The 57,671-nt window shown below is 50.5% G+C and carries 37 protein-coding genes (1 of these 37 running past the window's edge); all 37 read left to right on the top strand.

The features are described from left to right. Positions 1-105, top strand: the 3' end of a protein-coding gene (locus EJQ19_RS23300) for an S-layer homology domain-containing protein (RefSeq protein WP_164716687.1). Its footprint begins 6,582 nt before the window's first position; the window shows 105 of its 6,687 coding nt (coding positions 6,583-6,687); its start codon lies beyond the left edge, outside the window; the stop codon is at positions 103-105. 199 nt (positions 106-304) lie between these two features. After that, the gene (locus EJQ19_RS23295) at positions 305-1,240 is read left to right on the top strand and encodes a carbohydrate ABC transporter permease (protein ID WP_126143645.1); all 936 of its coding nucleotides are present in this window, start codon (positions 305-307) and stop codon (positions 1,238-1,240) included. A gap of 1 nt (position 1,241) precedes the next feature. Further along, positions 1,242-2,108 (top strand): carbohydrate ABC transporter permease, encoded by an 867-nt coding sequence (locus EJQ19_RS23290; RefSeq protein WP_126143644.1) that lies wholly within the window; start codon positions 1,242-1,244, stop codon positions 2,106-2,108. A gap of 92 nt (positions 2,109-2,200) precedes the next feature. Then, positions 2,201-3,568, top strand: coding sequence for an ABC transporter substrate-binding protein (locus EJQ19_RS23285; RefSeq protein ID WP_126143643.1), 1,368 nt, complete (start codon positions 2,201-2,203; stop codon positions 3,566-3,568). A 73-nt stretch (positions 3,569-3,641) separates the two neighbouring features. Further along, positions 3,642-5,402: a sensor histidine kinase gene (locus EJQ19_RS23280; protein WP_164716686.1), complete on the top strand. Its 1,761-nt coding sequence runs from the start codon at positions 3,642-3,644 to the stop codon at positions 5,400-5,402. A 20-nt stretch (positions 5,403-5,422) separates the two neighbouring features. After that, the gene (locus EJQ19_RS23275) at positions 5,423-7,027 is read left to right on the top strand and encodes a response regulator (RefSeq protein ID WP_164716685.1); all 1,605 of its coding nucleotides are present in this window, start codon (positions 5,423-5,425) and stop codon (positions 7,025-7,027) included. Between the two features lie 219 nt (positions 7,028-7,246). Next, positions 7,247-15,655, top strand: a complete 8,409-nt coding sequence (locus EJQ19_RS23270) for an S-layer homology domain-containing protein (protein WP_126143640.1) — start codon at positions 7,247-7,249, stop codon at positions 15,653-15,655. Positions 15,656-15,884: 229 nt separating this feature from the next. Continuing rightward, positions 15,885-16,664, top strand: a complete 780-nt coding sequence (locus tag EJQ19_RS23265) for a heparin lyase I family protein (RefSeq protein ID WP_164716684.1) — start codon at positions 15,885-15,887, stop codon at positions 16,662-16,664. Positions 16,665-16,841: 177 nt separating this feature from the next. Then, positions 16,842-17,645, top strand: a complete 804-nt coding sequence (locus tag EJQ19_RS23260) for a heparin lyase I family protein (protein WP_126143638.1) — start codon at positions 16,842-16,844, stop codon at positions 17,643-17,645. Positions 17,646-17,743: 98 nt separating this feature from the next. Next, positions 17,744-21,874 carry a fibronectin type III domain-containing protein gene (locus tag EJQ19_RS23255; protein ID WP_126143637.1) on the top strand — a complete coding sequence of 1,377 codons (4,131 nt, stop codon included), beginning with the start codon at positions 17,744-17,746 and terminating at the stop codon, positions 21,872-21,874. A 193-nt stretch (positions 21,875-22,067) separates the two neighbouring features. Then, positions 22,068-23,453 carry a family 4 glycosyl hydrolase gene (locus EJQ19_RS23250; protein WP_126143636.1) on the top strand — a complete coding sequence of 462 codons (1,386 nt, stop codon included), beginning with the start codon at positions 22,068-22,070 and terminating at the stop codon, positions 23,451-23,453. 12 nt (positions 23,454-23,465) lie between these two features. After that, positions 23,466-24,884: an MATE family efflux transporter gene (locus EJQ19_RS23245; RefSeq protein WP_126143635.1), complete on the top strand. Its 1,419-nt coding sequence runs from the start codon at positions 23,466-23,468 to the stop codon at positions 24,882-24,884. A 21-nt stretch (positions 24,885-24,905) separates the two neighbouring features. Next, complete coding sequence (locus EJQ19_RS23240) at positions 24,906-27,116, top strand: alpha-galactosidase (RefSeq protein ID WP_126143634.1); 2,211 nt, start codon at positions 24,906-24,908, stop codon at positions 27,114-27,116. A 3-nt stretch (positions 27,117-27,119) separates the two neighbouring features. Further along, positions 27,120-27,494 (top strand): cupin domain-containing protein, encoded by a 375-nt coding sequence (locus EJQ19_RS23235; protein ID WP_126143633.1) that lies wholly within the window; start codon positions 27,120-27,122, stop codon positions 27,492-27,494. Beyond that, positions 27,491-29,284, top strand: a complete 1,794-nt coding sequence (locus EJQ19_RS23230) for a glycoside hydrolase family 36 protein (RefSeq protein WP_126143632.1) — start codon at positions 27,491-27,493, stop codon at positions 29,282-29,284. Before EJQ19_RS23235 ends, EJQ19_RS23230 begins: the two co-directional genes overlap by 4 nt. Positions 29,285-29,306: 22 nt before the next feature. After that, positions 29,307-30,299, top strand: coding sequence for an aldo/keto reductase (locus EJQ19_RS23225; RefSeq protein ID WP_126143631.1), 993 nt, complete (start codon positions 29,307-29,309; stop codon positions 30,297-30,299). A 104-nt stretch (positions 30,300-30,403) separates the two neighbouring features. After that, the gene (locus tag EJQ19_RS23220) at positions 30,404-31,594 is read left to right on the top strand and encodes a glucuronate isomerase (RefSeq protein WP_126143630.1); all 1,191 of its coding nucleotides are present in this window, start codon (positions 30,404-30,406) and stop codon (positions 31,592-31,594) included. Between the two features lie 874 nt (positions 31,595-32,468). Next, positions 32,469-33,425 (top strand): ABC transporter permease, encoded by a 957-nt coding sequence (locus EJQ19_RS23215; RefSeq protein WP_126143629.1) that lies wholly within the window; start codon positions 32,469-32,471, stop codon positions 33,423-33,425. 27 nt (positions 33,426-33,452) lie between these two features. Then, positions 33,453-34,322: a carbohydrate ABC transporter permease gene (locus tag EJQ19_RS23210; RefSeq protein ID WP_126143628.1), complete on the top strand. Its 870-nt coding sequence runs from the start codon at positions 33,453-33,455 to the stop codon at positions 34,320-34,322. A gap of 126 nt (positions 34,323-34,448) precedes the next feature. Then, positions 34,449-36,023, top strand: coding sequence for an extracellular solute-binding protein (locus EJQ19_RS23205; RefSeq protein ID WP_126143627.1), 1,575 nt, complete (start codon positions 34,449-34,451; stop codon positions 36,021-36,023). A 124-nt stretch (positions 36,024-36,147) separates the two neighbouring features. Further along, on the top strand, positions 36,148-37,725 hold the full coding sequence (locus EJQ19_RS23200; RefSeq protein ID WP_126143626.1) for an extracellular solute-binding protein: 1,578 nt from the start codon (positions 36,148-36,150) through the stop codon (positions 37,723-37,725). 151 nt (positions 37,726-37,876) lie between these two features. Then, the gene (locus EJQ19_RS23195) at positions 37,877-38,899 is read left to right on the top strand and encodes a glycoside hydrolase family protein (protein WP_126143625.1); all 1,023 of its coding nucleotides are present in this window, start codon (positions 37,877-37,879) and stop codon (positions 38,897-38,899) included. A gap of 15 nt (positions 38,900-38,914) precedes the next feature. Then, a complete protein-coding gene (locus tag EJQ19_RS23190; protein ID WP_126143624.1) occupies positions 38,915-39,901 on the top strand; it encodes a Gfo/Idh/MocA family protein in 987 nt (328 codons plus the stop codon). After that, entirely contained in the window at positions 39,898-42,036 is a 2,139-nt protein-coding gene (locus tag EJQ19_RS23185) for a TIM-barrel domain-containing protein (RefSeq protein WP_241243056.1), read from the top strand. Before EJQ19_RS23190 ends, EJQ19_RS23185 begins: the two co-directional genes overlap by 4 nt. A gap of 111 nt (positions 42,037-42,147) precedes the next feature. Continuing rightward, entirely contained in the window at positions 42,148-43,167 is a 1,020-nt protein-coding gene (locus tag EJQ19_RS23180) for a response regulator (protein WP_126143623.1), read from the top strand. Beyond that, positions 43,164-45,005 (top strand): cache domain-containing sensor histidine kinase, encoded by a 1,842-nt coding sequence (locus tag EJQ19_RS23175; protein WP_126143622.1) that lies wholly within the window; start codon positions 43,164-43,166, stop codon positions 45,003-45,005. Before EJQ19_RS23180 ends, EJQ19_RS23175 begins: the two co-directional genes overlap by 4 nt. Positions 45,006-45,010: 5 nt before the next feature. Then, complete coding sequence (locus EJQ19_RS23170; protein ID WP_241243055.1) at positions 45,011-47,335, top strand: glycoside hydrolase family 95 protein; 2,325 nt, start codon at positions 45,011-45,013, stop codon at positions 47,333-47,335. 116 nt (positions 47,336-47,451) lie between these two features. After that, complete coding sequence (locus EJQ19_RS23165; protein ID WP_126143620.1) at positions 47,452-49,347, top strand: PrkA family serine protein kinase; 1,896 nt, start codon at positions 47,452-47,454, stop codon at positions 49,345-49,347. 208 nt (positions 49,348-49,555) lie between these two features. Next, entirely contained in the window at positions 49,556-49,780 is a 225-nt protein-coding gene (locus EJQ19_RS23160) for a hypothetical protein (RefSeq protein WP_126143619.1), read from the top strand. After that, on the top strand, positions 49,749-50,072 hold the full coding sequence (locus EJQ19_RS23155) for a hypothetical protein (RefSeq protein WP_126143618.1): 324 nt from the start codon (positions 49,749-49,751) through the stop codon (positions 50,070-50,072). The genes EJQ19_RS23160 and EJQ19_RS23155 overlap by 32 nt, the downstream gene beginning before the upstream one ends. A gap of 133 nt (positions 50,073-50,205) precedes the next feature. After that, positions 50,206-50,574: a hypothetical protein gene (locus tag EJQ19_RS23150; protein ID WP_126143617.1), complete on the top strand. Its 369-nt coding sequence runs from the start codon at positions 50,206-50,208 to the stop codon at positions 50,572-50,574. Positions 50,575-50,847: 273 nt separating this feature from the next. Further along, positions 50,848-51,624, top strand: coding sequence for a tyrosine-protein phosphatase (locus tag EJQ19_RS23145; RefSeq protein ID WP_126143616.1), 777 nt, complete (start codon positions 50,848-50,850; stop codon positions 51,622-51,624). A gap of 216 nt (positions 51,625-51,840) precedes the next feature. After that, positions 51,841-53,034, top strand: a complete 1,194-nt coding sequence (locus tag EJQ19_RS23140) for a glycosyltransferase (RefSeq protein WP_126143615.1) — start codon at positions 51,841-51,843, stop codon at positions 53,032-53,034. 450 nt (positions 53,035-53,484) lie between these two features. Next, a complete protein-coding gene (locus tag EJQ19_RS23135) occupies positions 53,485-54,381 on the top strand; it encodes a carbohydrate ABC transporter permease (RefSeq protein ID WP_126143614.1) in 897 nt (298 codons plus the stop codon). A 1-nt stretch (position 54,382) separates the two neighbouring features. Then, on the top strand, positions 54,383-55,204 hold the full coding sequence (locus EJQ19_RS23130; protein WP_126143613.1) for a carbohydrate ABC transporter permease: 822 nt from the start codon (positions 54,383-54,385) through the stop codon (positions 55,202-55,204). A 148-nt stretch (positions 55,205-55,352) separates the two neighbouring features. Beyond that, positions 55,353-56,666: an ABC transporter substrate-binding protein gene (locus EJQ19_RS23125; RefSeq protein WP_126143612.1), complete on the top strand. Its 1,314-nt coding sequence runs from the start codon at positions 55,353-55,355 to the stop codon at positions 56,664-56,666. Positions 56,667-56,789: 123 nt separating this feature from the next. Continuing rightward, positions 56,790-57,656 carry a helix-turn-helix domain-containing protein gene (locus EJQ19_RS23120; protein WP_126143611.1) on the top strand — a complete coding sequence of 289 codons (867 nt, stop codon included), beginning with the start codon at positions 56,790-56,792 and terminating at the stop codon, positions 57,654-57,656. Positions 57,657-57,671: the final 15 nt, after the last annotated feature.

Below are 57,671 nucleotides of genomic sequence, written 5' to 3'. Positions count from 1 at the left end.
CTCGGTACGGTTAGTCTTACCGCAGGCAGTCATGTCATTAAATTTGCTGTTCCAACGACAACCGGAACTGCATCCTTCGATTTTATTGCTTTCCTAAAAAAATAGGAAAAACAAAACAGGGCGCCTTCATGAGGCGTCCTGTTTGTTTTACTCCGAGCCAATCTGCAAGGGTTCAGTTGTTAATGATCTTAAACACTCTGATAATAATATTTAATTCTGTCTCTCGAGGGTTCCAGATACAATAAAAGTATCCAAGCGAGATCAGCGCGCTGATAGAGACCAAGAGTAGAGGAGACTCCCACTGATGAATCAACAGTCAACGGTTGCTAACCACCGTACCGTCGTAAAGAAGCACAGGCAGCGTATCAACTGGTTGCCTTACATGCTGATTGCTCCAGCCATTATCCTGATGATCGTGTTCTTGTTTTATCCGGTTATCAACGTGTTCTACTTCAGTTTGCACAAGTTTAATCCAGCTAAAGCTTATGAAAACGGCTTTATCGGTTTGGACAACTTTGTCGAGATTTTCACGAAGGACAAGTTATTCTACTCGACGTTATCCGTGACGGCAAAATGGGTGTTTATCGAAGTGTTTTTACAACTTGTATGTGGTTTGGGGATTGCGCTTATGCTCAATCAATCGTTTAGATTTCGCGGCTTTTTCCGATCTGCAGCTATTCTGCCATGGGCGATTTCGGGGGTTGTGACCTCGACGCTGTGGCAAATTATTTTCAATGAGCAGATGGGTCCTCTCAACGATTTGCTGATGAGGATAGGCATTCTTGATCATAAGGTGGCCTGGTTGTCTGAAATCACTACAGCTTTCGGCGCCATCGTAACTGCGGAACTATGGAGGGGAATTCCCTTCTTCACAATCGCGTTGCTAGCCGGTTTGCAAACGATTCCGAGCGATTTATACGAATCGGCTTATGTAGACGGTGCAGGCCGGTGGAAATCATTCATCCATATTACGCTGCCGTACTTGAAAACGACGATTATTTTAACGACGCTGCTGCGGGCGGTTTGGGAATTTAATAACGTCGATCTCATCTTTGTGATGACGAACGGCACGGGCGGCCCGATTGATTTAACAACGACGCTTCCGATGTATATTGTCAAACAAGCGATTGTTGCCCAGGACTTCGGTTATGGTTCGGCACTTACGGTCATCGGATTTATTATTTTATTGGTGTTTGCGATTGGCTACCTGAAATTAAGCGGATATGGAAAGGAAGAGTAGCATGAGAACGACACAAACGCTTAAATCTCCCTCAATTGTTTTTAAACTAGCAGAACGAAGCTTCCTTCTCTATATTCCGATGCTGCTTGCGATGGTGTTTACATTGTTCCCTCTGTTCTGGGCACTGGTTACTGCCTTCAAGCGGGAGAGCGATATTACGAAGCTGCCGATTACTTATCTGCCATCGCCGATCACGGCCAAAAACTTTGTGATCGCCTGGAACAATGTCGGCTTCTCTAAATACTTTTTCAATAGTTTGTTCGTTGCCGTGGCCACTGTGGCGATTGTGCTGGTCTGTTCGATATTAGTCGGATATGCAATCAGCCGCTTCAGATTCAAAGGTAAGGGAGTTTTCATGCTCTTGCTCTTGTGTACGCAATTCATTCCCGGCGCGATGCTGCTCATTCCGATGTTTGAAATCTTCAGAGGATTGCATTTGACTAGTAATTTGATGGCTTTGGTCATTATTAACAGCACCTTTCAGCTTCCATTCAACGCCATATTAATGAGCGGGTTCATTACGAACATTCCCGAACAGCTTGAAGAAGCCGCCATGGTTGATGGGTGCAGTCGCTTGAGAGCCGTCTTTCTTGTAATCTTCCCGATCCTGGTGCCGGGCATTGTGGCAACCATGGTGTATACATTCATTGGTTCCTGGAACGAGTTCTTGTTTGCACTGATGATGATCAGTAAAAAAACATTGTTTACGTTGCCTGTTGGCTTGCGCTACATGCAGGGCGAATTTGATATCCAATATGGTGCGCTTGCTGCGGGGAGCGTTATCGCGTTGCTGCCAGCCGCCATCCTCTTTGCTTATGTTCAACGTTTTCTGGTTCAGGGCATGAGCGCAGGTGCCGTAAAAGGCTAGGTTTAATACTACAGGTAAAACTAACTCTCTTTTTCAGTCTTCCATGGAAATGAGATTTAGCATATATTAAATATATCAAAGGAGTTGCTAACATGTTCAAGAAGGGTCTTAAAACGTTAATCGTAGTCGGTTCCGCTCTATCGCTTACCCTGACGGGTTGCGGTACCGGCGACAAGACTGCCGGAGAGACAGCATCGCCTGCTGCATCATCGACCGCTCCATCTGCACAACCGTCCACATCGGCGGAGAAGGTAAAAATTACGTTTTGGGATGAGAATCCCGGGCCGAACCGGACCCCTTTTTATGAAGAGATGATCAAGCGTTTTCAAGCCAAAAATCCGAACATTCAAGTTGAATACGTAGGCATTCCCGCAAGCGGTGCAAAACAGAAATATGATGTCGCGATTGCAGCGAACGACACGCCTGACGTGGCGGGCATCAACATGGTATGGCTGTCCGATTTTGTGGCTAAAGGCGCCGTTCAGGAGCTAGACACTTACTTCAAGGATTGGAGTGACAAAGACAAAGTAGCGCCGAATATTTTGGAATTTGATCGCAGCTTGAATGCGGATAAGAAGCTGTATTATCTGCCGCATACGATGTTTTTGGATATCCTCTGGTATCGTACGGATTGGGTGAAGGATGCAGGCTTGAAGGCACCGACAACGTGGGATGACTTCTTTACTGACATTGACAAACTGACGGATATTAAAAACAACCGTTACGGCTTCAGTATTCGCGGGGGATCGGGAAGCATCAACCAGCTGACTTCGATGATGTATGCCTATTCGGGCATAGGCGAGTATTTCACTGCCGACGGCAAAGCAACGGTCCGTGATCCTAAAATGACCGAGTTCTTGACGAAATACGTGGCACTCTACAAAAAGAATACGCCTGTCAGCGATGTGACGAACAGCAACAAGGAAATGAACGCTGCGTTCGATACGGGAACTGCTGCCATGATTCAGCATAATTTTGGTTCCTATAACGACCATCTCACCAATTTGGGTGCCGACAAATTCGCTGGTGTCATCCCGCCGAAAGCGGCAAACGGGAAACGCGTGGTTGTCCCTGTAGCCAATGGCCTAGTTCAATTTAAAAATTCCAAGCACCCGCAAGAAGCATGGAAATTCCTGAGTTTCTTGATGAGCGCGGATAGCCAAACCTACTGGAACCAGAATATTGGCCAAATGCCGACGAATACCGATGCTTTGAAAAGCGATTATGTGAAAAATACGCAGCACATTCAGCAAGGGGCCGAAGTGCTGGCGGACAAAGATACCGTATCCCTGAAGCTGCCTTTCGAGCTGCCGGATTACACGAAAATTACGACACAGCAGTTGGAGCCCGACTTCCAAAAACTGTTGACTGGCAAAATGAGTGTTGATGATTTTATTAACGGCTGGGCGACATCCATGGAGAAAGCTAAAAAAGACTACGACGCAGCTATGAAAAAGTAACTAATACGAGATGATGCATGTGGGGAGAGCGGCTGCTCTCCCTACATGTGCCTGTTTATGGGAGGCGAGCATTTTGCCAGTATTCCGCTCTTTGAAGTCTACGATTTTATGGCTGTTCATTCCCATTATCACAGTGTTTGTACTGGTTACAGGCACGATTTCTTTTATTCTGGCTTCCCAGCAATTGAAAGACAATGCGTTTATGAATTTAAATGACACGATTGCGCAGACAAAAAGCTTGCTCAGCGACAAGTTGACTGCCTTCATTGCAGAACTCATCGGATTGGAGAATAGCTCCCAGTGGGTATCCATTATGAACCGGCCTGATGGTTCATCGGCAAGTTTGGAGCCCGAAGATTACATTTTTCTTAATAAAGCGTTGGATGCTTACTTTGAACGGTACGCGATGCTGGATTCCGTCCTTTTTTATTATGATGAAGGGCGAGTTTCCCTCTATAAGCGCAATTCTTCCGGTTCGTCCGTGAATATTTCTTTAGATGCGTATAGCAGCAAATTGGAAGATGATCGTCTCTCCGTAATAAAATGGCTTAACATACATGATGAAGTTGAACTGGATACACAGCAGGTTGTGAGTGTTTACCGAATGTTTGGCAAAAACAAATCGCAGACAAACGGCATTTTTATGATGAATATCAAGGGGCGCTTCTTCAGTGATCTATTAAATAATGCGAAAATTAGTACAAACGGGTATTTGTGCATCGTCAGCAATGACGGTGTGATGAGCTTTAAAAACGTTGCAGCGAAATACGATCTTGATGAAGCTGACCTGCAAGACGAGCTTCTTGCAAGGGAGTCGCCTTCCGGGGAATTTAGCATGAAAAGCAATGCAGGACAACCGTTGCTGGTTGTTTATGACACCTTAAGCCTGAACAAGTGGAAAATTGCTGCCATTGTGCCTCAGAACGAGCTGTTTAACAAAGTGAACTCGATCGGTCTTGTGATCGTAAGCGTTATGCTGTTGGTCATTATTGTTGCGATAGCGCTTTCAAATGTTGTCGCGCATATGATCACGAAGCCGTTGACCAAGCTTACCCAAAGAGTGAATCGGATCGAAGAAGGCAATCTGGTGTTTGGCATCAATAAGTTTCCGTCCAATGAGATTGGCGTTCTAAGCAGAGGCATCCAGGAGATGATGCGACGAATACAGCATTTGATCAATGAAGTCGAAGAGGTTCAGGAGAAGAAGCGGTCAGCGGAACTGGCTGTGCTGCAATCGCAAATTAAGCCGCATTTTCTTTACAACACGCTGTACTCTATTAAGCAGCTTTGTGAAATGGAAGAATCTAAGGATGCTGGGGAAATGGTAGCGGCCTTGTCTAATTTTTACCGGATCAGTATCAATAAAGGCAGTGAAATCATTCCAATTTCTCAAGAGATGGAGCATATCAAGCACTATTTGTGCATTCAGCAGATGAGATACCGAGATGATTTTATCTATGAAATTGACATTGATCCGGATGTGCTCGTGTGCAATATCGTGAAGCTTACCCTGCAGCCGCTTGTTGAAAACGCCATTTATCACGGGATCAAGCAAAAACGGGGGCAAGGTTTGATCCGCATTGTTGGTCGACTCAACAATCATGAGGTCACGTTATGGGTAGAAGACAATGGAAGTGGTATGTCGGTGGAAGACGTAGAGGCGATGAATGCTGCTTTAAGGAGCGGGGAGCCGGGAAGCGGTGTAGCAGGGTTTGGTATCCAAAATGTGAACAAACGGCTGCAACTGAACTATGGGAAAGAGTTCGGACTGCATTATCACAACAGGCAAGGCGGAGGAATTGTAGTCTCTGTGGTCATACCAAGCTATGAATAATGCAAAAAGGAGGCGTCGTAATGAGTAAAGTGGTCATTATTGATGACGATATGATTATTCGAAGAGGGCTGACTCGTACAATTCCGTGGGAGCAGAACGGATTTACCCTAGCTGGGTCAGCGGGCGACGGAGAAGAAGGCTTGAAACTGATAGATGAGGTACATCCTGATGTTGTTGTAACAGATATTCGAATGCCATTTATGGATGGTTTCCAACTTACGGAAGCCGTAAAACAGCAATACCCGGAAATCAAAATCATAATGTTGACCAGCTTTGATGAATTTGAACTTGCGCATCGGGCATTGAAGTTGAAGGTTTTCGATTATTTGCTCAAGCCAGTTGATGGCAAGCAGTTATTGGATACGGTCAAGAGAGCCCAGCTTGAGCTTCAGTATGAGCTGGAAATGAAACAAAAGGTCATCGAAGGCATGCCATTGCTGCGTCAACGCTTTTTAGAAAAAATAATTAAAAAGAGTTTGCCGGAGTCCGAGATCCGATCTCACTGCGAATACTTGAATTTGAAGTTGCCGCCAACCGCGAACTATTCGGTCATATTAATAACGGCAGATGATTACAGCTATCCGGAATACCAGAACCGCTTTGGCAAAGAGATGCTGAAATACTGTATTCTCAATGTAGCTGAAGAAACGATGCGGGCTAACTACGGAGGATTGGTCTTCGACTCGGAAGATAACGAAATCGTAATCATTTATTATGATAACGAGTCCCAGGAACAAATGGAGGAAAGAGCCATCCACATCGCAGAGACAATCCGGGTCAATGTGCTTACCTATTTAAAAACGACTGTAACCGTAGGTATCGGGTTTATATATGCTCACCCTCAACACATTTGTCGCTCTTATCGAGAGGCTAAAGCAGCTTTGGAATTTAGACACATCATCGGAACGAACCGCGTACTCACGTTTGGAGACACAGGGCTGGCGCCGACAAATCCTGAAGAAATTATTTTGGGAGGACTGGAGAAAGAGCTCGTATTGAAGGTAAAGCTGGGATTGGATAAAGAGGCGCAGGATATGTTGGAACAAATAAAAAAAAGGGTCATCGAGTATAAGTTCGTTTCCTTGGCCCAGGTCCGTTTGATTGCTATTCAAATTAGTCTTCTATTATTTAAGGAGATGGAAGAATTCATTGAAAAGCAGGAGAATTTGACGGAAAATCGTGACACGTTAAATGCCTACTACCATGAGTTGGAGCGCTTTCCAACGATCCAGGATATTTTTGATTCCATCCGGCAGTTGACGGTTCGTTTCCTGAACCTGGCTAACCGACAACGCGAGATCCAAACCAAGAGTATTGTGATGAAAGCGATGGAATTTATGGAGCAGCATTTCGCAACCGAAGGATTGTCGCTTCAAGATGTCGCACGTGTAGTACATGTAAGCCCGACCTATCTCAGCATTCTTTTTAAAAAAGAAAGAAATATAACCTTTAGCGATTATCTATTAAAAGTTCGCATGACAGCAGCCATCGAATTGCTTCGTATGAGCGATTTGAAGTCATATGAAATTGCAGATAAGGTAGGTTACAGCAATCCCCAGTATTTTAGTCAATGTTTTAGAAAATATACAGGATATTCGCCTTCGGATTACAGGAGCAATGCTTAGTATTTTCATCTTAAAAAACAACATAGCATCGTAAATTTCTTCATAGGCACGACAGAGCAATCGTCATATGATAGAGGCATTCCCTGTTTGCAAACGCATACAAATGATGAGATGGAGCGAATTCTTGGAGCAGCTTCCATTGAAAGGGGGACATAGTGAACGCAAGCTAAAAAATACGAAATTCACAGTTTATTTTGCAGCATTTTAAGGAGGCTTTAGATGAACAGGCATAAAGCTTTAACTAAATTAGTAAGCTTAGTCTTGGCATTTGCACTTGTGCTTTCGCTTGTCAGCCAGTCCTTCCCTTTGGCATCGAAGGTTTATGCAGCGCCGGGGGACAGCCTAGGGATTCTCGACATCCAAGTGAACAAGCCGGTAAAGGCAGTTGTTGATCTTGATCTTGCAACGATTGATATTTCATTGCCCTACGGAACCTTATACCAAATGTTGAATGTAACTACAAATCCTGGTGCTTCTGCGACACTTTACAGAAGCGACGAAACATCGACGATCTCTTTTGCTGCTAGCGGTATTAACAAAGGCGATGCCAAAATGGATCAATTCTCATCAAACGGAACGACGTTGTACTATTTGAAAGTAACCGACAAGAATAACAGCAGCAACAGTCGAAAATATACCATTACGGTTACGGTGGATCGTACGATTCCTCCATTAACAAGTACCGTAGGGCCTAACGACAAGTATTCGCCTCTCAATATACAGGCCGGTGAATCCGCCTGGGATGTGATTGGCGCATCTAAAATCGGCAATGGGAGCGGCACAGGTTCTATTGAAGGACCGGGTAGCGCTTCATCTTACAGTGGCAAGTCGTGGACGGAGTCTGTCTATGATCGTTCGGGAGACTATCCTGCGGCTTCTACAGTTCCAGAATCCTGGCTGGGCGACAACATGTATTTGCAGACCATTGGCAAAAACGATGCGCAAGCGCTCGCCGAATACGGGATAGCCAATGTTCCGGGAACGGATAAGCTCAACTCGGATATTTTGCGGTATCACGAGTTTTTACCTTTTACTACTCCGGACGGCGTAAGGCGGGATGACGGCGATCGCGGTGCAGTGAACAGCGACCGTCAGCGGCTGGAGATTAAAACGAACACAAGCGCCACCAATAGTGATGCCAATAGTGTGGGCGGCGAAATTATGACCCATCACTGGAGACTGATGCTCCCGTCGGAGACTTTAAAGTTCCAGCAGGATACGGCTCATTATCAAGCAGGCGATTTCATTAATCCCCATCGGTTCTGGCATATCTTCCAATTAAAAGATGCTGCTGGCAACGCAAATGGGCAGCCGGTGACCACGCTTACCCTGGTTTCAAGCGACGGCAAGGGTCAACTGGAATTCAGAAATAATCCGGATGGCGACTATGCCGACAGAATCAAGCCCTTGTTTACGATTCCATTTGATAAGGTCGTTGACCGATGGATCGATATCGAAGTCACGATTCTAACCGCCGATAAGGGTTATGTTTATGGGAAAGTTGTTGATCTGGCGACAAATGAGGTGCTTTTTGACGGCGGGATGACAGCCGAAACGTATAGACGCCCGCAGGTGGAAAATCCGATTACTGGCAGAAAAGAAAGAGTTGATCTGCCTGCTGAAGCAGGTCAGCAAAACCGTTCCAAATGGGGGCTTTACCGTGGAATGTACAATGGCGCAGGGGATGCGGATTATGCGGATGAATTCCAAGCTGCAACCATGTATCTTGCGGATGTGTACTTAATCAAGAGGGACGATAACAGCTATATTTTCCCAGATGGCTGGAACCCCAAGGCACAAGCCAAGGATGTTGTGGCATGGGCCAGGCCGGATGCAATTACGGCTTCCAAGGGCACTGCTTTTACTAACTTAGCCTTGCCTACCCAGCTTGATGTAACCATGAGCACGGGAAAAACAGAAAAGGTGAACGTAACATGGAGCTCGGCGGGCTATAATCCGGACAGTACGGGCACCTATAAGATCGAAGGCGCTTTTAACGGCGCGGATTTCACAAATACCCAGGCGATTAAGCCTTACATTACGGTTAGCCTTTCGGATTATAAGAACTGGGCGGCAACCCCAGGCGCTGAAATCAAAGTTGTATCTGAGAGCGGGGGCAGCAGAGGCTTATTTATCGATGATAATTCCTCCACCGCTTGGCAGGCAAACAGCTCTTTGACCAAAACACCTGCCAATCAATCCGGTTATCAATATTGGGCGGCTGTTCAACTGGAGAAACAGATCGATATTAGTAAAATTCAAATCGAATGGACAAGCAACAGCAGCTACTTGAAGAATTACCAAGTGTATGCAACCAATAATGCGGCCGCATATAACGAACTTATTGGAGGAGGGACTGTCAACGAGACTTCAAGTGCAACAAGGAAACCGTTGGAGACGGCAAATGGCGCTTCCTGGCGTCTAATTCCCGGCGCAGGGAAAGCGACCTCGCTCTCGAATAACGAAAAGGCTAATATCACCTTGGCTGAGCCGGTAGCCGCTCGATACGTACTGCTTGTATCAGATGTCACCCTATCGGATACGGCTGGCTCCATCAAATCCAATGAATTTAAGATTTTCGGTGAACCTTCCGGATCAAGAGCCACACTGGAAAACCTGAAAGTAGACGGAGCCAGCCTGGCTGACTTTAAACCTAGTCAGACCAATTATACCTATGTCCTTTCCAGCAATGCCTCTTCCTTGCCTAATGTTGAAGCGGTTGCGCCCGCAGGCTTGGAAGCGAAAATTGTGTATCCGATCGACTATCGGAGTGACCCGCTCACGATTACGGTATCCGATCCATCAGGCGTTCTTGCTGAAACGACGTATAACATAACGTTTACTTCTCCCGATGATCTAATTCTGGTAAGCTCATTGTCGCTTAACAAGAGCAGCTTGAATCTTGCGATCGGCAAGACCGAAGTTCTTCAAGCCGAAACCACGCCTGACGAAGCGCCAAATAAGACGTTAACTTGGACATCAAGCGATAATTCGGTTGCAACTGTTGATCAAAACGGTCTTGTGACCGGTAAAAAGGCTGGTACAGCCGTGATCAGCGTAACCATTGGAAGCTTGAGCAAAACTTGCACGGTAACCGTCATGGAAGCTGCGGATATTCCCACGGCAACAGGCTCGGTTAACCTGTTGGATCCAACTCGGTTCACACCGCAAGCTGGTGTTAATCTCAAGGTAAGCTCGGAAACTTCTGATCATCCGGGTGTAGACGCTTTACGATCTGAGGGCAGCGGCTATTGGCGTAATTCAAGCTCCAATACTTACATGAGCGACTATTCGCCATCTTCATTGGCTTTAACCCTTGATCTAGGCGAGCCAAAGACGATCGATAAACTGCATCTTGAAATCCCTAATTCCATTGCGAATATTCAAAAAAATGCGAGAAGATTTGAGGTCTATTACTCCAATGATCTTGAGTCTTGGACAAGTGCGCCTACGCCTTCGGATTCGGCGGACAATTACGACTGGAAGGCACATGGCTGGTCACTCGCCGGCGGTACGGAGACGGAAGGTTTGTGGTCTTATGTCACTTACAACGGGCAGCGCTGGGGTTACGATAACAAGACGTTCCTATATCCATTTACAGCCAGGTATGTGATGATAAACACGGTGCTGGTTGGCCCGCGAGACAGTCGAACGGATGATAATAGTTCAATGATGGGGCTATCCGGCTTGACCATTTACGGCAAAACTCCGGTAACTAACGTGACTGCGCTGATACCTGCTAAGGACACCTACAGCACATGGGATCAGGTTGCGCCTAAATCTACGAGCATAAGCCTTGCTAATGGGCAGACGCTCACGAGCATAACGAAAGGCGCTGCTACGCTTCGCCCGAATGTGGATTACACGCTATCAGGTGGCAACACGGTTACATTTACACTTCCGTACCTAGTCAAGCTGCCTCTGGGCACAAATGAATTTATGTTTAATTTCAACAACGGTTCCCCGTCCATCTACGCCTTGGATGTAACAGCCCGGGGTTATGGTGCGAACGACAAGACGATCAAGATGAACGCTATCGAAGGTGTATCGCCTTATAATGTTTTGGGTGGTGCCATGGGGACCGACGAACCTGTAGAAGGCGTGACCAAGCGGATCAGAGACGCTTACCACGAATACTACGGCGACCAGCCTCGGGCGACTGCGGCGGACGACCATGTTCAGAGCGTGTGGGACAGCATTTTGCAGAAAAATGTGTTCAAATTGTTTGAATACGGTAGAGGCGTGAATAATGAATTCGCGGATAAGGTTCGCGACGGGGAGTACGGCCACAAGGGTGTTTTTGACTGGAATTTGGGCTATGTGGTTGACGGCGCAGCGATCAATGACAGACAGAGAGTTGAAATTCGCCCTAGCGAAGACTCGACCCATGATTTTACCGCCTACGAAGGAGATCTCGTGAACTATGCATGGATGTGGAATATTCCGGACGGCAATCAGTGGAATCAGTCCAACTTCAGGCATATCTTCCAGTTGAAGGCAACCAATGCTCAAGCAGCGAATACGCTGCCGGGCGGCAACACCAGCGATGAGAACGGCGCTTATATTCTCGCGATGTCGATTTCCGGAACGAGCTCCAGGAACCTTGTTGTCAATCATAACCGATTCGACGGTGATAAGAACCTGCTGACCATTCCGTTACAGGAAATCGACGGCCACTGGATTAAAGTGGAACTGAATGCGCTCATCTCAGATACTGGATGGTTGACGATTAAGATCACGGATACGGTAACTGGCAAAGTATACACCTACGACAGCCCGGATGTGTATCAAGTGTATACGAACTCGGGTGCAACTGACGGAGTAAAGGACTTATGGCGAAGACCGCAAAAAAGCACTACTTTTGAGTCTGAATATGCGGCTACCTTCGATCAATATGAGCGTCCAAAGTGGGGCATTTACCGCAGCTCCAATGGCGGCAACAACTCTGCCTATGACGCGGAGCTTCAGCTTTCCGACATCACTATAAGCAAGGTGGCGACAGGTGTTTCCGCTGTAAACCTTGCACTGAATAAAAAAGCGTATAACGTAGGACCTACGACAGGCGCCAATGCCATCCAATTGGAATCTGCCGGGGCAAATGAATACGGCAATGCCAATAAATTGACGAATGGTGTCCTGCAAGATCCGACCAAGTGGCCAGTAAACAACGTTACCAGTTTGAGCCAAATTGGCAATTATTCATGGCTGGGCACGGACGGCGCGAGAAAAGGCAGCTTCGTCATCGACCTCGGCCAGGCTATGGATTTCAGTCAAATTCGCCTTTTTGCACAGTCCACCCGGTTAAAAGGCGCAACCGTCTATGTATCTGAAGATGCGGGAGACCATGCTTCGGCAGCTGAGTTCGATGCCATGACTTTTACCCAAGTGAACAAACGCACGGAAGACGGCTACACGTTTGCGACAGGCAATACGAATGGTGGCGCAGATTCAGCGGATAGCTCCTACCCGATTGATCTTGGCAAGACGTATCATGCCAGATACATCAAAGTAACGGTAGAGAACGCATCGGGCGGCAATACAGGCACAGATCTAACAGGGCCTCCGCGCCTGACACAAGTTCAAGTGTTTAATGCGCCGACGCCTCCGCAGCACCTTAAAGTTGGAACCAGTGGTTCAACAAAAATGGTAAGCTGGGATGCGAATCCTGCAAGCGAAGGGTTTACAGTTTACAATGGCACGGCAGTGCTTGCAGATGTGCCGGCTGCCATAACAAGCTATGCGTTGCCGAGCAATGTGACCGATTTATCCCAAATCGCCGTAAGATCAAAGGGAACCGATCCGTATTCGCGCAAGTTTATGATTTCGGCGCCGTCCTTACTGGTCGATGCGCAAGTTCAACCGGACAATGGCCCGAAACTGATCAACCTGAAGGTAGACGGCATGGATATCCCGGGATTCTCGCCGGATGAGACCAGTTACACATACAATCTGAATTCATCCATGGCCACATTGCCGGCTATTACAGCGGAAGCGGCGCAAGGTTTCACGGTGAAAGAAATCGTATATCCTGATCATTACAAGACGGATCCGGTAACGATTACGGTCGTGAGTAGCAGTGATGTGACGATCCAAAAAACGTATACTGTGTTATTTGTTTTGCCTGGCGGGGAACCATTGACGTTCCCGCTTCAGAATCATCCATACACGAAGAATTCATCCGTTTCATTATCGGGTGCCAACGGCGCCGGATCCCAGGCGGAATGGCCCGCAAGTGTGACGGGATACGCACAGCTGAACGGGACTACAGCGGTAGGCGATGATGTGACATTCACGTTGAGTGACATCCCGGCAGGCACATATAAGGTGCTGTTTGGCTACAAATCCAACAATAATCGTGCCACTGTGCAGTTATCGATTGACGGTGCGAACCAAGGCAATCCGGTAGACGAGTATGCAACCGCACAGTCCTACCCGATTCAGGATCTTGGCCAGATCGCATTTCAATCCGCTGGCGACCATGCATTCAAATTTACGATGATGGGGGCGACCGGCAGCGGCCGAACCGCTACGTTCTCCTTTATTCAACTTGTACCACTAGATAGCGTGGAGCAGCCGATTTTTGTAGAATCATTAGCGCTGAACAAGGGCAGCTTGACCGTCTACCAAGGCGCAACCGAGCAATTAGTAGCAACTGTATTGCCGGTTAATGCAACGAATAAGGCAGTAGCCTGGCAATCAAGCAATCCTGCTGTTGCAACTGTGAATGAGTATGGCTTAGTTACAGGCGTAGGAGCAGGCCAAGCGGTAATCACCGCAACAATTGGCAGATTTACCATTGAGAGTGCGGTAACGGTGATTGCTTCAGAAGTCCCTGTTATAGTGAGCATTGCACCGATTAACATCATAACCAAGACTGGCACGGCGCCTGAGTTGCCGTCAGTCGTCACCGCGGTTTATAGCGATAACTCGGCTCAACAACTGGCTGTCACTTGGGACGCCATTGATGAATCCCAGTATGCAACCGCAGGTATATTTCACGTATCGGGAACGGTCGCGGGTACTTCCTTAAAGGCAGACGCAACGGTTGCGGTTACAGAATCAGGTTTGGCTCAACCGCCAGTTTGGCCAAGTCAATCCAGTTTGACCGTTTCTACTGTGGGAGAAAGAACGGCGACGTTGCATTGGACCGCTGCGGAAGCAAGCAGAGGTATAGCTGGTTATACGATTTATAGCGTAGTTGGAGCTGTGTATAAGGAATATGCTTCGGCAGGAAATGTTCTCGCGTATCCGTTGACAGGGTTGACGCCGGACACTCCGTACACGTTTGCTATTCAGGCTGTCGACGTAGACGGATCACGGAGTGATTACGGACCGAAAGTCAGCTTCAAAACGCAGTTTGTTGATTCATCGTCCCCTTCCAGTCCAGCACCGGTAGGAACAAGCCCAGGCAGCACAACACCGCCTGCTTCGGGTTCAACCAGCCATAACGGCAACATCGATCTGGAGAAAGACGCGAAAGTAACGAAAGAAACAAAAACTGATGGAGCAACGGTAACCCATGTCGTCGTCGATGCGGATAAACTGGAAAACGCCCTGGCTAATCCGATCGTGAAAATCGATGTGAAGGGCGATGATGCCACTGTGAACGTGGGGCTGCCGGGCAATGCTATCCGGAATGCGATTGGTAATCGAAGCAGCTCGGTTATTCAGATTCAAGCGAATGGCGTAAACTACGAATTGCCAGCCAGCTTGTTTACGAATATCCCCAAAGATTCAACCGTAAGCATCACGATTTCGAAAGTATCCGGCAAAACGGGAGATGACGTTGGCGCAGCGGTGGATCGCTTGAACGCTAAACAAGTCATTTCGAACCCGATCGCCTTTACGGTTTCGGTCAACGGGGCAGAAATGACAGATTTCGGTGGCACATATATCGGCCGTACGATACGTTTGGGGACAATGACCGTTGATCCGAGCAAAGTAACGGCGGTTTGGGTCGATGGGAACAACCAGATCCACTTTGTGCCGTCACTCATTACAACGAACAACGGGATTTCCGAAATTACGATTCGTTCGCCGCACAACAGCACGTATACCGTCATCCAATCCGGTCAATCGTTTACCGATTTGCAAGGACATTGGGCGAAGACTGATGTCGAACTCTTGGCGAACAAACGGATCGTGGTCGGTAAGACAGCTGCCGGCTTTGCACCGGACAGCCAGGTTACAAGGGCTGAATTTGCAGCGATGCTGGTTCGCTCCCTTGGACTGGTTGAAACGAAGGCAAGTGGATTCAGCGATGTGCAAGCGAGCGACTGGTTCGCCGGAGCCGTAGGCACAGCGAAGAAAGCCGGATTAATCGATGGTTATGAAGACGGCAGCTTTAAGCCGAATGCGAATATCACCCGTGAGCAGATGGTAGCGATGTTGATGCGGGCGATGAAAGTGGGCGGCAAGGAAGTCAAAGGCGACAACACGTTATTAAATGGGTTCGCCGATCGCTCGGAAATCGGTGACTGGTCGAGAGCAGCCGTTTCGCAGGCGCTGGCGACGGGTCTCATTCAAGGCGTATCAGAGAACATTTTCGCTGCGAATGAGCTTGCGACGCGGGCTCAAGCAGCCACAATCCTGAAGCGTATGCTGCAATCACTGCAATTTATTAACTGATTCACTCCCAGACCGCCAAGCTTGCTTGGCGGTCTTTTGCATGATTGGAAGTGCTGGAATGAAGGGGATTATTGGAAATTACAGCCAACCATAAAATACCACATATTCCAATTTAATTGTTTAGCGTAAGATTATTTTTGTAAGCGCTTGCGATATAGGGGTGGAAGACGTTCTGCCTACAGCATCCTTCGTTTCTATCTGACCAAATCTAATGTTGGAGGAATATGATATGAAGAAAAGTTATAAAGGCATGATGGCGGGAGTCGCGCTGCTATCGACGATCACATTCAGCGCAACGGCATTTGCCGGAACGGTTACAATGAATTCGGACGGCCCGAATACGGGAAAATCAGCATTGGAAATTTTCAAGCAATACTTCGGACCGAGCCCTGTTGACGGGCCTACGGATTCTGTGCACATTCGTGAAACGACTTCTGCGAGCGTCGGAAATGTATTCAATTTCCACTTGAATGATAGCGGCGATTATGATGGCGACAACACCGACCGCCAACGGGTGGAGCTCAAAGGCTATGACAAATCGCCGGATAACGTTGTGGCCAAGCAAAACGAAACAGTCACCTACAAATGGCTTTTCAGAGTCATGAACGACTTCGGACAATCATCGTTTTGTCATATTTTCCAGATTAAAGCGAAAAATGGGACGGAGGAAGCCGATCCGATTCTCACTTTTACCTTGGATGGGAATAACCTCGTCTTCCGCCACAGCCCGAACGGTCCGCTTACTACGCTTGCGCAAACTCCAAAGTCCAATATCGTCGGCAAGTGGGTGGAAGCAACAGTCAAATTCAAGGCTAGCGACAGTGGTAGCCTGAGTATGACACTGAAAGACGTATCCAGCGGCAATACACTCATGTCCTATAGCGGCACTAAGGATATGTGGAGAAGCGGGGCGGACATCGTCCGACCGAAGTGGGGAATTTACCGTAAAATCACAACGGGCATGCCGACAGCTGACATTCAATTCGCTAATTTCCAGATCATTAAGTAGAAGCTGCGATGATTGGCAAGAAGATTTTAAATAAAACACAGCAGACCATAAAATACCACATATTCCAATTTCGATAGCTATCGTAAGATTAATTTGTAAGCGCTTGCGACTTGTAGACGGAAGACGTTCCGGCTATTGATTTATTTTCTATCTGACTATTTATTTGGAGGGAAGATAATGAAAAAACGCTTAAAATGGATCACACTGAGCACCACGCTTGTTAGTTCATTTGTTATTGCAACAACGGTTTATGCTTCTACGGTAACGATTAATTCCGACGGGCCGAATACAGGATTAAGTGCTTTAGCGATATTACAGCAATATCTGGGATCGGATCCCGTAGACGGACCTACCGATTCTGGCCATTTATATGAATCGACTTCCACGCACGTCGGCAATGTTTTGCAGATTAAGGTCGGCACCGCTTCGGACACGGCAGCTTTGGACGGCAGCAATACAGATCGCCAGCGGGTTGAAATGAAAGCCTACAAGAGCTCTCCAAGTAATGTGAAGGCAAGCCAAGGGGAGACCACCACCTACAAGTGGCAGTTTAGAGCCGTGAGCCCATATCCAATGCCGCCATCAGGCAACTTTCATCATATCTTCCAATTGAAGGCGCAGGACGGGGATGATGGAGCACCGATTTTGACCTTCTCGTTGGAGGGGGGGTATCTCAAATTCCGACACAGTCCTATCGGCGCCACGATGGACCAAGTGGAGACCTTAGCGCAGACAGCTTTCTCCAATATTGACGGCCAGTGGGTGGAAGCATCCGTCACCGTCAAGCATACGGATAGCGGTTCCATCAACATGACACTGAAGAAATTGGATGGCACCGTGCTCATGTCCTACAGCGGCACCAAGGATAACTGGCGGGAGGGAGCTACCATTAATCGGCCGAAGTGGGGCATTTACCGCAAAATTTATGACAACATGCCGGAAGCGAAAATTCAATTCGCCAACATTCAAATTATCAAGTAAATCAAGGAGCCTCCAAAGGTGATCCAACGGCGTTCACATGTGTGAACGCCCGTTCGTTTGCACATCACGACTTTGGAGTGGAAGGAGCAAAACAACACATGATTGCATCGAAGCGAATAAAGAAAATTATCTCTGTCGGACTGGCATTGGCCGTTGTGCTGGAACTGGCACCATGGCCAGGCGCAATGCTTTCGAAAGCTGCTGCCGCCACGCAACAAGATATCCTGGATCCGGCTTTTATCGCCAGCCATGGCGGTAACTCGGTGACGGTTCAAGCGGATCCGAACCGATCACCTTATGATGTTTTTGGTGAAGCATTTGGGACTGACAACCCGGTGGAAGGCGCAACTAAAACGGCGCGTGCCATCATGGGCGAGGAAGCGGCGCGACATGTGGCCAATTATTATGATCCGGTCTTGCGAAAAGACGTATTCAAGGTGGAAGTTAACGGAAGTGATTGTCTCTCCTGTTATTTGCATAATGCGACTTACAATAGCGAGACAGGGACTTGGTCTGGCGGCAATGATGACCGCCAACGCATTGAAATCAGACCGCCGGAGGAAAGCCGGGATCGCATCGGCCTTGAGAATGATATTACGGCGTATCATTGGAATCTCAAAATTGACAAAGATATTCCGAAGCCGGATGGCTTTTTTCATATTTTTCAGTATAAAGCTTACAATTCGCTGGGGGCAGGCGTTCAAGATTTGCCGCTTCACGATAAGGCTAACTTCCCTAATTTCTCAAGTTCGGAAGACGGCAATCCGATCCTGACGTTTACGATTTCCTCTTCAGCGAAGCAGAACCTCGAATTCCGGTACGCGGATATCGGAACGGATGCAGGTCAGGAAACGCTGGCCAGCATTCCATTAGACAACATCAAGGACAGATGGCTCGATATTACGGTGAAAATTTTGAATTCCGAATACGGTTGGGTCACGATGCAGATGAAAGATGCGCTGACGGGCGAGGTGCTGATGGCGTATGATGACCCTGACCGGGTGCTGGACGTTTGGCGCAGACCGGAAATTAAATACAACGGCAACACATTCGAAGGGCCATATCCGGCGATACCGAACATGATCAACCGTCCGAAATGGGGGATTTACCGGAAAGCGGATAAATCCAACCCGAACGTGAAGGATGCCAAAATCTATCTTTCCGATATCACGCTGTACAAAGCAGCTGCTGACGTGTCACCCGTGAATTTGGCTTACGGCAAAAAGGCGTACAATTTTGGCGCTACATCAGGTAATGCCATGCAACTGGCGAATGCGCACGCTGAGCGACTTGTCGATGGTGTCCAAATCGATCCGGTTGTGTATTCGAACTTAACGGCAGTGCCTCAAGACAACAATTCTGCCTTGGGCGATCTGAGCTGGATCGGTACGGAGAGCTCCAAGAAGGGGTCCGTTGTCGTGGATCTCGGGAAGAAGATGACCTTCAGTCAGCTCAAGCTTTTTATGAAAACAGCCCGGCTCAAAACAATGAATATGTGGATATCGGACGATGAGACCGATCATACAGAGAGCACGTTGAATTCGATTCCATTCAGCGCAAGCCCGGTTTTTACGTACAGCGGCCCGAACAGCGGAGGCGAAGATACGGCGAATAAAACATATACGATTGACTTAGATACAACGTACTCATCCCGTTACATTAAGCTGTATGTTGAGAATGGTTCAGGCTCCAATAGCGCAGGGACAACAAATGGCATTCCCACCTTCACGATGACGGGGCCGCCACGCATTACTGAACTCGAGATCTATAACGCTCCGCAAAAAGCGAAAAATGTTCAAGTCGCGTACACGACGGGTTCGCAAGCGACGATTTCGTGGGATGATGTGCCGTCCGATCATTTTGTCATTTACGATAACGGCAAAGTATTGGTCGACAATGTAGAAGGAAATAGCTACACCTTTACGAATCTTGACCCTGGAGCCGTGTACAATTTATCTGTGCGCAACGTGTACAACGATCCCTATTCCTTCAAGCCGCTGATGTCGGCGGAAAGCGAAGTGCATACGCTGCAAACGGACGGCAGTCCGATTATTCCGAATCCGCCGGCTTCTGCAACCGTTACGGCTTCTACAGATAAGACGATTAGCGTTGCCTGGGAGCCTGTCGCTGATGCGCAAAGCTATCGGGTGTCCCTGGTGACGGACGCTGTCGAACGCATTGTAGCGGACGAGTATGCAGGCACCTCGTATAAGCTAAAGGATTTAGCGCCGGGCACCTCGTATCAAGTGAAAATCTATGCGATTCGCAGAGGAGCGTTATCCGCCCAAGCTGCCCAAGCCTCAGTGGTAACGGCCGGTATTCAGCACGGATCGGACAATTTGCTCTATAACAAGGAAGTCCAGTATCCAAGGGTGTGGAACGATGATACCAGCAGCTACAGCGCAAGCAAAGCGCTGGACAACAACGATGGGTCGCGATGGGTGGCGTTAAAAGGCTCCACCACGGCCTGGATGATGGTGGACATTGGGGCCGTTACACCGGTCAATACGCTGGAATACTACAGCTATCAGAACAAGCTGAAGAAAGTTTCGTTTTACTACGCGACCGACGGAGATGCTTTCAAGGATCCGAACAGTGCCAAATGGACGAAAATCGTGACCGATGACCGGGTAGCACAAGGGAAATACGGCAATCCTGCAATCACGCAAATTGCCGAGAGCTTGACGCTGCCGGCGCCAATTCATGCCAGATACATCAAGTTTACGGTCGATGAAGTCGATGGGGATATTAATGTCAACGAAGTGAAGGCGTATGGTCCAATCTCATTTACAGGCAATTCAACGCTGAGTGCCTCCAACACGACGGGGACCGGAACGCAGCTGAATTGGACAGGCGCAACAACCACTATACCTGCTGAAAGCTATCAGGTATATCAGGGCGAAGCGAAAGTCGCAACCGTTCCGTCAAACGTATACCAGTTTCAGGTCACAGGCTTACTGCCTGCGACAACGTATAACTTCAGGGTTAGAGCTGTCAATGAGTCTGTCTATGGTGCTGTATATGAAACGCTTGGCGGATTGCCGCTGCAGGTAACGACGCTTGGTGTTCCGGCAGATCCGGATCCTGGTTCGGATTCTGATCCTGATTCAAACACGGACCCTGGTTCAGATACGTACCCGGGTTCAGGTACAGAAACTGGTCCAGGCAAGGGCGCTGAGAGTGGGCACAACATTATTGAAGCGACACTTGTGCCCGGTGAGCAAGCTTACCTGGCGACGATTTCCCCGGCCTCCATCAGCAGCGGCAAGGCAGACAGCACGACTGAGATCCGTTCTGATCTGGGCATTGTGACGCTGCCGGGCAACATGTTTGCAAGCCATGAGCTGAGTGCTGCCAACGAAGTGAAGCTAAAGGTTGCAGCAGCCGACCGCACGTTGCTTTCACCTGCGGTCCGACAGCAGATCGGCGATAGACCTTTGATTGATGTCACCTTACTCGTGGACGGTAAGCCGAAGGGATTCAACGATCCGGCGGCCCCGGTACAGATTGCGATTCCATATAAGCCGACGGCGGAGGAGCTTAGTAATCCTGAGCATATCATGATCTGGTACGTAGACGACACAGGAAAAGCAATTCCTGTTCCAAGCGGGAAGTACGATGCATCCAGTGGAAGGGTGACGTTTACGACCACCCATTTCAGCAAGTATGCGGTTGGATACGTTGAGCGAGACTTTGGGGACTTAAAGGGCTACGACTGGGCATCTCATGAAATTGAAGTGCTTGCCGCCAAAGGGATCATCCAAGGCAAATCGGATCAAAGCTTTGATCCGGGATCTGCGGTTACACGAGGAGAATTCATTGCATTGTTAATGAGGACGTTGAGCTTGTCAGCGAAAACATCGGCAAGCTTTGCCGATGTGCAGGTGTCCGATTTCTTCTATCATGAGGTGCTCATTGCAAAAGCACTCGGTATCGTAAATGGCAAGGAAGAGAATCGCTTCGCCCCGAATGAGCGCATCACCCGTCAGGACATGATGACGATGGTTGCACGGGCACTGAAACAGGCAGGCACTTTGACGGCTGCGGCTGTTCCTACTGCGCTTGAAGGCTTTACGGATCATCAGGCGATCGCCGCCTATGCCGAAGAAAGTATTGCACAACTGCTGAACCACAAGCTGATTCAAGGAAGCGGAAGCCAACTGGAGCCACTGAAATCGGCTACACGCGCTGAAGTCGCCGTTCTCTTGTATCGCATTTATAATCAATAAGCGGAAGAAGGCGCTCTTGACGGAATGTCAAGTAGCGTCTTTTTATTGTCTCTAAATAAAGTGTAAAAAATCACAACCCTGCTGAAGTTTTGCCATCCCCCAAATGAGGTTCGTTGCCTATACTGAGAGCGACAAGATGTTCAATTCGTTCAGGAGTTACATGGATAACTGGAACGATATCAAGGAGGGCAACATGAAATTTGCGAGTGGAAAAGTCAGTGAGATTCAAATCGCTTATATCGGTGGGGGCTCGATGTACTGGGCCAAAAATCTGATTGCGGATTTAGCGCTCGATGATCAGCTTTCGGGGACAGTTCGCTTGTACGACCTCGACTATAACAAGGCACGTCACAATGAGAAATTGGGCAATTCGGTATCCGACTACCCGGAAGCCAATGCCAAGTGGCAGTATAAGGCGTATCCTACCCTGCAAGAAGCGTTGACGGGGTGCGATTTCGTCTTTATTTCTATTTTGCCGGGCACGTTTCAGGAAATGAATTCAGACGTACATGAGCCTGAAAAATACGGCATTTACCAAGCGGTTGGTGATACGACGGGACCGGGCGGGCTTATCCGAGCCTTGCGCACGATTCCGATGTACGTCGAATTGGCGCAAGCGATTGAACGATACTCGCCGGATGCTTGGGTGTTCAACTATACGAACCCCATGACATTGTGCACGCGCACACTCTACGAGGTTTTCCCGAAAATCAAAGCGTTCGGCTGCTGCCATGAGATTTTCGGTACGCAAAGCCTGCTGATCCGCATGCTGAAGGATATGGAGGGGATCGATGGGCTGCACCGCGATCAGATTAAAGTGAATGTACTGGGTCTGAATCATTTTACCTGGATTGATCAAGCGACATATCTCGGTACGGACCTGCTGCCGATGTACAGCGAATTTGTGGATCGCTACTATGAAACAGGCTTCGAGCATAACAAAGACGCCTGGAAGACGAATCCGTACACTTCGGCCAACCGCGTGAAATTCGATCTGTTCCGGCGCTATGGCGTCATTGCAGCTGCAGGAGATCGTCATTTGGCAGAGTTTATGCCGCCTTGGTATTTAAAAAATCCAGACACGGTATATGACTGGAAATTCGGTCTAACTACCGTGCAGAGCCGGATTGAAAAGAACGCGGCTACAGCGGACTATTACGGCAAGCTGCTGTCGGGTGAAGAGAAACTCCCGCTGAAGGCATCCGGCGAAGAAGAAGTGCGGCAATTGAAAGGATTGATTGGCCTGCAGTCGTTCGTAACCAATGTCAATGTGCCAAACGTCGGGCAAATGGAAGGCATTCCGCACGGCGTCGTCGTGGAGACGAATGCCGTCTTCTCGGCAAATAGCTTGCGTCCGGTTTATGCAGGCAAGCTTCCGCTGGCTGTTCATAACCAAGTGCTGCAGCACGCGATGAATCAAGAACTGATTCTTCAAGCTGCACTGAAGAAGGATAAAGCGCTTGCGTTCCAAGCGTTCGTAAGCGATCCGCTGGTAACGATCGGCGTGTCGCAGGCGGAGGAGCTATTTGACCGCATGCTGCACAATACGAAGGCCTACCTGCCAGGTTGGAAGCTGTAAAGGCGGCCTGCGATGAGTACGGGACTTAAGCTGGGAGAAGAGGCCGGCAGAGAAGACAGAACCCAGTCTTATAGCGAAGCGGTCATGATCGATCCAGAGGACGGGCGCGCCGTCAGAAAGATGATTTTCACGTTGGCAGGACCTTCGCTTGTCGAGATGCTGCTAATTAATCTGACACAGATGATGATGATGATTTTTGTCGGACATCTCGGTACGGCGTCTGTCGCCGCCGTTGGATTCACAAGCCAGATCTACGCGCTCATGACCGTGATCTTTGCGGCACTCAATACCGGTACGACCGTGATTGTGGCCCGTTCTGTTGGCAGTGGCCGGCGGGAAGACGCCAATCGGGCCGCGGGGCAATCGCTGCTGCTCGGCACGATGCTTTCCGCCGTCATTATGCTGGTTGGTCTGCTCTTCGTCGGGAAGCTGCTTGGCATGATGGGGGCGGATGCCGCTGTCGTACAGGAGGGGCTGACGTATGCCCGGTTAATGTTTATTTCGGTCGCCTTCTCCAGCGTGTCGTCGTCCTTATCCGCCATATTGCGGGGAGCTGGCGACACACGCACGCCGATGAAAATCAATGTCGCTTCCGCGTATGTATCGGTATCGCTTGGCTTTGTATTCATCTACGGCCATCTTGGTTTGCCGGCATTGGGAACGACCGGTGCCGCTGCCGCCACCCTCACCGTTCAGTTCGGTGCGATGCTGACCTTTCTGTTGGTCATGTTTAGCGGAAAGTTCGAGCTAGCCTTAAGCTGGCGGGACATAAGCCGTTTCGACAAAAAGACGATCGGCCGCATGCTGAAAATCGGCATCCCGGCGAGTCTGGAGCAGCTTGTCATGCGGCTCGGTATCATGACGTTCGTCAAGATCGGCGCAGGACTCGGCACAACAGCGATCGCCGCCTCCCAGTTGGTGACGAACGTGATCGGCCTGTCCTTCATGCCGGGGGCGGCTTTTGCCATCGCAGCCTCGACACTGGTCGGGCAGTCGCTCGGCGTCGGCAAAGCGGAGCTTGCCGAGCGGTACGTGCGGCAGGTCCGCAAGTACGGTATGGCGCTGGCTGCGGTGGTCGGCGCAATCTTTATCGGGTTCGCGCCGCAAATTTTAAGCTTGTACACGAACGACGCCACCATGATCCGCGAAGGCACCTGGGCGCTTCGCATCGTCGGTTGTATTCAGGTGTCCCAGATTTCCCAGTTCATCGTAGGCGGCGCTTTACGCGGAGCGGGCGACACCCGTTACCCGCTCTATTCCACGATGATCGGCGTCTGGGGCGTGCGGGTCGTGCTCAGCTTCGTCTTCGTGTACATTTTCGGCTGGGGCATGATCGGTTTATGGAGTGCAGTCGCTTGCGATCAATTTTTGCGTTCTCATCTCATTTATCTCCGTTATAAACGGATGGCATGGAAAAAACTTAAGGTGTAAGAGAGCGGAAGGAGAAGCCTGATGGCGATTACGTTCGATCCGGCAACACAAACGTTTCATTTGCAAGGAAAAGCATCCAGTTATATTATGCAGCTCGTTTCACCCGGTTATTTGGCGCATGTCCATTGGGGGGCGAAGGTGCGAGGAACGAACATCGGCAGTCTGCTTACACGAAGACGCCGCTGCTCGTTCTCACCGTCAACGGATCCGAACGACCTTTCGCTGTCCTTGGATACACTGCCGCAGGAGTATCCGGCCTTTGGCGGGAGCGACTTCCGCATGCCCGCGTATCAGGTGCAGACCGGGAACGGCTCGACAGTCAGCGAACTTCTGTACGCTTCGCATCGCATATATCCTGGAAAGCTTGGGCTTAAAGGACTTCCCGCTACTTATGTTGAATCGGAAAACGAAGCGGAGAGCTTGGAAATTACACTATCCGACGCAATTATCGGTTTAAACGTCATCTTGACCTACACGGTTTATCATGACATGGATGCGATTGTGCGTTCCGCCCGTTTTGTTTATGAGGGCGAAACGCCAATCAAACTGCTTAGGGCACTTAGCTGTAGTCTCGATTTGCCGCATGCTGAATTCGAGGAACTGCATCTATCGGGCACGTGGGCGCGCGAACGGCATATTGAAAGGCGTCCGCTGAGCGCAGGGGGGACCGTCATTGAGAGCCGTCGCGGCAGCAGCAGCCACTCGCTTAATCCGTTTATCGCACTGCTGTCGCCGGAAGCCGACGAGGATCACGGGGACGTCTACGGCTTCAGCCTCGTATACAGCGGCAGCTTCCTTGCGCAAGCGGAGGTGGATCCTTACGGCACCACCCGAGTTGCGATGGGGATCAACCCTTTCGATTTCAGCTGGCTGCTTGAGCCCGGCGAACAGTTCCAGACGCCGGAAGCGGTGATGGTCTACTCCGCGGAAGGGCTTGGCGGCATGTCGCAGACGTATCATCGGTTGTACCGCACGCGGCTGTGCAGGGGTAGCTTCCGCGATCGCCATCGTCCAATTCTGATCAACAATTGGGAAGCGACGTATTTTCAGTTTAACGCAGATAAAATAGAAGCACTCGCGGTGGAAGGGCGGAAGCTCGGGCTAGAGCTGCTCGTGCTGGACGATGGCTGGTTCGGCAAACGCGACAGCGACGCTAGTTCGCTTGGCGATTGGTTCGTCGACGCTGCCAAGCTGCCTGGTGGCATGGCGGATTTAGCCGAGCGCGTCAAGGCGCAGGAACTGGCCTTCGGCCTTTGGTTCGAGCCGGAGATGGTGTCGCCGGACAGTGAGCTGTATCGTGCGCACCCTGACTGGTGCCTGCATGTTCCGGGACGGCGCAGAACCGAGGGGCGAAAGCAACTGGTGCTCGATTTTTCTCGCCGGGATGTGCGGGAATACATTGTGCAGGCGATTAGCGGCATCTTGACAAGCAGCCCGATCACCTATGTGAAGTGGGACATGAACCGCAACATGACAGAGATCGGCTCGGCGCTGCTGCCGCCTGATCGTCAGCGAGAAACGGCGCATCGGTATATGCTTGGGCTCTATGACGTTCTCGAGCAGCTTACCGCTGCATTCCCGCATGTGTTGTTCGAAAGCTGCTCGGGCGGAGGCGGAAGATTCGATCCCGGGATGCTCTACTACATGCCGCAGACGTGGACGAGCGACAATACCGACGCCGTGGAGCGCTTGAAAATTCAGTACGGCACAAGCCTTGTTTACCCGATTTCTACGATGGGCGCGCATGTCTCCGCTGTGCCGAATCATCAGGTGCACCGCACGACACCGCTGGCCATGCGCGGGCATGCGGCGATGTCTGGCAATTTTGGCTATGAACTCGATTTAACGGCGCTCGGCGAGGATGACAAAGAAGAAATGAAGCGGCAGGTTGCCCTTTACAAGGAGCTTCGTTCGTTGATCCAATTTGGAGCGTTTTACAGACTGCTAAGTCCGTTTGAAGGCAATGAGACGGCCTGGATGTTCGTGTCGGAAGACAAGAAGGAAGCGCTCGTCGTCTACTTCCAGGTGCTTGCGAAGCCGAACCCGCCGCTCAAGAAGCTGAAGCTGAAAGGGCTGGCCGCTGACCTCAATTATCGGGTTACCGATCCGGATGTGCCGGAGGAGCCTGCGGAGCGCTGGGGTGGCGATGAACTGATGGGCGTCGGCCTCCATCTGCCCGTTTGGAAGGGTGACTTCCGAAGCCGACTATATCGTATTCAAGTGGAGGAATGAGCGATGATCAAGCTGCGATTGACAGATTTGCAAGATACAAAGAGCGGGCACGTGCTTCAGGATGTGCTGCCGGGCGCCTATTTGAGCTCGGGCGGCTTGTCGTTCGCCAAGCCGGGGGAGCGCAGTCACACGAATGACGGTCCGGATGGCAGAGACTATCATGTGCATGGGGATTGCGAAGCTTTTATCATATTGCAGGGAAGCGGGACGATGGAGCTGAACGGGGAGCATATCCCCGTCGGTACCGGAGATATCGTCATTGTAGAGCCTGGCGAGGACCACCATTTGAACTCCAGCCTCGAGGATCCAATCGTGACCGTCTGGTGCCATGCAGGCCCATCCCCGCATAAGAACCAACGGAAGGGAGGCGCCGAATGAGCGTTCAACTAACGACCGAGCACCATACCTTTACGGTAACCGGAGAACTTGCTGGAGCGGACATTTCCTTGCTAGGCGAAAAGCTGGAGGATAATCTGCATCTCATTACGATCTGCATACAATCGGAAGCTTCGTTTACACCCGCTCCGCTCCACATCGAGTGGACTCAGCCCGCCTGGGATATTCAGTCAAGCTGGAATCCCGCGATGGACCGCAATCGCAGTTTCAAGGCGGATTGGATGCGCGGCTGGCGCTCGAATGCGGCAGCATCAGCGCCGGTTTACGCGCTGTATAACAGCGCTGGCCGCAACAGGCTTACGTTCGCCTATTCCGATGCGCTGAACACAGTTCAGTATCGGGCTGCGATCAGCGAAGAAACGGCGAATTTCTACTGCCGCATCCAGCTCTTTACAGAGGCGGCCGTGCCGATGCAAGCGTATGAAGCCAAGCTGCTCGTGGATACGCGGGACCTACCGTATTACGAGTGCCTGCAAGGCGTCCAGGCTTGGTGGAGCGCGATGCCGGCCTATACGCCGGCGTTTGTGCCGGAAACGGCAAAAGAGCCGATGTATTCGACTTGGTACAGCATGCATCAGCAGGTGACGGACCGCAAAATTGAGGAGCAGTGCCGCCTTGCCAAGGAACTAGGCATGGAAGCGGTCATTGTGGATGATGGCTGGCAGACGGAAGACCACGGCAGAGGCTATGCCTATTGCGGTGATTGGGAGACGTATGAGGGCAAGTTCCCTGATATGAAGCGCCATGTAGATGCTATTCACGATCTGGGCATGAAGTTTATTCTATGGTACTCGGTGCCGTTTATCGGCAAGTACAGTCAGGTTTGGGAGCGCTTCAAGGATAAAATATTGCGTTACAACGAGAATCACGGCGCCGCTGTGCTGGACCCGCGCTACCCCGACGTGCGCGAATACATCATCGGGAAATATGAAGCGGCTGTCCGGGAGTGGGGACTTGACGGCTTCAAGCTGGACTTCATCGATACCTTCTATTCGCCTGAGCTGCAGCTGCCTTCCACGACGCCAGGCAAAGATTACGAATCGATTCCGGAAGCGGTTGATCGTCTGCTGACCGATTCTATCGCTCGCCTGCGCGAGTTGAAGCCCGAGATTATGGTGGAATTCCGCCAGATGTATATCGGCCCTGCGATGCGCAAATACGGCAACATGTTCCGGGCATCGGACTGCCCGAACGACAGCATTCAGAATCGGGTTCGGACGATCGATTTGCGCCTGCTCTGCGGGGAGACGGCCGCTCATGCGGATATGATTATGTGGCACCCGGACGAACCGGTGGAAAGCGCAGCGCTGCAATTGATCAATATTTTGTTCTCGGTTCCGCAAATCTCGGTGGAGCTGGATCGGGTCCCGGCGCAGCATCTTGCGATGCTGAGACATTGGCTTTCTTTTTATAAAAAGCATCGGGATCTGCTCTTGGAAGGCCGCCTGACGCCACGCAATCCGGAACTGCTGTATCCGGTCGTGCAATCCGTGCGCGGCGATCAAGGCATTGTCGTGACGTATCATGATCGTCTAGTACCGCTGGAAACGGGCGGTTCCGAACGGACTTGGTTTGTCGTCAATGGCAGAAGAGAGGACGGTCTGTACGTAGAAGTGACAGGGGACGAACCCGCCAAGGCGCGAGTTGAGATCGCCGATTGCTGCGGCAATGTGCTTCACACGGACCTCATGACGCTGGCGAAAGGGATTCATCCGCTTGCTATTCCGGCTTCCGGGCTGGCAACAATTCAGCTTGACTATACAACGGCTTAACTTGCCAAGGGGGAAAACTGCGATGGTATACAAAGCAAATGAAAGCCGATATAGCGAGATGCCTTATCGGAAAACGGGGAAAAGCGGACTGAAGCTTCCGCCGATTTCGCTTGGCCTCTGGCATAATTTTGGGGGAACGGATTTGTTGGAGAACAGCCGCGCGCTGGCGTGCCGCGCTTTCGACCTAGGCGTTACACACTTTGATTTGGCGAATAATTACGGACCGCCGCCGGGCTCGGCGGAAGAAACCTTCGGCCAGATCTTGAAGAAAGACCTGCATCCGTACCGCGATGAGCTGATTATTGCTTCGAAAGCGGGATACCGGATGTGGGAAGGCCCTTATGGGGAGCGCGGCTCCCGGAAGAGCATGCTGTCGAGCCTGGATCAAAGCTTGAAGCGGATGGGGCTCGAGTATGTGGATATTTTCTATTCGCACCGATTTGACGCGGAAACGCCGCTGGAAGAAACCATGGGCGCACTGGATCAAGCTGTCCGTCAGGGCAAAGCGCTCTATGTCGGCGTATCCAACTACAATGCGGAGCAGACAGCGGAGGCCTCGGCTATTTTGAAGCGTCTTGGCACACCGTTCGTCATTCATCAGGTGCATTATTCCATGTTTGAGCGCAGATTGGAGCAAGGGCTTCAGGATGTTTTGACAAGCGAAGGCATTGGCTCCATCGCTTACAGCCCGCTGGCGCGCGGCCTGCTCACCGATCGGTATCTCAAAGAGATCCCGGCGGATTCCCGTGCGGCGGGAGGCAGCGTTTTCCTGCGTCCGGAAGACATTACGGAGGAGAAGCTTGGCAAATCGCGCAAGCTGAATGTGCTGGCCGCAGAGCGCGGTCAAAGCTTGGCGCAAATGGCGCTTGCGTGGGTGCTGCGCAAAGGGCTCGTCACGTCCGCGTTGATCGGCGCGAGCAAAGTGCAGCAACTGGAGGACAACATTGCGGCCATTCGTAATTTACATTTTACCGATGAAGAGTTGACCCTTATCGACCGCATTTTGGCCGAATAAGCAAGGGAAGCTTGACAACGAGCATCAGCACCGAAAGAACGATACCGTTCCTTCGGTGCTGCATGCCTTTTAAGGCATTTACGCTAAGGAGGCGCTAAACAACAATGGCTGATCTAACGAAAGAAACATTTACTGAACAAATCATGCAGATGCACGTGCTGGACACACACACCCACCTGGTCGGGGATCGGCTGTGCGCAGCGGATTTCTGGGAGATCGCGCATTATTTCTGGCTATTCCGCGAAATGCAGGCGGCGGGGTATCCGGGGAATGCCGCCGAGCTGCCGGAGGAGGAGAGGATCACAGCCTTCTTGGGCGCTTATAAAGCGACAAGAAATACGCTGATGAATATCGCGTTTACGCATATTTGCCAAGATCTGTATGGCATTGAGCCCAAGGATCGCGAGTCTGTGCTGGCGCTTGATGCTGCCATCCAACAGTCGTCGCAGCAGGCGGGCTGGGCGCAATCGGTCGCCGATCGCATGCATGCGCGAGGGTTCGTTGTGAACATTCCGGAACATGCCGACTTTCAAGGCATGCGGGAGCCGGCCATCCTCCTTCCGCGCATCGACGGCAGGATTGGCGAATGGACCCGCACGGTGGCTGCCTCAAGCGATCCTGCCAAGTCTTTCGCGGACATTCGCGAAGCGCTGGCAAGCTTACTCGATGCGTATCAAGCGATGGGCTGCCGGGGAATCATGACGACCTTGCCACGGCTTGCGCTCAGCGCGAATCAGCCGATCAGCCTTGCGCCGGGCTGCAGCCGGGACGAAGTGATGGTCCAACTGCTGCACGAGATCGGCGCCGGAGCTGCGCAACGAGGCATGCTCGTCCAGCTCTTCCTTGGCGTGGAACGCTCCTGGTGCGGCACCGCTGTGCCGGCGAACGATCCGGAACGGATCTTGAAGCTGACCGCGCTATTCGAGCGGTACGCGTGTCCGTTCGAGCTCGTCGTCGCTTCAGAGATCAACAATCTGGACATCGTGCAGGCGGCGTGGAACTTCCCGAATGTGCATGTTGGCGGCCATTGGTGGTTCAATTTCCGATCCAGCACGTATCGGGACAGCATGCAGTACAGACTAGAGGCGCTGCCGGCGATAAAAAGCTCGCTCATCGTCTCCGACGCCCGCTGTATCGAATGGAGCTACGGCAAAATTAAGGTTATTAAGCGGTTGGCAAGCGAGTTTTTGTGGCAGCAGATCGAGGCTGGCTGGATTGAGCAAGAGACTGCGCTGCAGATTGGCGAAGACTGGCTGTACCGGAGCGCCGCCAAGCGCTACGGCTTGGAGGCATAGCGCCTAAACTTGCCCTGCAACGCATCCAATTTTATGGGAAAAGTTGAAGTCCCTCCCTCCGAACGAAACGGAAATGGCAAATTTGTCCTGAGTGATAGGGGGGAGAGAAGAGGGAGCAAGCTTCTGACTTGTTATATCGAACGGGAAGATGTGACGGTTGCCACGGCGCTTATTTGCTCAAAAACCTGCGAAATCTGGCCGATTTGGCCCAAATAGCAGCTGCTGCAACCGTTAGCCTTGGAAAAGTGACGTTTGGCGCCAAATAAGCGCTAGGGCACCCGTTAGCGATGAGGTGCTAGACCCGCAAGAAACAGCTCGCAAGATCGCGGGCCAGTTACGGCCTCCAAAGCTGCAAAAAAGCAGGAAATTCCCTCCATCCTCCCCTGTTTGGATCCAATTCCTGCGAATCAGCAGGAATTTTTGGTGAGACCCTCTTTTCGAGCGGACTCAGCTCCAAAAACCTGCTTTATCGCAGGCATTTTGGAAAAAACGCCTCTTGTGTGAAAAATTCCAGCATTTTCGCAGGAATTCCTGCGCCCACCGCTCTCCACCTCCACAGCCCCCTGATAGTTAGCCAATCTTTCCCCCCGTTTCCCCTGATATAACCGCTCTTGCACCGTTAGACTGCCGATCATGGAGATAGCGAGCTAAGCAGTTGCTCGGCAAGTACCTCCGCGAAGCGCTCTATACCGTTCGCAAACGCTCCCGTCCTTGAAAGGACTGCGGAGCCGTATATTTTTGAAGCGGAATGAATGCCCTTTCCTTGATCGTAAAAAAACACAATTCGCAGTAAGTTTCACCATCGCTGACTCCCGCTATCCCCTGTAAGATGAAGAAGTAATCATGCTGCAGCATGCACGAAGGGGAGGAGAATATGGCCAGTAAAATTCAGGCATCCGATCGAAGTATGTATACGTTCTCAACACAACGACAGAAGTGGGCTTTCATGCGAAAGCATTGGCCGATCTACGTTATTTCCATTCCGGGAATTATTTATTTCTTGCTCTTTAAATATATCCCGCTGTTCGGTTCCATGATCGCCTTTCAGAACTACAACATCTTCAAAGGAATTAAGAACAGCCCGTGGGTGGGGCTGGACAACTTTCATAGGATGTTCCAGTACACCGAGTTTTTGCAGATTTTAAAAAATACGATTCTGATCGGTTTGTACGATTTATGCTTCGCTTTTCCGGTTCCGATCATACTGGCGCTGCTGATTAATGAATTGCGCCTTATGGCTTACAAGCGTATCGTTCAAACCGTGGTGTATATGCCGCATTTCTTGTCTTGGGTTATCGTCGGCGGAGTCGTCGTCGGGGTATTGTCGCCTTCAACGGGGATTGTCAATCATGTTCTGGGCCTCTTCGGGATCGATCCGATCTACTTTCTTGGGGAAAATGAATATATTCGACCGATTCTCATCGCTTCCGGCGTTTGGAAGGACAGCGGCTGGGGGACGATTATTTATTTGGCGGCGATGGCCGGCATTAATCCCGATTTGTACGAAGCCGCTCAGATTGATGGAGCAAGCCGGCTGAGGCAAGTGACGGCAATTACACTTCCAAGCATCTTGCCGACCATCGTCATCCTGTTTCTGCTGCATATCGGAAACTTTTTGGATTTCGGTTTCGAACGCGTATTCGTTTTCTTGAATCCATTGAATAACCAAAATGGGGAAATTATCGATACTTTCGTTTATCGAGCGGGGCTTGTTGACCGCCAATACAGCTACACGACGGCGATTGGGTTGTTCAAGTCCGTTGTCGGCTTAGTGCTGATCATGACCAGCAACATATTCAGCAAAAAATTAACGGGCGAAGGCTTGTATTAAACCGGCATTGACAGGAGGATTTCGCCGATGATTATGACAAGAGGGCATAAAATTTTTAATATTGTAAATATTGTTCTGCTTGGGCTCTTGGGCTTAAGCATGATTCTCCCCCTGCTTAACATTATTGCACAGTCGTTCAGCAACAACGTGGCGATTAATGCCGGAAAAGTAGGGATATGGCCGGTTGGCTTTACGCTAGGCAGCTATAAGCTGATTTTGAATGATCCGACGATTTGGACCGGCTTTCGCAACAGTGTGATCATTACAGTTTTCGGGACGTTGATCAATCTGTTCATGACGACAACGCTTGCTTATCCGCTATCCCGACCGGAGTATTTGTATCGAAAAGTTATTCTGATTATGGTTTTGATTACGCTCATTTTCAGCGCACCATTGATTCCGAACTATTTGCTGGTCAAGCAGTTGGGCCTCCTGGATACGTTATGGGCGTTGATGCTGCCGATGGCGATCAGTTCGTTTAACTTGTTCGTCATGCGATCCTTCTTCGTCAACCTGCCCGTCGAGCTGCTCGATTCTGCAAAAATTGACGGGTGCGGAGAGTTCCGTGTATTGTGGAAGATCGTGCTTCCGTTATCCAAGCCGGCCATGGCGACAATGGGGATCATGTATGCCGTTGCGCACTGGAATCGGTATGCCGAGGCCGTGTATTACATCAACGTACGGGAATGGATCCCCTTACAGGTGCGGCTACGGGAAATTGTATTCACCGATCAGTTCGGCCAGTCCGACGTCACTTCGGAGCTGCTGATGTTTCTATCGCCAGAGGGGATTAAAATGGCTGTTATCGTCGTGGCTACCTTGCCGATTCTCCTGGTATATCCCTTCCTGCAAAAGCATTTCATTCAAGGGATGATGGTTGGTTCAGTAAAGTCATAATTTATATAAAACACAAAAAAATACATGTTCATCGTAAAATTACCAATCCTCAAGCTTTCGACATCTAGGTAAGATGAACTTGGAAACGCGTTCATCCACACTACGCTCAGAAAGAAGGGGTTCCTTTTGAAAAAGACAGCAGGGATCGTACTTGCAGGATTGCTGACCGTCAGTACCGTTTTGGCAGGGTGTTCTACCAGTTCTCCCGCAAGCTCGTCGCAGCCGGCTTCGGCGGCTGCGACGGAAGCGGCGAAAAAGCCGCCGACGAAGTTCTCGATTTCTTTTCCGACCACATCGAATACGGGCTACCACACCCGGGTCGACATTAACAGCGACAAGTGGGTTAAGAAATTGGAAGAGCTTACGAACACGGACTTGACTGTCAAGGTCATCGAAGTGAGCAAAATGGGCATCATGTTTGCAAGTAACGATATTCCTGATGTTGTGGGGAGCTTGGGTACTGCGACCGATAAGGCGATGTCGGGCTCCGTCGAAGCGGGAATGTTCATGCCGCTGGACGATCTACTGAAGAAAAATGCGCCGAATTTGATGAAGAACGTGCCGAAGGAAGCTTGGGAAGCGGTTTCGTACAATGGCAAAATTTACGGCATTCCGAACTGGCTCAACAATCCGTCCCGACGCACAACGTTCATTCGAACAGATCTGCTGGAGAAAGCGGGACTTCAACCGCCGAAAACCGTTGACGAGTTTCTGAACGTGCTTCGCAAGTTCAAAGAGATGGGAGTCAAGTATCCGTACGGCGGAAGGGAAAACCTGAAGTACGCCGACACGATTCTCGGCGCATACGACGTGCTGCCCTATAAGGAGCAGTTTGAGCTGGTGAACGGTCAAGTTGTGCCGAAATTTTTTGATGTCGAGAATATGACCAAAGCTTTAAGCGTATACAAAACGATGCTTGACGAAGGCTTGATGGCGAAAGAGTTTGCAACGGTCTCGTCAACGGACTGGCTCAAGTCGATTCGGGCGGGAGAAGTAGGCATTTGGTCATCCAATCTCGTCTCCTTGAACGACTTCCGGACGAATATTCCAAATGCGGTGCAAGGCGCCAAGGTCGATGTCATCCCATCGCCGATCGGGCCTGAGGGCAAAGGCGGCTATCTGATGTACTTGCCGGTGACGAGCGCGCACTATATCAACAAGAACGTGAAGCCGGAGACAGCAGCGGAGATTGTGAAGTATTTTGAATGGATGTCTTCGGATGAAGCGTACAAGTTCTTCACTTACGGCGTTGAAGGGGATACGTATACGGTTGTTGATGGTAAAATCAATTATAAGGAGCCGACCACGAAGGAAGGTCTGGAAGAGCAGGACTTCCGAGGCACGCTGCATGCAGCCCATGAGAGTACCGTGAACAGGTTGAAAATGCAGACGGACCCGAACGGCCCTTACATTTTGAATGCGTTTGATACAATTTTGGCGAAGGAAGGGCTCTCCGGAATCGGATTTGCGCCGGATCTCGAAGCGAATGCGAAGTTCCCGGACGCCGCATCGCCAGGCTCAGACGCACCTCCGAAGATCATTATTGATCATATGATTAAAATGATATACGGGAAAGAACCGATCTCCGATTGGCCGAAGGTGATTGAAGAGTACAAGAACAAAGGCGGCAACGAGATTATTAAAGAAGCAACAGAGCGTTACAACGCCAAGAAAGGTGTATTGCATCTCGGCAAGTTGTAAAGGAAAGGCGCCAATCGAAAAATAAGACAACCGAGCATAAGGAATTACATACAAAAATTATTGAAACAACCTAAAATAAAGATGTAATGTAATCGTTTTCAAATATAAGGAAAGCAGGGGTTGTATGAAAAAAGTTCTTAGTCTCTCCATGGCCGTTATGCTCACGGCTGCTGTGCTTCCGGCTTGTTCATCGAGTGGAAGCTCGAGCAGCGGCTCGTCCGCTCAGCCGTCGGCCAGTTCGAACGTCAAGAAAGAGCCGACGAAGTTCTCGATGGTGCTTCCGACAACCGTCAGTACAGGTTACCATACGAGGGTTCCTGATATTAACAAGGATAAATGGGTGCTGAAGCTGGAAGAGCTGACGAACATGGATGTCGATCTCAAGGTGTTGGAGGATTCCAAATTCGGCTTGATGTTTGCAGGCAATGACATTCCGGATGTTGTTGGCAGTATTGGGGGGCCAGGCAGCAAATCCATGTCGGGTTCCGTTGAAAACGGCGTGTTTATGCCGCTTGATGATTTGCTCAATAAGTATGCGCCGAATTTGATGAAGCAAATTCCGAAAGCGGCTTGGGACACCGTGTCCTATCAAGGCAAAATTTACGCTGTTCCTGAGTTCTTAAGCAATCCTTCCCGTCGCGGCACGTACATTCGTACCGATTTGCTGGAGAAGGCAGGCCTTCAGCCGCCGAAAACGGTGGATGACTTCTTGAATGTTCTCAGAGCTTTCAAGAAAATGGGCGTCGAGCAGCCGTATCAAATGCGTGAAAACTTCAAATATGCCGACGTCATTCTCGGCGCATTCGATGTTCTTCCGTACAAAGATCAGTTCGAGCTTGTGAACGGCCAGGTCGTACCGAAATTCTTCGATGTTGAAAATATGGAAAAAGCGCTTACCGTCTACAAAACGATGTATGACGAGGGCTTGATCTCCAAGGAGTTTGCAACAATCTCCTCGTCAGATTTCGGCAAGAGCATCGAATCTGGCAAAGCGGGCAGCTGGTCGCAGAATGGATCAGGGTTGCCTGGCTACCGTACGAAGATTCAACAAGCGGTTCCTGGATCGAAAGTTGATATCATTCCATCGCCGCAAGGGCCGGAAGGAAAGGGTGGTTATTTCTACTACTCCCCGGTGATTCGCTCCTTCTTCATTAATAAAAATGTGAAGCCTGAGAAGGCTGCGGATATCATTAAAATGTTCGACTGGATGGTGACGCCGGAAGCGGAAACCTTCTTCTCCGTAGGGATCGAAGGCGATACCTTCACGAAAGACAGCAGCGGTGCCATCAACTACAAATTCCCGAAAACAGCCGAAGAGACGGATGAAGAAGGCTGGCGCAGCGGCACGCTGTGGGCCGTGCACGATTCCACCTACAACAAGATGAGACTGCAGCTTGACGACAACGGCAAAGCAACGCTTAAAGCGTTCAATGACGTTCTGTCGAAGGAAGGTTTGTCCGGCATCGGGTTCTATCCGGAGCTTAGCACATTCTCCAAATATCCGGATTTGGCCGCTCCACAGCCTGACGTTGGGCCGAAAGTGGTCGTCGATCATATGATTAAAATGATTTACGGCAAGGAGCCGATTACGGACTGGCCGAAGGTCATCGAGGAATATAAGAGCAAGGGCGGCAACGAAATTATTAAAGAAGCGACGGATCGCTGGAACAAGAAGGAAGGCGCGGTCCTGATTAATAAGTAAGGAAGAGAGCCCGGGACATCCATGCCCGGGCTCTTCCTGATATTGGGCGCAAATCGTAAAAAAAGACATAGCAGCGTAAGAATTCGCCTTCTAGATTCGTTGCAATATTTTATAATGAAGGCAAGATTCGACAGAGAGGTGTGTGACGGTGATGGCGAGATTTGCAGAACGTATGCTTCCGGCTCCGCGCGAAGGCGGTTTTCGTATGGAGGGATACTGGGTATGGTGCGGATCGGTTATCCAAGGCGAGGACGGACGGTTTCACATGTTTGCCTCTCGATGGCCCAAAACGCTGCCGATGCATCCGGGCTGGCTGGTTGCATCCGAGATTGTACGGGCTGTATCTGATACGCCGGAGGGGCCGTACAGGTTTGAAGAGGTTGTTCTGCCCGCCAGAGGTGCGGAATATTGGGATGGCCGCAGCACGCATAACCCGCATATTACGAAGCATGGCGACCATTATCTGCTGTATTATATGGGCTCGACACATCCGTTAATGGAGCCGACGCCTGGCGATGGGTTCGGACTGGACGATCCGCGCTGTATCGTCGCGCGCGCGAATAAAAGAGTGGGACTGGCGACAGCCACGAGCGTCTATGGTCCGTGGAAGCGTATGGATCAACCGATTCTTCCGGTTCGGCCAGGACATTTCGACAGCTTCCTGACCTCCAATCCGGCGCCGTGTATTCATGAGGACGGTTCGGTGCTGCTTATCTACAAAGCGCGCAAGTACGAAGGCATTGTGCATGGCGCGATGACGATCGGAGCGGCTCAGGCGGATCATTGGCAGGGGCCGTACCGTGTCTTGTCGGAAGAGCCGATTTTTCCGCCGGCCAAGTTTCATATTGAAGATCCGTTTATTTGGAAAACGGAGGATGGCTACGAATTGATTGCCAAAGATATGGAAGGGACGCTATGCGGAGAGAAGCATGGCGGCATTCATGCCTTTTCATCAAATGGACTGGATTGGCGCTTGGCCGAGGAACCGCATGCTTATTCGCGCACGGTGCAATGGGATGACGGAACGGTACAAACGATGGGCAACCTCGAGCGGCCGTTTTTGCTGTTTCAGAATGGCCGGGCTACGCACCTGTTTGCGGCCGTCGGGGACGGGCCGGGCGGTTTCCGCCATGCAGAGAACACGTGGAACATGGTGATTCCACTTCAAACATAGGGGGATGGACTGAAAATGAAGGCAATACTCGTTGGTTTAGGTTCTGCCGGTTTTAGCTGGTACAAACGCCTGAAAGAAAGAGGGCTGCTCGCTGCGGTGGTAGAAGTCGATCCAGCCATGAAGATCAAAATGGGGGATGATCCGTTTCCGTTTTACACGTCGCTGGAAGAAGCGCTGGAGACGACCCAGGCGGATTTTCTCGTCAATGTGACGTCGCCGATGATGCATACGAAAGTGAATGCGGCCGCTTTTGACCGCGGACTGGCCGTACTGTGCGAAAAACCGATCTCCTTCGATTACCAGGAATCAAAGGAAATTGTGGCGCGAGCGGCTCGGGAGCGACTTCCTTTCATGATTGCGGAGAATTATCGGAGAATGCCTTATATTCGCAAGGCCAAGCAGCTGATTGATGCTGGAGCTATTGGCGCCATATCCTCGCTCGATATTCAGTTCTACCGCTACCATCACGTTCAGCGGCGATATACAGTCCATATTCTTGACGATATCGGCGTTCATCATTTTGATTTGCTCCGCTATTTTACAGGCAAGGAAGGAACGGCGATTCAGGCGAAGTTGTTCAATCCAGTAAACGGCTGGCAGGAGGAGGGCGCGGTTCTAAGCGCGTATGCGTTTATCGAGCTGGAGGGCGGCATTACAGCTGCCTATCAGGCCACGATTGCATCCAAAGGCACGGAAACGCCATGGAGCGGCAATTGGCGCATAGAAGGCACAGAAGGCGCAATCGAAGTAAGAGACAAGGAGATCTACTTGATTCGTGATCACATGGCTGTCAAGGTCGAGGATCTAAGCGGCATTGATGAAACGGATACATTGACGGAATTTCTGGCATCGCTTCAGGAGCATCGCGAATCGGAAACCAGCGGTCAAGATTATCTCAAAACGCAGGCGTTGGTTCATTATGCGCATGTGGCGAGTGCAACAGGGCAGATGCAAGCCATACTTGTCCCTCAGATGAAGGAGAACGGAGAGATGACAGCATGATGGCAGCAAGCTGGTCCCTGGCCGCGCCGGGGGTGTGGCGTGTGACCCTTCAAGAAATGCAAGAAGCGAAGGGCATGACGCCGCTTACTTATATGAACGTGCAGCCTCGCGAGGCTGCACTGAAGCAAATGCCGGAGGTGCAGCCACCCTTTGATTGGGATCAGGTTCGCATAGAAGAAATCCGCGATGGCTTGCTCGTTTCCTTCCCGTTGACACCTTCGGAGAAGCTGTATGGAACGGGTCTGCAGCTCATGCGCATGAATCAGCGGGGCAGAACCCGTTATCTTCGAGTCAACAGCGACCCTAAGCAGGACACGGGCGAAACGCACGCGCCGGTTCCGTTCTATGCGAGCGACCGTGGTTACGGCGTCCTGATTGATACGTCCCGGATCGTGACGATGCATTGTGGCTCAACCTTGGAGCTGGCGGATACGCGCGCCGAGCATGTCCGCGACCGCAACACCAACGCAGGTTGGTCGGCGACGCCGCTAGCGGCTCGCACAGAGCTGCGGCTGCCGAAGGATGGATTTGATATCTACGTCTTTGGAGGGCCTTCGCTGACGGACGTTGTGGCCCGCTACAACTTGTTCTGCGGGGGCGGCGTGCTTCCTCCGAAATGGGGGCTCGGCTTTTGGCATCGCGTGCCGACGCTGTACACCGACGAGCAGGTGCTGGAAGAAGCGGAGCAGTTCCGTCAGCGCGGCATCCCCTGCGATGTGATCGGGCTCGAACCCGGCTGGCACAGCCAAAGCTATCCGGTAAGTTACGAATGGGAAGCGAATCGATTCCCATCGCCCGGGACGTTCGTGCAGCAGCTTCGTGCGAAAGGCATGCGCGTAAATTTGTGGGAGCATCCCTATGTCTCACCTACCAGTAAAATCTACGAAAAGCTGCGTCCCTACGCCGGCAGCCACACCGTCTGGGGCGGTTTGGCGCCGGATTACGCGATGGAGGAAGCGGCTGCGCAGTACAAGCAAGTCCACGAGACAGAGCATGTCAGCCTAGGCGTGTCCGGCTATAAGCTCGACGAATGTGACGGCAGCGAGCTGACGCGCAATTCGTGGATGTTTCCGGCCCATGCCAAGTTTCCTTCAGGACTCGACGGCGAGCAGATGAGACAACTGTACGGTCTGATGTTCCAGAAGATGACGAGCGACCTGTACCGCAGCAAGAACCGGCGAACGTACGGTCTTGTCCGAGCATCGGGCGCGGCGGCTTCGACCATGCCCTATGTGCTTTACTCGGACTTATACGATCATAAGCAGTATATCCGGGCGCTATGCAACGCTTCGTTTAGCGGGCTGTTGTGGACGCCGGAAGTGCGTAGAGCGGTCAGCGCGGAAGATTGGGTGCGGCGCATGCAGACCGTGTGTCTCTCGTCGCTGGCCATGTTGAATGCATGGGGTGACGGGACGAAGCCCTGGTCTTATCCCGAAGTTGAAAGCATCGTGCGCCACTATATTGAGCTGCGGATGAGACTGCTGCCTTATTTATATACGGCCTTTGCTGCTTACAGGGAAACTGGGGTTCCACCTTTTCGAGCGATGCCCCTGGTTATGTCGCCGGCAGAAATCGCGGCGGCGGAAGGCCATCTGGCTGAGTTCGAACAGGAGGTTTTAAATACGACCGACGCCGCCTATGGCAAGAAAACGACCCGTGAGTGGGACGATCAGTATATGCTGGGCGAGTTTCTCTTAGTAGCCCCGCTCGTAGCCGGAGAGACGGAGCGGGACGTGCTGCTGCCGGGAGGCGTCTGGTATGGACTGGAGACCGGCGAACGCTATGAAGGCGGGCAAATCGTGCGCATTTCTGCAGTGCTCGAGATCATGCCGATCTTCGTTCGGAGCGGAGCCGTCATTCCGATGATGCCGAGCATGCCTCATGTGCCGGAACCCGGCAGCCCTGTTCCGCTGACCTTCGTCCATTTCGGTGAGGAATCAGGCGAAGGTACGCTGTACGACGATGACGGCGAGACGTTTGCCTACGAGGAAGGTGCTAGCCACTGGTGGAGGGCGCAGGTCACCCGGCGGCCGGACGGCAGCTACGCCGGAGAGCTTCTCGGCAACGATCAAGTTGTTCCGGAGTCCTTCAGCACCATCGCGTGGCAATTCGCGCAAACCCGCTTACCGCGGTAGGAGAGTACTGAACTGCAGGTTCCATATACGCGGAGTTCGCGTTGTGGAACCTGTCTCTGTAAGGTATCATTAAAGGCATCGTTCGTACACATGTTAAAAGGAGGGCTGGGTATGCATGTATTAATCGTAGATGATGAACCTGTTATACGCAGAGGGCTGGTCAAGATGGCGGAATTGTATCACCCTTCTTTTACCAAGATTCAAACGGCCGAGAACGGCGAAGCGGCGTTAGCGAGCATTAAGGCGCTTGAGCCGGATCTGGTGCTGACAGACATTCGCATGCCGAAAATGGACGGTTTGGAGCTGTGCCGCATCCTGCACCGTGACTATCCCCACATTAAAATGGTCGTGATATCCGGCTACAATGATTTTGAGTATGCGCAGAAAAGCATGAACTATGGCGTCCGGTATTATTTGCTGAAGCCGGCGACCAAATCGGACGTACACGCGATGTTTGATCAACTGATCAAGAAAACGTCACAGAGCTACTTACCTCCGTCCCGTTTCATAGAATGGATGGATGAGCTGGAGCAGTGCATCTGGGAGCTGCAAGTCGAAGAGTTGAAGAGTTTGCTGAACCGCTGGAGAGAGCATTGCCTGTCGTCGGAGTTGACCTTAGCCCAACTGAAGGAGCTGCTGGACGACTGCCATACCGTGCTGGTAAAGCGGCTGCAGGCGCGCAATTACTCCCCGCCCGTGCTGCCGAATTATTTGCAGGCGGATCGCACGGAGGATGCGCTTGACAGCTTTGAGCAAGGCATTCAGGAGATTGTGAAGGGGCTCAAAATCGCGCGGAGCGGCATCTACAAAGATCCGTTAGAGGAAGCCCGGGTGTATATCGACACCCATCTCGCAGAGGATATCTCACTCGATGATGTGGCGGCGATGGTGGGCTTGACGCCGACGTATTTCAGCTCCCTTTTTAAAAAAATGACCCATGAAACGTTCGTCCAATACCGCATTAACAAACGTATGGCGAAAGCGAAAGAAATGCTGATGATTCCTCATATCCGCATCGTGGATGTAGCGGCTGAGGTAGGTTACGACGATTATCCGCATTTTACGAAAACGTTTAAAAAAGTAGTAGGTCAATCGCCCTCCGAATTCCGAGCGAGCCTGGGGATCAAATGAGAATCCGTGGTCTAACGAAGAAAATTGTCGTCTATTTTCTCATTGTTATTATTTTTTCATTGAGCAGCGTCGGCGTGATCACCTATATGACAACCTCCAGCGAGTTGGATGAAATGGTTGAAAATCAGATGAGCCAGATCGTCGGCAACGCTGTACATCATACCGATTTATATTTGAAAGATTATGAACGTTCCATCGTCTCTTTGCTGACGAACCGCCAGATCATGGAATTTATTGATTTGCCGGTCAACCGCGAGGAGTACGATTATTACATGTTTCGCAGCAACATCCGCGATTTCAGCGTCGAGCCCTTGTTCATTCGGAACCCGAAACTGACGGCGATTTATTTGATCAGCGATAAGCTGAATGCGCTTTATTACTATAACGGCGTGAATGAGCAGTCTTTTCAGAAAATCGATATTCAAAAGCAGCGGGACTATTTTCTTGCCAACACAAAGGCTGACGGAAGTTTGACGATGCTGAACCATACGATCATTGAAGGACAAGAAAATCAAATGCTGACGATGGTGCGCCGCATCCGCGGGTTTACCTCCCCCGATTTGAGCGGACTGCTCGCCATCGAGATGAGATCATCCGATCTATCGGCGCTTTGGAAAGGGATTGACCTGGGCAAATACGGCTACATGTTCATTCTCGATAGACGGGGGAACTACGTGTACCACCCGGAAAGCAGTAAAGTCGGGGAAAATGCGCCGGAGACTTTCATACAAAAGCTCGATGCATCAGGTACGCACTCGTTCGTGGATGATTTTGAAGGGGACGAGCGCTTGTATGTGAGCCGTACGTCCGATTACTCAGGCTGGCAGTTGGTCGTCTCCATGCCCTTGAGCGAGCTGCGAAAGCCGATTATGAATATTCGGACAACAACCATTGTTGTGGGGATTCTTACGCTGATCCTCGCGATGCTGCTGTCGTTCCGATTCGGCAGGTCACTGGCGAAACCGATTCAAACGCTCAAATCCGGCATGCGCGAGACAGAGAAAGGGAATTGGGCGATGATCCCGCTGCCTCCGCACCGAGACGAAATCGTCGAGTTGATGGTCCGGTACAATGTCATGGTGAAAAGGCTGTCCGAAGCCGTTGATCGCGTCGTTCAGGTGGAACTGACCAATTCCGAGATTCGGATGGAGCGACAGAAGGCCGAGTTTCAGTCCTTACAGTTGCAAATCAACCCTCACTTTATGTACAACACGTTGGAAACCATTGTTTGTTACGCGACGATTCAGGATTCGGAGGAAATTTCCGACATCGTGAAGGCGCTGGCGTATATGCTGCGGTATGCCGTACAGACGAATCTCGAGCAGATTACGGTGGCGAACGAGCTTAAGCACGTTTTGAATTACATGGTTATTCTGCAGTACCGGATTGGCCGGGAGTTTGAAATTGACGTGGCGATCAAGCCCGAGTACCTGCTGTACAGCATGGTTCGGCTAACGCTGCAGCCGCTGGTGGAAAATGTGTTCCAGCACGCGTTCCCGGACGGACTTGAGGACCACCATTATATTCGGATTGACGGCGGTGTTCGGGACGGCATCTTCTGGATTAGCGTAGAGGATAACGGAGCGGGGATGTCGGCAGCGGTTCTGGATAAGCTTCGGCAAAAATTGAATACGAATCGACTTGCAGACGGTGAAGTCGACGACTCCGGCAATAAAGGCGGCATAGGGGTGCTGAATGTGCACAGGCGCATTCAAATGGTCTATGGCGAAGAATTTGGCTTAGAAATTGAAAGCCGGGAACACGGAGGCACCTGCATGCGCATGATGATGCCTATCCGGCATAAGGAGCAGGATCCAGACAGGGCATTGGAGGGATGAGGATCATGAAGAACCGCAGCAAGCTGTGGTATCAGCAGCCAGCCGCGATCTGGACAGAAGCGCTTCCCATCGGGAATGGTCGGCTGGGGGCTATGATGTTTGGTCAAGTGGCGGAGGAACGGATCCAGCTTAACGAGGACTCCATTTGGTACGGAGGACCGAAGGAGGGGCTGAATCCCGATGCTCCCCGTTATTTAGGGGAAATCCGCAATCTGCTTTTTGCAGGCAAGGTCGAGGAAGCGACGAGGTATGCAAGGATGGCGCTATTTTCGGCGCCGAAATACTATAATCCCTATCTACCTTTAGGGGATTTAAGGTTATATTTTCATAGCCATGTGGCGTCTCAGACCCAAGATTATCATCGGGAGCTGGATCTTGATCAGGCGGTGGCCAGTACTTCATACACCGTGAATGGCGTTAAGTTCCGCCGTGAGCTGTTCAGCAGCTACCCTGATCAAGTCATGGTCATTCGCTTGACATGCGATACTCCCGGGCAGCTGCACTTCTCTGCGAACTTGAATCGACGTCCGTATGAGGGCTTAAGCGGAGCATGGGGCGACGATGGCATATGGATGAACGGCGATTGCGGAAAAGAAGGCGTCGCTTACGCGTGTGCCGTCAAAGCTGTCGCCGAAGACGGACGCGTATCGGTCGTCGGCGATTTTCTGTCGGTTGAGGGCGCTACGCAAGTGACACTCTTTCTCGCAGCGGGATCGACGTTCCGCAGCAAGGACCCGTTGGCAGCGTGCAAAGCGCAGATTTGCAGCGCCGAGGCTTATACTTACGACGTGCTGAAGGAGCGGCATGTACGGGATTACCGCGAGCTGTACGGCCGTATGGATCTCAAGCTGGCGGATTCAACCGCAGAGAATGAGCTTGCCGCGCTCCCGACCGATCGCAGACTGGAGCGGATGAAGGAAGGTCAGGGGTATGATTTGGGGCTCACGGAGCTTCTCTTTAACTATGGGCGATATTTGCTCATCGCCAGCTCCCGCCCCGGTTCGCTGCCTGCCAACCTGCAGGGCATCTGGAATGACAGCTTTACGCCTCCTTGGGAATCGAAGTATACGATCAACATCAATACGCAGATGAATTACTGGCCTGCGGAAGTATGCGGGCTATCCGAATGCCACGAGCCGCTATTCGATCATATCGAGCGCATGCAGCCGAGCGGCAGGCAAACCGCGCGGGAACTCTACGGGTGCTCGGGCTTCGTCGCGCACCACAATACGAACATCTGGGGCGAAACGCGCCCGGAAGGCTTGTTCCCAACCTGCGTGATCTGGCCGATGGGCGCTGCCTGGCTCGTCTTGCATCTATGGGAACGGTTTCGTTTTGAACAAGATCACAAGTTTCTGCGGGATCGTGCCTATCCGTTATTGAAAGATGCCGCTGTATTTTTCATAGATTATTTGATAGCATCGCCAAGCGGCTATATGGTCAGCGGACCGTCAGTATCGCCAGAGAACCGGTACGTCCTGGAGAACGGCACGAGCGGCAGCCTGTGTATGGGACCGGCAATGGATACGCAGATCATCACCGAGCTGTTCGACGCCTGCATCCAAAGCAGCGAGCTTCTGCAGCTCGATGAAGCGTTCAGGGCGCAGCTGGTTCAGCTGCGAGCGAAGCTTCCGCCTCAGCGCATCGGCAAGTACGGCCAAATCATGGAATGGCTGGAGGATTACGAGGAGGAAGACAAAGGGCACCGCCATATCTCACAATTATTCGCGCTGCATCCCGGGACGCAGATCAGTCCGCACCGGACGCCGGAATTGTCGCAAGCCGCTGCGGTCACCCTCGCCCGCCGGATCGAAAACGGCGGGGGGCATACCGGCTGGAGCTCGGCCTGGATTCTGAATATGTATGCGCGGTTGGAAGAGGGCGATCAAGCGCTTGCCTATGTGAACACAATGCTGCGCAAATCGATGTACCCGAACCTGTTTGATGCGCATCCCCCGTTTCAGATCGACGGCAATTTTGGCTTCACAGCCGGGATTGCGGAGATGCTGCTGCATTCTCATCAGGACGAACTGTCGTTTCTGCCAGCGCTGCCATCCGCGTGGGCGGACGGTGACGTGGTGGGTCTGCGAGGACGAGGCGGCTATCGTATCGATTTAAGCTGGCGGCAAGGCCAATTGACAAGGGCAGTCATCCATGCCTCAGCCAGCGGCATCTGCAGAGTCCGCACGAAGTGCCTTGTAACGCTGCAAGCTGCAGTGGAAGCAGCAGGCCTCCCCGCTGCTCAAACACTTGTTGAATCGGGGAATTCCCATATTTTGCTGTTTCCAGTTGAGGCAGGCGGGAGCTATGAGCTGATCGTGCAATCCTAATTATCTTTAAAATTTCGGGCAAGTTATCTTCCATGGGTGCATAGGATTGTAGTACACAATTCACCATCACGAGCTGACCTAATCAACAGCAAAGGCAGCAGTGAAAGGAGGTACCCATGGACATATTCAAAAGAATTTCGGAGCATCGTACGGAGAAGGATGCGTTAAGCTGGACCGGTACGTTCGCGGAGTACATAGAATTGCTTCGCACGAATCCTGGACTCGCGAGAACCGCACATTCTAGGGTCTACGATATGATCGCTTCGCAAGGGATCAACGATCAGAGCGGCCACAAATCCTACAAGTTTTTCAACCAAGAGATCTTTGGGCTGGATCGTGCCATTGAGAAGCTGGTGGAAGAATATTTCCACTCCGCTGCCCGCCGCCTTGATGTTCGTAAACGTATCTTGCTGCTGATGGGTCCTGTAAGCGGTGGGAAATCCACAATTGTGACCATGCTGAAACGCGGCTTGGAGCAGTTCTCCAGGACAGATCTGGGGGCCGTTTATGCGATTAAAGGGTGTCCGATGCACGAAGAGCCTCTCCATCTCATTCCGTTGGAGCTCCGCACAGAAATCGAGCGCGAACTGAACGTGAAGATCGAGGGCAGCTTATGTCCATCCTGTCAAATGCGTCTCAAAACCGAGTACAACGGCTGCATCGAAGATGTGCAGATCGAGCGCGTCTTCGTCTCCGAGGAAGGCCGTGTCGGCATCGGAACGTTCTCGCCGTCCGATCCGAAGTCGCAGGACATCGCCGACCTGACGGGCAGCATCGACTTTTCGACGATTACCGAGTACGGCTCCGAATCGGATCCGCGTGCCTACCGGTTCGACGGCGAGTTGAATAAAGCGAACCGCGGGATCATGGAGTTCCAAGAGATGCTGAAGTGCGACGAGAAGTTCCTCTGGAACCTCCTCTCCCTAACGCAGGAAGGCAACTTCAAAGCGGGTCGCTTCGCCCTAATATCCGCGGATGAGCTGATTGTCGCCCATACGAATGAAACCGAGTATAAGTCCTTTATCGCCAATAAGAAAAACGAAGCGCTGCAGTCCCGGATGATTGTCATGCCAATTCCCTACAACCTCCGGGTGTCGGATGAAGAGAAGATTTATTATAAACTCATCGGACAGAGTGATATGTCCCACATACATATTGCTCCGCACGCACTGCGGGTTGCGGCAATTTTCTCTATCCTGACGCGTCTAAAAGAGACCAAGAAACAGGGCATGGATCTGGTCAAAAAAATGCGCATGTACGACGGCGAAGTCGTCGAGGGGTATAAAGATGCCGATCTGAAGGAGATGCAGAACGAATTCCAGGAAGAAGGCATGAGCGGCATCGATCCGCGGTATGTCATCAACCGGATTTCGAGCGCGCTGATCCGCCAGGATCTTCAGTGCATTAACGCGCTGGATGTGCTGCGTGCTTTGAAAGACGGACTGGATCAGCATCCGTCGATCACCAAAGATGAGCGCGAGAAATATCTCAACTTTATCGCGGTGGCCCGTAAGGAATATGACGATATTGCCAAAAAAGAAGTGCAGAAAGCGTTCGTCTACTCCTTCGAGGAGTCGGCCAGAACGATTTTTGACAACTATCTGGACAATATTGAAGCCTACTGCAACTGGGGCAAAATCAAAGACCCGCTGACCGGCGAGGAAATGGACCCGGATGAGCGTCTCATGCGCTCCATTGAGGAGCAGATCGGCATCTCGGAAAATGCGAAGAAAGCGTTCCGCGAAGAGATTCTCATCCGCATCTCCTCTTACTCCCGCAAGGGCAAGCGGTTCGAATACAGCTCGCACGAGCGTTTGCGCGAGGCGATCGAGAAGAAGCTGTTCGCCGATCTCAAGGACATCGTCAAGATTACGACTTCCACGAAGACGCCGGACGAGAAGCAGCTGAAGAAAATCAATGACGTCACCAAACAGTTAATCGATGAGCACGGGTATTGCCCGGTCTGCGCGAATGAGCTGCTGCGATATGTGGGAAGCTTGTTGAACCGATAAGAACGTGAGCCTGAGGGTTGAAATGCTGCCCTCGGGCTTTTTTCTGTTCGCTGCCAACGACGGGGCGCCTTTTACACCGGAGCTAGGACGCAAGTCCTCACCGACTCTATGAATCTAGCATAGGTTATATCAACTTGGGATTTTTCCGAAATTGGCGGTACTGAATTTCGGAAAGTCTTCATGATACAAAGGGGAGGTGTATCTGACTATGGCAAGGAGCTTAATGAAACTGGCAGGGGGATTCGTGCTATTGTTGGTAAGTGTCGTGGCCATGATTATGACGTGGGAGGCAGGACTTCTAACACCGCTTGGAGGCGTCAGTATAGCGATCGTAAGCTTCCTTGGCACCGTTCTGATGTGGCAGGACGTTCTGGAGGCCTCACGAGGGGTTGAAGGTCGACATGGGGAAAAATCCAAAGCAGACAATCGATGATGATGCCGGCCCGCACCCTCCTGGGCCGCAGCCAGCCCGTGGCGGCAAATCCAGCGACTTGTTCGGGTTCGGCAAGCTGATTGACAAGCTCCCTCTGCATAAGCTTTCGGCGCGCATGGCGTATTGTTTATTTTTTAACCTGATTTTACTGTTGTTTGTGCTCGTTCTGCGTGCCACGAATGCGAAGATCAACGAGTTTCCGAATGCCTGGGATCTTAGGGCGATCGTTCTTGTGACCGTCATCGTTTTCTTCGTCGGCCTTTGTGACCTATGGAAATGGGGCAAGCCGTAAGCATAAAAAGCCGTCACGGCGATTGCCTCAAGCTGAAGCGCCCATTTTTGGATGAAATGCTCACCGAGTGGGCATCTGCACACATACTGTATAGCAGATAATGAAACTATACAGGAATGTGAGTGAAGCGTTTATGACGACAAAAGCAACGAATGAGCATCGTCCGCCGATTGGCGGCGGAATTCACGGCGGCCTTGGAGGAATCGGCCACGGTCCGGGCGGTATTGGTGGCATCGGCCACGGCCCTGGAGGTATCGGCGGTATTGGCCACGGTCCAGGCGGTATCGGTGGTATTGGCCATGGTCCGGGTGGGATTGGTCACGGCCCTGTTTTTGTAGACGGCCACGGTCACGGCCCTGGCTGGTTTCCAGGCGGCGCAAACCTGCTCCCCTGGATTGCAGCGCCTCTGATTTACGGTGCCGTTACGCAGCCTTACTATCCATATCCTTATCCTTATCCGTACCCGTATCCGTATCCGCCGTATTATCCGTATCCATACTAACCGGGTATTTGATTGCAAAGCGTTTTGCCCCCTTCTCAATTGGATAAGGGGGCAATGCGCTTCCATTGTTTTAATAGATAGGTCTAAGTAATTATGATCGAAAGTGTTAATGCGATAACTTCCGAAAAAAAACCGGTGAAAAACAATCCTTTTTGGTGTATATTGGGTATAAGGTAAATCGGTTTATGATTTGCAATGGATCAAATAACCTATTTATTCAATAGAAGGTTAGTATAATATAGGCATTTAGTAATAAGCCAAGGAGCGCAACTCATGATCGACATACATTCTCATATTCTCCCCGGGCTGGATGACGGTGCTTATGACCTCGATGAAGCCTTGCTCATGGCACGACAAGCTGTAAGTTGCGGCATACATACCTTGATAGCAACCCCCCATCATATGAACGGTAGATTTTATAACAGCTGCGTGCAAATCGTTCAGTATGTAAAAACTTTTCAAGATCAATTAGACGACTACAACATTCCACTTCGAGTGATTGCCGGCCAAGAAATTCGGATTTACCCGCAACTGCTGGAAGAGCTTAGTTCAGGTGTGCTCTCTTCTTTAGGCAATTCCAGATATGTGCTGCTCGAGTTACCGCCAGATCGAATTCCGACAGTGACGGAAAAAATCGTGAAGGACTTGATCCAGTCGAACAGAGTGCCAATTATTGCTCATCCTGAACGAAATCGGGAAATCATAGAAAGTCCTGAGAAGCTGTTGAAGCTTGTTGATCATGGCGCCCTATCGCAAATTACAGCACACTCATTGCTCGGCAGTTATGGCAAAACCATCATGCAGCTTTCGCTTCGCATGTGCAGAAGCGGCTTGGCGCACTTTATTGCGTCTGATGCGCACGACACGGCGAAATCAGGCTTCGCGCTGGATAAAGCCTATGGCGTCATACAGGCGAAGCTAGGGGAAGGTGCGGTCCGCTCGCTTCAGCATAATGCCTGGTGTGTGATTCAAGATGTTGCAATCACCGCTGAGCATCCGGTGTGGGTGAAGCCGAAATGGTTTCGAGTATGGAAGGCTTATAAAATTTAACGATACACAAGACGCGGGGATCTTTTCATTAGAAAAGGTTGCCGCGTTTTTGTTGTACTGTAAGAACCATTTTTATCCATGAATCTTTATGAAACCTTTATTTTATTTTAATTTAATCTTAATAAAGTATAGGCAGGCTTCGGTTTTCGTGCTACAATTTTCCTATTCGTTTACAAAAGTTTACATTCTTTCTGTGAATGTTAAAGGGGTGTGCCAATGGGAAATCAACCGATCCGGGTTTTGCAGTTCATTTCGAGCATGAATCGCGGGGGACCGCAGGATTTTATCATGTCCATGTACCGGCAAGTGGATCGCAGCAAGCTGCAGTTTGATTTTCTCATGTTTTCTCCGAATCCCTCTGATTATGAGGAAGAAATACGCGCTTTAGGCGGCCATGTTTTGATTCTTCCGAAGGCATCCCAGACAGGGACTGTAGGGTTCTTGCTTCAATTGGTTGCTGCCATTCGCAAGCATGGTCCGTATCAAGCGATACATAGCCATATGGATGTGGCAAGCGGTCCGATGCTGCTCGCTGCGCGGTTGCTTGGCATTCCGGCACGCATCGTGCAAGTGCACGAAGTGAGTCCGCTTTTGTCCCTGCGGGAGGCGCATCCGCTGCTGTACCGATTTGAAGCCCGCCTGGTCAAGCGGTTGGCCAGCCATGTGATTGCAAGCTCGACCGTTGCAAGCCAACTGCTCTCGGAGCAATTCATGCGGCCGCCTCACACGATGCTGTACGGTGGGATTGAGATTGAACGATATGTCCATCTCAAGGCGGGGAGGGGACCGCTTCGTGCGAAGTTAGGTATCGCGGAGGACGAACTGGTTATCGGGCATTCGGGCAAGTTCACAGCTGCCCAGAATCAGAAGCGTTTGATTGAGATTTTTGAGGAGTTGTGCATTCGCGTGCCGCGCGTGCGGCTTGTGCTGGCAGGAGATGGCGCGCTTCGCAAGGACATTCAAGCGCTGATTGCTGCCAAAGGTTTGGACAACCGAGTGCACTTGCTCGGTTCGGAAGTTTGCAGCAGGGCGCTGCTTCAACTGCTGGATGTGCTGGTTGTGCCTGCTTTTCGCGCAGGTGTGCCGCGGATTGTCGTGGAAGCCCAGGCGGCTGGCGTGCCTTGCGTGGTCTCGGAAGCGCTTCCAGAGGAAGCTTGTGTCGGTGCAGGTTTTTATAAAAATATCCCGCTCGAGTGGGATGTTGCGGAGTGGGCGCAATGGATTATGAAAGCGCTCCAAAGTGAATTTGTCCCGGCTGAGCAGCGTACTGCCGCCTTGCGGCGTGCGGGCTTTGACCAGGCAGCGAATGCCTCGATGCTGGAAGCCGTGTACATCGATCATACAACAGAGCTCGTCGCTCACCTGCAAAAACAAAGTCAACAGTTCGACGACAGGATAATCCCACTTTAGGACCTTGATATTTCAAGGTTCTTTTTCATTTGTACGTAAGACACATGCGATTTCGAGTTGTGATCACATTACATGTGATGTTAGGTTATAAAGCATGATTGTCGATAACATTCAACAATTTAAGTCAAATTGTAAGCAATATAAGTTAAGTTGGCGCAATTTCAGTATGGTATATTTTAATGAAAAATAAGAACATGCTTCGCTTGGCTAGAAGGGAGGAGTCATTTGATCATACACGATGCACAGGGTGAATACGACCAAAAATGTCCCTTATATTCGCAGTTATGTGAACTTCATGCCAAGTTTTTTCGGAGAGTAAATGTCTGGAGATTCGTTATTCCATCGAATAATGCAGTGAAATGTAAGCGTTTTTCGAGGCATTCACCGGGAGAAGAGGCATTTGGATTTTGACTTATCTTCAGAACACAACTTTAGAAGGGAGAATGCTTAATGTCCACACAAGCCTCGGCTGTAAAAAAACGTCGCCGAGAACAATCCATGGGATGGACGCCTTATCTTTTCGTGCTGCCAAACCTGTTGATTTTTTCAGTTTTCATTGTGATTCCAACGATTATCGGCTTTGTATATTCGTTTCATAAATATGACGGGCTGAACCCAATGGAATTTGTAGGGTTCGACAATTATAAAGCAATATTCATGAACGAAGAGTTTTGGGGCGCATTAGGAAAGACGGCCCGTTACGCTTTGATTGCGGTTCCATCGATTTATTGCGTTTCCCTAGCGGTTGCTATGATGCTTATTCAGCCCCTACGGGCGAAGGGATTGTTCCGATCCATATTTTACTGGCCAACGATGATTTCTTATATCATCGTCGGTCTGACTTGGAAGTGGATCTTTGGTGACTTCGGGATTATGAACTACGTTTTGACTTTGTTTGGCGGAGAGTCGGTTCAGTTTATGTCGAATCCATTTTTTGCGAACCTATCGGTCATCATTGCAACCGTTTGGTCACGTCTCGGATTTTATATGGTCATCTTTATGGCGGGTCTGCAAATCATCCCAAGTGATTATTACGAGGCCGCGCGACTGGATGGGGCATCCAAGATTCGGGTATTCCGCAGTATTACCTTGCCTCTTCTCAAGCCTACGACAGTCCTTGTTATCATGCTTGCGCTCATCGACGCTTTCAAAGCGTATCCGCTTTTGTTCGCATTGACAGGCGGCGGTCCAGGAAGAGAAACAACATTTATTGTGCAATACATTTACGAAACGGGCTTTGCGAAGCAGGAACTCGGTATGGCGAGCGCGATGTCGGTTGTATTGTTTGTTCTGATCTGCTTGTTTACCGCATTACAGAATAAATTGTCCAAGGGAGGCGAAAATTGATATGGAATTAAAATCTTCCGCTAAAGTCACCCTGTATATTAGTCTTATCGTATTGGCCTCTGCATGGTTGTTTCCTGTCCTTTGGATCGTCATCTCATCGTTTAAAACTAATAATGACTTGTACAGCTTTCCTCCGCGCTTTTATCCTCAGCCGATTACATTCAAGCATTTTATTGATGCATTTGAGAAAGGGAATTTCGGCAGGTATTTCTTGAACAGTACGATTGTTACGATCAGCTCGACGATCTTGCTGCTGCTGATCAACTCCATGGCAGGATTTTCTCTGGCTAAATATCGTTTTAGAGGCGATACGGTGTTGCTCGTCGGCTTCATCTCGACACTGATGATTCCGCTTGAAGTTATTATGATCCCGATCTTTAAAGTTCTCAGCTTCCTAGGAATGTTCAACAGCTTGTGGGCGCTGATTATTCCTCCGGCTGCAACGCCGACAGGGGTCTTTATGCTCCGGCAATATTTGCTTACCGTACCGAACGAACTGTTGGAAGCAGCACGTATGGACGGAGCATCGGAATGGCGCATTTATTCCCGGATCATATTGCCGATCTGCAAACCGATTCTGGCGGTACTCTCGATTTTCTCCTTTATGTGGCGTTGGGACGATTTCTTATGGCCGCTCATCGGCATAAGTGACCCGTCGCTGTACACGGTTCAATTAGCATTATCTAACTTCATAGGAGAGTACAATGTCGATTGGGGCAGCTTGCTTGCCATGTCCGTTATTACGATGATTCCGGTTCTTGTCGTGTTCCTTATCTTCCAACGACAATTCGTCAGCGGTATGGTGACGTCCGGAATGAAATAGTACGGATGTAAGTCAATAAGCAATATACGTTAAATTGTAAGCAATAATCGATCTAACGGAATAAAAAAGATGTGATAACATTTTAGATGTAACCGTTATCAGAAAGCGTCAACAGTTAATATTTCGAATAAATTGGGGGGTATGCCATATGAAAAAAAACATGAAATCTGCGATGAATCTTGTCCTAGCTGGGCTGCTTACGCTCGGGCTGACTGCTTGTGGAGCAAGCTCGGGAGGAACGAAGACGGACGATCAGGCCACAGGAAAGAGTGAATCCAAAGCCAAGAAAGAGGTTACACTAGATTATCTGTGGTTTACGGACGGTATCGAAGGCGATGTGATGAAAGGGATTATCGCGGATTATCAAAAGCAAAATACGAACGTGAAAATCAATCTCATTGAGGTTGCTTTCAAGGATTTGCCGACGAAGCTCAAGACGATGATCTCAGGAGGTAAACCGCCTGCACTCGCTCGTATTACCGATACCGGGATGTTTGCCAATCAAGCTCTGGATTTGACGCCTTATGTGGGGGGACAAGACAGTTTTACGTCCCAGTTTGTCGATTCCATCAAGCCATATTATGTGATGGACAACAAAATTATCGCTGCCCCAATGGATGTAACGGCGAACGGTATGATCTACAATAAAACCCTATTCGATAAAGCGGGCGTCAAGGTGCCGACTTCCAAAGATAACATCTGGACATGGGACGAATTCAGCACAGCCCTTAAACAAGTCATGGACAAAGGTGGAGCCAAGACAGGTATGGTATGGGACGTCTCTCCGCACCGGTGGTCGACGATTCTATATCAATTCGGCGGCAGTATGATGAGTGCTGACGGTAAGAAATCGGTCATCAACAGTCCGGAAGGCGTACAGGCATTGGAAACGTTTATCAAGCTCCATAAAGACGGTATCATGCCCCAATCGGTATGGGTAGGCAATGAGAATCCAAACAATCTGTTCCGTTCAGGTACGGTAGCCGTTCATATGGCAGGTAACTGGGTGCTCAGCAATTACAAGGATATCACGAACTTCGAGTGGGGCGTCACCTACATGCCGAAAGGAAAAATTCGCTCTTCCGTTCCTGGCGGCAAATACGTGATGGCATTCAAAGGGACGGGTGTTGAAAAAGAAACTGCAGAGTTTATCAAATATTTGTCGTCAAAAGACGTTAACGCCAAGTTTACCAAGGATTCGCTGTTCATGAGTCCGCGAAAGGACAATGCGAAGCTTGATTATGCGTTCGGCAAAGAAATGTTCGAAGTGTTTGCGGATGAACTTGCCAATACGACGCCTCTCGCTGCGAATGATTGGTCACGTCAAACCATCGTGCCGAAATTTTCTAACGATCTGAAAAATAATATTATTGAGGCAATCGCGGGTAAAACAACAGCTAAGGAAGCTCTGGATAAGACGGGAGCGCTGATTGATAAAGCGATCAATGAACAAAGTAAGTAATTGGATTGCCCTGTAATGAGGAGGCTGCCGACCGGCAGCCCTTCATTTTGTTTCGTGCAAATCGGAGGCACGAATGTGCTACAATAGGATCAAGTGAATCCATGAGGTGAGGAGGAGAGAGACATGGCGCATTATCTCCATTTTTTGACGAACACAGCACTAAAGCGGGAACGCATCTATATTCGCCATCAAGTTACGGAATGGCAAGAGAGCTGGCCGCTTCATGCGCATGACGGCTATGAAGTGTATTTATTTCATCAAGGCAATGTCAATATCATTGTCGGGAACGAATTGTACCAGATGAAGCCGGGGGACATGCTGCTGTTTAGCGGAGATGTACTTCACCAGCCGAACCCGATGAAGGATGTTCCGTATATTCGAAGCTATATCAATTTTACCGGTGATTACATTCAGGAAATGGCAGGCGAAGATCTGTATACCAAACTAATTAGCCTGTTCAACCATCCCAATGGTTTGCTGATTCGTTGGAACGAGGAAGGTTTAAGCGACATGGACCATCACTTCTCCACCTTATTGTACGAAAGAGAAAAGGAAGCAATCGGCAATGAATTTATGCTGCAGAGTCTAATGGTCCAGCTGCTTCTGAAAATTTATCGCAAATCGAAAGAAATGTACGCACACTTGACGGCCCCAACCCAATCGCAAAAAGAAACCAACGTACGTCGTATGCTTCAGTATCTGAATCAGCATTATAAAAGTCAGATTACTTTGGAGAGCCTGTCCAAGGAAATACATTTAAACAAATATTACATGTGTCACTCCTTTAAAGAGGTCACAGGCGTTTCCATTAACAATTTCATAACGCGCAAGCGCATCGACGATGCCAAGAAATTGCTAAAATTATCGGATGAGCCGGTTGGATTCATGTCCGAGCATCTCGGCTTTACGAATCCGGTACATTTCAGCCGTATGTTTAAGCAATATGCCGGAGTCTCGCCGCAAGCATACCGCAAGCTGCATCAGAATTAATACTTATATGCTCAA

It is taken from the genome of Paenibacillus whitsoniae, from assembly GCF_003955665.1.
GTDB classification, from domain to species: domain Bacteria; phylum Bacillota; class Bacilli; order Paenibacillales; family NBRC-103111; genus Paenibacillus_E; species Paenibacillus_E whitsoniae.
The sequence above is the reverse complement of the archived record's forward strand: the minus strand, read 5'-3'. Positions and strand labels throughout refer to the sequence as shown.

What these genes read in the sequence shown, in the direction of transcription:
- EJQ19_RS23295 (WP_126143645.1), top strand. Translation starts at nt 305, where the DNA reads ATGAATCAACAGTCAACGGTTGCTAACCACCGTACCGTCGTAAAGAAG.
- EJQ19_RS23290 (WP_126143644.1), top strand. Translation starts at nt 1,242, where the DNA reads ATGAGAACGACACAAACGCTTAAATCTCCCTCAATTGTTTTTAAACTA.
- EJQ19_RS23285 (WP_126143643.1), top strand. Translation starts at nt 2,201, where the DNA reads ATGTTCAAGAAGGGTCTTAAAACGTTAATCGTAGTCGGTTCCGCTCTA.
- EJQ19_RS23275 (WP_164716685.1), top strand. Translation starts at nt 5,423, where the DNA reads ATGAGTAAAGTGGTCATTATTGATGACGATATGATTATTCGAAGAGGG.
- EJQ19_RS23270 (WP_126143640.1), top strand. Translation starts at nt 7,247, where the DNA reads ATGAACAGGCATAAAGCTTTAACTAAATTAGTAAGCTTAGTCTTGGCA.
- EJQ19_RS23265 (WP_164716684.1), top strand. Translation starts at nt 15,885, where the DNA reads ATGAAGAAAAGTTATAAAGGCATGATGGCGGGAGTCGCGCTGCTATCG.
- EJQ19_RS23260 (WP_126143638.1), top strand. Translation starts at nt 16,842, where the DNA reads ATGAAAAAACGCTTAAAATGGATCACACTGAGCACCACGCTTGTTAGT.
- EJQ19_RS23255 (WP_126143637.1), top strand. Translation starts at nt 17,744, where the DNA reads ATGATTGCATCGAAGCGAATAAAGAAAATTATCTCTGTCGGACTGGCA.
- EJQ19_RS23250 (WP_126143636.1), top strand. Translation starts at nt 22,068, where the DNA reads ATGAAATTTGCGAGTGGAAAAGTCAGTGAGATTCAAATCGCTTATATC.
- EJQ19_RS23245 (WP_126143635.1), top strand. Translation starts at nt 23,466, where the DNA reads ATGAGTACGGGACTTAAGCTGGGAGAAGAGGCCGGCAGAGAAGACAGA.
- EJQ19_RS23240 (WP_126143634.1), top strand. Translation starts at nt 24,906, where the DNA reads ATGGCGATTACGTTCGATCCGGCAACACAAACGTTTCATTTGCAAGGA.
- EJQ19_RS23235 (WP_126143633.1), top strand. Translation starts at nt 27,120, where the DNA reads ATGATCAAGCTGCGATTGACAGATTTGCAAGATACAAAGAGCGGGCAC.
- EJQ19_RS23230 (WP_126143632.1), top strand. Translation starts at nt 27,491, where the DNA reads ATGAGCGTTCAACTAACGACCGAGCACCATACCTTTACGGTAACCGGA.
- EJQ19_RS23225 (WP_126143631.1), top strand. Translation starts at nt 29,307, where the DNA reads ATGGTATACAAAGCAAATGAAAGCCGATATAGCGAGATGCCTTATCGG.
- EJQ19_RS23220 (WP_126143630.1), top strand. Translation starts at nt 30,404, where the DNA reads ATGGCTGATCTAACGAAAGAAACATTTACTGAACAAATCATGCAGATG.
- EJQ19_RS23215 (WP_126143629.1), top strand. Translation starts at nt 32,469, where the DNA reads ATGGCCAGTAAAATTCAGGCATCCGATCGAAGTATGTATACGTTCTCA.
- EJQ19_RS23210 (WP_126143628.1), top strand. Translation starts at nt 33,453, where the DNA reads ATGATTATGACAAGAGGGCATAAAATTTTTAATATTGTAAATATTGTT.
- EJQ19_RS23200 (WP_126143626.1), top strand. Translation starts at nt 36,148, where the DNA reads ATGAAAAAAGTTCTTAGTCTCTCCATGGCCGTTATGCTCACGGCTGCT.
- EJQ19_RS23195 (WP_126143625.1), top strand. Translation starts at nt 37,877, where the DNA reads ATGGCGAGATTTGCAGAACGTATGCTTCCGGCTCCGCGCGAAGGCGGT.
- EJQ19_RS23190 (WP_126143624.1), top strand. Translation starts at nt 38,915, where the DNA reads ATGAAGGCAATACTCGTTGGTTTAGGTTCTGCCGGTTTTAGCTGGTAC.
- EJQ19_RS23185 (WP_241243056.1), top strand. Translation starts at nt 39,898, where the DNA reads ATGATGGCAGCAAGCTGGTCCCTGGCCGCGCCGGGGGTGTGGCGTGTG.
- EJQ19_RS23180 (WP_126143623.1), top strand. Translation starts at nt 42,148, where the DNA reads ATGCATGTATTAATCGTAGATGATGAACCTGTTATACGCAGAGGGCTG.
- EJQ19_RS23175 (WP_126143622.1), top strand. Translation starts at nt 43,164, where the DNA reads ATGAGAATCCGTGGTCTAACGAAGAAAATTGTCGTCTATTTTCTCATT.
- EJQ19_RS23170 (WP_241243055.1), top strand. Translation starts at nt 45,011, where the DNA reads ATGAAGAACCGCAGCAAGCTGTGGTATCAGCAGCCAGCCGCGATCTGG.
- EJQ19_RS23165 (WP_126143620.1), top strand. Translation starts at nt 47,452, where the DNA reads ATGGACATATTCAAAAGAATTTCGGAGCATCGTACGGAGAAGGATGCG.
- EJQ19_RS23160 (WP_126143619.1), top strand. Translation starts at nt 49,556, where the DNA reads ATGGCAAGGAGCTTAATGAAACTGGCAGGGGGATTCGTGCTATTGTTG.
- EJQ19_RS23155 (WP_126143618.1), top strand. Translation starts at nt 49,749, where the DNA reads ATGGGGAAAAATCCAAAGCAGACAATCGATGATGATGCCGGCCCGCAC.
- EJQ19_RS23150 (WP_126143617.1), top strand. Translation starts at nt 50,206, where the DNA reads ATGACGACAAAAGCAACGAATGAGCATCGTCCGCCGATTGGCGGCGGA.
- EJQ19_RS23145 (WP_126143616.1), top strand. Translation starts at nt 50,848, where the DNA reads ATGATCGACATACATTCTCATATTCTCCCCGGGCTGGATGACGGTGCT.
- EJQ19_RS23140 (WP_126143615.1), top strand. Translation starts at nt 51,841, where the DNA reads ATGGGAAATCAACCGATCCGGGTTTTGCAGTTCATTTCGAGCATGAAT.
- EJQ19_RS23135 (WP_126143614.1), top strand. Translation starts at nt 53,485, where the DNA reads ATGTCCACACAAGCCTCGGCTGTAAAAAAACGTCGCCGAGAACAATCC.
- EJQ19_RS23130 (WP_126143613.1), top strand. Translation starts at nt 54,383, where the DNA reads ATGGAATTAAAATCTTCCGCTAAAGTCACCCTGTATATTAGTCTTATC.
- EJQ19_RS23125 (WP_126143612.1), top strand. Translation starts at nt 55,353, where the DNA reads ATGAAAAAAAACATGAAATCTGCGATGAATCTTGTCCTAGCTGGGCTG.
- EJQ19_RS23120 (WP_126143611.1), top strand. Translation starts at nt 56,790, where the DNA reads ATGGCGCATTATCTCCATTTTTTGACGAACACAGCACTAAAGCGGGAA.